General features: G+C 71.7%; 48 protein-coding genes and 2 riboswitches (1 of these 50 running past the window's edge). Of the genes, 28 read left to right on the top strand and 20 right to left on the bottom strand.

The genetic code is table 11. The annotated features are described in order from the left end of the window. From KS03_RS25985 to KS03_RS25920, 14 genes are all read left to right on the top strand, one after another. A protein-coding gene (locus tag KS03_RS25985) for a sulfate ABC transporter substrate-binding protein (RefSeq protein ID WP_015875889.1) crosses the window boundary here: on the top strand, positions 1 to 745 show its 3' portion. It extends 290 nt beyond the left edge of the window; only the last 745 of its 1,035 coding nucleotides appear in the window; its start codon lies beyond the left edge, outside the window; its stop codon occupies positions 743 to 745. A gap of 161 nt (positions 746 to 906) precedes the next feature. Further along, the gene (cysT, locus tag KS03_RS25980) at positions 907 to 1,806 is read left to right on the top strand and encodes a sulfate ABC transporter permease subunit CysT (protein WP_015875888.1); all 900 of its coding nucleotides are present in this window, start codon (positions 907 to 909) and stop codon (positions 1,804 to 1,806) included. Then, complete coding sequence (gene cysW / locus KS03_RS25975) at positions 1,803 to 2,723, top strand: sulfate ABC transporter permease subunit CysW (RefSeq protein ID WP_015875887.1); 921 nt, start codon at positions 1,803 to 1,805, stop codon at positions 2,721 to 2,723. Before cysT ends, cysW begins: the two co-directional genes overlap by 4 nt. A gap of 17 nt (positions 2,724 to 2,740) precedes the next feature. Continuing rightward, positions 2,741 to 3,802, top strand: a complete 1,062-nt coding sequence (locus tag KS03_RS25970; RefSeq protein WP_015875886.1) for a sulfate/molybdate ABC transporter ATP-binding protein — start codon at positions 2,741 to 2,743, stop codon at positions 3,800 to 3,802. 58 nt (positions 3,803 to 3,860) lie between these two features. Further along, the gene (locus tag KS03_RS25965) at positions 3,861 to 4,790 is read left to right on the top strand and encodes a CysB family HTH-type transcriptional regulator (protein ID WP_015875885.1); all 930 of its coding nucleotides are present in this window, start codon (positions 3,861 to 3,863) and stop codon (positions 4,788 to 4,790) included. Positions 4,791 to 5,170: 380 nt separating this feature from the next. Then, on the top strand, positions 5,171 to 6,127 hold the full coding sequence (locus KS03_RS25960) for a sugar ABC transporter substrate-binding protein (protein ID WP_015875884.1): 957 nt from the start codon (positions 5,171 to 5,173) through the stop codon (positions 6,125 to 6,127). A gap of 7 nt (positions 6,128 to 6,134) precedes the next feature. After that, on the top strand, positions 6,135 to 7,718 hold the full coding sequence (locus tag KS03_RS25955; RefSeq protein WP_015875883.1) for a sugar ABC transporter ATP-binding protein: 1,584 nt from the start codon (positions 6,135 to 6,137) through the stop codon (positions 7,716 to 7,718). Further along, positions 7,715 to 8,737 carry an ABC transporter permease gene (locus KS03_RS25950; RefSeq protein WP_015875882.1) on the top strand — a complete coding sequence of 341 codons (1,023 nt, stop codon included), beginning with the start codon at positions 7,715 to 7,717 and terminating at the stop codon, positions 8,735 to 8,737. The genes KS03_RS25955 and KS03_RS25950 overlap by 4 nt, the downstream gene beginning before the upstream one ends. Positions 8,738 to 8,761: 24 nt before the next feature. Next, entirely contained in the window at positions 8,762 to 9,808 is a 1,047-nt protein-coding gene (locus KS03_RS25945) for a LacI family DNA-binding transcriptional regulator (protein ID WP_015875881.1), read from the top strand. After that, a complete protein-coding gene (gene rbsK / locus KS03_RS25940) occupies positions 9,805 to 10,746 on the top strand; it encodes a ribokinase (RefSeq protein ID WP_035980078.1) in 942 nt (313 codons plus the stop codon). Before KS03_RS25945 ends, rbsK begins: the two co-directional genes overlap by 4 nt. Positions 10,747 to 11,795: 1,049 nt before the next feature. Beyond that, positions 11,796 to 13,718, top strand: coding sequence for a PrkA family serine protein kinase (locus KS03_RS25935; RefSeq protein WP_015875879.1), 1,923 nt, complete (start codon positions 11,796 to 11,798; stop codon positions 13,716 to 13,718). A 114-nt stretch (positions 13,719 to 13,832) separates the two neighbouring features. Then, positions 13,833 to 15,098 (top strand): YeaH/YhbH family protein, encoded by a 1,266-nt coding sequence (locus tag KS03_RS25930; protein ID WP_015875878.1) that lies wholly within the window; start codon positions 13,833 to 13,835, stop codon positions 15,096 to 15,098. A 4-nt stretch (positions 15,099 to 15,102) separates the two neighbouring features. Further along, positions 15,103 to 16,779 (top strand): SpoVR family protein, encoded by a 1,677-nt coding sequence (locus KS03_RS25925; protein WP_015875877.1) that lies wholly within the window; start codon positions 15,103 to 15,105, stop codon positions 16,777 to 16,779. 306 nt (positions 16,780 to 17,085) lie between these two features. Then, complete coding sequence (locus KS03_RS25920; protein ID WP_015875876.1) at positions 17,086 to 18,390, top strand: MFS family transporter; 1,305 nt, start codon at positions 17,086 to 17,088, stop codon at positions 18,388 to 18,390. A 189-nt stretch (positions 18,391 to 18,579) separates the two neighbouring features. Here the strand turns inward: KS03_RS25920 and KS03_RS25915 are convergent, their stop codons facing one another. Together KS03_RS25915 and KS03_RS25910 are read right to left on the bottom strand one after the other, a co-directional pair. Continuing rightward, complete coding sequence (locus tag KS03_RS25915; RefSeq protein ID WP_015875875.1) at positions 18,580 to 19,371, bottom strand: YoaK family protein; 792 nt, start codon at positions 19,369 to 19,371, stop codon at positions 18,580 to 18,582. Between the two features lie 152 nt (positions 19,372 to 19,523). After that, positions 19,524 to 20,861, bottom strand: a complete 1,338-nt coding sequence (locus KS03_RS25910; RefSeq protein ID WP_035980378.1) for a M23 family metallopeptidase — start codon at positions 20,859 to 20,861, stop codon at positions 19,524 to 19,526. A 512-nt stretch (positions 20,862 to 21,373) separates the two neighbouring features. On the opposite strand from KS03_RS25910, the gene KS03_RS25905 reads away from it, so the two are divergent. After that, entirely contained in the window at positions 21,374 to 21,742 is a 369-nt protein-coding gene (locus tag KS03_RS25905; RefSeq protein ID WP_015875873.1) for a helix-turn-helix domain-containing protein, read from the top strand. 52 nt (positions 21,743 to 21,794) lie between these two features. Here KS03_RS25905 and KS03_RS25900 read toward each other — a convergent pair whose 3' ends face one another. Genes KS03_RS25900 through KS03_RS25890 form a run of 3 tightly spaced genes read right to left on the bottom strand, consistent with a single transcriptional unit; the run spans position 21,795 to position 24,230 of the window. Next, positions 21,795 to 23,111, bottom strand: coding sequence for a cobyrinic acid a,c-diamide synthase CobB (locus KS03_RS25900; protein ID WP_015875872.1), 1,317 nt, complete (start codon positions 23,109 to 23,111; stop codon positions 21,795 to 21,797). Positions 23,112 to 23,125: 14 nt separating this feature from the next. Beyond that, a complete protein-coding gene (gene cobO, locus KS03_RS25895; RefSeq protein WP_015875871.1) occupies positions 23,126 to 23,728 on the bottom strand; it encodes a cob(I)yrinic acid a,c-diamide adenosyltransferase in 603 nt (200 codons plus the stop codon). A 43-nt stretch (positions 23,729 to 23,771) separates the two neighbouring features. Next, entirely contained in the window at positions 23,772 to 24,230 is a 459-nt protein-coding gene (locus KS03_RS25890; RefSeq protein ID WP_015875870.1) for a cobalamin biosynthesis protein, read from the bottom strand. Positions 24,231 to 24,449: 219 nt separating this feature from the next. Next, positions 24,450 to 24,699: riboswitch (cobalamin riboswitch) on the bottom strand. 91 nt (positions 24,700 to 24,790) lie between these two features. Then, positions 24,791 to 25,055, top strand: a riboswitch (cobalamin riboswitch). A gap of 169 nt (positions 25,056 to 25,224) precedes the next feature. Between KS03_RS25890 and cobW the strand changes: the two genes are divergently transcribed. The 4 genes from cobW (at position 25,225) to KS03_RS25870 (ending at position 31,934) form a co-directional block, all read left to right on the top strand. Next, complete coding sequence (gene cobW, locus KS03_RS25885) at positions 25,225 to 26,292, top strand: cobalamin biosynthesis protein CobW (RefSeq protein WP_015875869.1); 1,068 nt, start codon at positions 25,225 to 25,227, stop codon at positions 26,290 to 26,292. 16 nt (positions 26,293 to 26,308) lie between these two features. Beyond that, positions 26,309 to 30,178 (top strand): cobaltochelatase subunit CobN, encoded by a 3,870-nt coding sequence (gene cobN, locus KS03_RS25880; protein ID WP_015875868.1) that lies wholly within the window; start codon positions 26,309 to 26,311, stop codon positions 30,176 to 30,178. After that, positions 30,175 to 31,272, top strand: a complete 1,098-nt coding sequence (locus tag KS03_RS25875) for a magnesium chelatase ATPase subunit I (RefSeq protein WP_015875867.1) — start codon at positions 30,175 to 30,177, stop codon at positions 31,270 to 31,272. Before cobN ends, KS03_RS25875 begins: the two co-directional genes overlap by 4 nt. Positions 31,273 to 31,364: 92 nt before the next feature. After that, positions 31,365 to 31,934 (top strand): VWA domain-containing protein, encoded by a 570-nt coding sequence (locus KS03_RS25870; RefSeq protein WP_045678975.1) that lies wholly within the window; start codon positions 31,365 to 31,367, stop codon positions 31,932 to 31,934. A 194-nt stretch (positions 31,935 to 32,128) separates the two neighbouring features. Here the strand turns inward: KS03_RS25870 and KS03_RS25865 are convergent, their stop codons facing one another. Further along, entirely contained in the window at positions 32,129 to 32,896 is a 768-nt protein-coding gene (locus KS03_RS25865; protein ID WP_015875865.1) for an IclR family transcriptional regulator, read from the bottom strand. Between the two features lie 197 nt (positions 32,897 to 33,093). On the opposite strand from KS03_RS25865, the gene KS03_RS25860 reads away from it, so the two are divergent. After that, a complete protein-coding gene (locus tag KS03_RS25860; RefSeq protein ID WP_015875864.1) occupies positions 33,094 to 34,281 on the top strand; it encodes a fumarylacetoacetate hydrolase family protein in 1,188 nt (395 codons plus the stop codon). Between the two features lie 31 nt (positions 34,282 to 34,312). Here the strand turns inward: KS03_RS25860 and KS03_RS25855 are convergent, their stop codons facing one another. From KS03_RS25855 to cobG, 5 genes are all read right to left on the bottom strand, one after another. Continuing rightward, positions 34,313 to 35,416 (bottom strand): aminotransferase class V-fold PLP-dependent enzyme, encoded by a 1,104-nt coding sequence (locus KS03_RS25855; protein WP_015875863.1) that lies wholly within the window; start codon positions 35,414 to 35,416, stop codon positions 34,313 to 34,315. Positions 35,417 to 35,637: 221 nt separating this feature from the next. Continuing rightward, positions 35,638 to 37,473: a precorrin-3B C(17)-methyltransferase gene (gene cobJ, locus KS03_RS25850; RefSeq protein ID WP_162486903.1), complete on the bottom strand. Its 1,836-nt coding sequence runs from the start codon at positions 37,471 to 37,473 to the stop codon at positions 35,638 to 35,640. Then, a complete protein-coding gene (locus KS03_RS25845) occupies positions 37,470 to 38,240 on the bottom strand; it encodes a precorrin-2 C(20)-methyltransferase (protein WP_015875861.1) in 771 nt (256 codons plus the stop codon). The genes cobJ and KS03_RS25845 overlap by 4 nt, the downstream gene beginning before the upstream one ends. Continuing rightward, the gene (locus KS03_RS25840) at positions 38,237 to 38,863 is read right to left on the bottom strand and encodes a precorrin-8X methylmutase (RefSeq protein WP_015875860.1); all 627 of its coding nucleotides are present in this window, start codon (positions 38,861 to 38,863) and stop codon (positions 38,237 to 38,239) included. The genes KS03_RS25845 and KS03_RS25840 overlap by 4 nt, the downstream gene beginning before the upstream one ends. Before the next feature lie 5 nt (positions 38,864 to 38,868). After that, positions 38,869 to 40,182: a precorrin-3B synthase gene (gene cobG, locus KS03_RS25835; protein WP_015875859.1), complete on the bottom strand. Its 1,314-nt coding sequence runs from the start codon at positions 40,180 to 40,182 to the stop codon at positions 38,869 to 38,871. 527 nt (positions 40,183 to 40,709) lie between these two features. Between cobG and KS03_RS25830 the strand changes: the two genes are divergently transcribed. The 3 genes from KS03_RS25830 (at position 40,710) to cobM (ending at position 43,529) form a co-directional block, all read left to right on the top strand. After that, the gene (locus KS03_RS25830; RefSeq protein WP_015875858.1) at positions 40,710 to 41,930 is read left to right on the top strand and encodes a bifunctional cobalt-precorrin-7 (C(5))-methyltransferase/cobalt-precorrin-6B (C(15))-methyltransferase; all 1,221 of its coding nucleotides are present in this window, start codon (positions 40,710 to 40,712) and stop codon (positions 41,928 to 41,930) included. Then, a complete protein-coding gene (locus tag KS03_RS25825; RefSeq protein WP_015875857.1) occupies positions 41,927 to 42,688 on the top strand; it encodes a cobalt-precorrin-6A reductase in 762 nt (253 codons plus the stop codon). The genes KS03_RS25830 and KS03_RS25825 overlap by 4 nt, the downstream gene beginning before the upstream one ends. A 115-nt stretch (positions 42,689 to 42,803) precedes the next feature. Then, positions 42,804 to 43,529 (top strand): precorrin-4 C(11)-methyltransferase, encoded by a 726-nt coding sequence (cobM, locus tag KS03_RS25820; RefSeq protein ID WP_015875856.1) that lies wholly within the window; start codon positions 42,804 to 42,806, stop codon positions 43,527 to 43,529. A gap of 97 nt (positions 43,530 to 43,626) precedes the next feature. Here cobM and KS03_RS25815 read toward each other — a convergent pair whose 3' ends face one another. From KS03_RS25815 to osmF, 7 genes are all read right to left on the bottom strand, one after another. After that, a complete protein-coding gene (locus KS03_RS25815) occupies positions 43,627 to 44,331 on the bottom strand; it encodes a glutathione S-transferase N-terminal domain-containing protein (RefSeq protein WP_015875855.1) in 705 nt (234 codons plus the stop codon). Between the two features lie 208 nt (positions 44,332 to 44,539). Next, a complete protein-coding gene (locus KS03_RS25810) occupies positions 44,540 to 46,180 on the bottom strand; it encodes a methyl-accepting chemotaxis protein (RefSeq protein WP_015875854.1) in 1,641 nt (546 codons plus the stop codon). A 212-nt stretch (positions 46,181 to 46,392) separates the two neighbouring features. After that, positions 46,393 to 46,668: a hypothetical protein gene (locus tag KS03_RS31750; RefSeq protein WP_124837369.1), complete on the bottom strand. Its 276-nt coding sequence runs from the start codon at positions 46,666 to 46,668 to the stop codon at positions 46,393 to 46,395. A gap of 36 nt (positions 46,669 to 46,704) precedes the next feature. Next, entirely contained in the window at positions 46,705 to 47,547 is an 843-nt protein-coding gene (locus tag KS03_RS25805; RefSeq protein ID WP_015875853.1) for an ABC transporter permease, read from the bottom strand. After that, entirely contained in the window at positions 47,544 to 48,524 is a 981-nt protein-coding gene (locus KS03_RS25800) for an ABC transporter ATP-binding protein (RefSeq protein ID WP_015875852.1), read from the bottom strand. Before KS03_RS25800 ends, KS03_RS25805 begins: the two co-directional genes overlap by 4 nt. Then, positions 48,521 to 49,717 carry an ABC transporter permease gene (locus tag KS03_RS25795; RefSeq protein WP_015875851.1) on the bottom strand — a complete coding sequence of 399 codons (1,197 nt, stop codon included), beginning with the start codon at positions 49,715 to 49,717 and terminating at the stop codon, positions 48,521 to 48,523. Before KS03_RS25795 ends, KS03_RS25800 begins: the two co-directional genes overlap by 4 nt. Then, the gene (osmF, locus tag KS03_RS25790; protein ID WP_015875850.1) at positions 49,714 to 50,649 is read right to left on the bottom strand and encodes a glycine betaine ABC transporter substrate-binding protein OsmF; all 936 of its coding nucleotides are present in this window, start codon (positions 50,647 to 50,649) and stop codon (positions 49,714 to 49,716) included. The genes KS03_RS25795 and osmF overlap by 4 nt, the downstream gene beginning before the upstream one ends. A 431-nt stretch (positions 50,650 to 51,080) precedes the next feature. On the opposite strand from osmF, the gene KS03_RS25785 reads away from it, so the two are divergent. Beyond that, the gene (locus KS03_RS25785; RefSeq protein WP_015875849.1) at positions 51,081 to 51,272 is read left to right on the top strand and encodes a DUF3562 domain-containing protein; all 192 of its coding nucleotides are present in this window, start codon (positions 51,081 to 51,083) and stop codon (positions 51,270 to 51,272) included. Positions 51,273 to 51,508: 236 nt separating this feature from the next. Here the strand turns inward: KS03_RS25785 and KS03_RS25780 are convergent, their stop codons facing one another. Then, positions 51,509 to 52,483 carry a GGDEF domain-containing protein gene (locus KS03_RS25780; RefSeq protein ID WP_015875848.1) on the bottom strand — a complete coding sequence of 325 codons (975 nt, stop codon included), beginning with the start codon at positions 52,481 to 52,483 and terminating at the stop codon, positions 51,509 to 51,511. Between the two features lie 406 nt (positions 52,484 to 52,889). Here KS03_RS25780 and KS03_RS25775 point away from each other — a divergent pair, with 406 nt between their 5' ends. The 3 genes from KS03_RS25775 to KS03_RS25765 all read left to right on the top strand — a co-directional run bounded on the left by KS03_RS25775 (position 52,890) and on the right by KS03_RS25765 (position 55,669). Then, positions 52,890 to 53,084 (top strand): hypothetical protein, encoded by a 195-nt coding sequence (locus KS03_RS25775; RefSeq protein ID WP_015875847.1) that lies wholly within the window; start codon positions 52,890 to 52,892, stop codon positions 53,082 to 53,084. A 30-nt stretch (positions 53,085 to 53,114) separates the two neighbouring features. Then, positions 53,115 to 55,250 carry a phosphocholine-specific phospholipase C gene (locus KS03_RS25770; protein WP_015875846.1) on the top strand — a complete coding sequence of 712 codons (2,136 nt, stop codon included), beginning with the start codon at positions 53,115 to 53,117 and terminating at the stop codon, positions 55,248 to 55,250. A gap of 197 nt (positions 55,251 to 55,447) precedes the next feature. Further along, complete coding sequence (locus KS03_RS25765; RefSeq protein WP_015875845.1) at positions 55,448 to 55,669, top strand: hypothetical protein; 222 nt, start codon at positions 55,448 to 55,450, stop codon at positions 55,667 to 55,669. Between the two features lie 28 nt (positions 55,670 to 55,697). Here KS03_RS25765 and KS03_RS25760 read toward each other — a convergent pair whose 3' ends face one another. Then, on the bottom strand, positions 55,698 to 56,126 hold the full coding sequence (locus KS03_RS25760) for a CBS domain-containing protein (protein WP_015875844.1): 429 nt from the start codon (positions 56,124 to 56,126) through the stop codon (positions 55,698 to 55,700). Positions 56,127 to 56,244: 118 nt separating this feature from the next. Here KS03_RS25760 and KS03_RS25755 point away from each other — a divergent pair, with 118 nt between their 5' ends. Continuing rightward, entirely contained in the window at positions 56,245 to 56,796 is a 552-nt protein-coding gene (locus KS03_RS25755) for a membrane protein (RefSeq protein WP_015875843.1), read from the top strand. Positions 56,797 to 56,816: the final 20 nt, after the last annotated feature.

Here is a 56,816-nt window from a genome sequence, read left to right as displayed (position 1 = left end):
GCTCGCCTACGACATCGACGCGCTGGCCAACAAGGGCCTCGTCGCCAAGGACTGGCAGAAGCGCCTGCCCGACAACGCCTCGCCTTACACCTCCACCATCGTGTTCCTGGTGCGCAAGGGCAACCCGAAGGGCATCAAGGATTGGGACGACCTGATCAAGCCGGGCGTGTCGATCGTCACGCCGAACCCGAAAACCTCGGGCGGCGCGCGCTGGAACTACCTCGCGGCCTGGGCCTACGCGCTGCACCGGCCGGGCGGCAACGCGCAGAGCGCGAAGGACTTCGTGGCCAAGCTCTACAAGAACGCGGGCGTGCTCGATTCGGGCGCGCGCGGCGCGACCACCAGCTTCGTGCAGCGCGGCATCGGCGACGTGCTGATCGCCTGGGAAAACGAGGCGTTCCTGTCGCTGAAGGAGTTCGGCCCTGACAAGTTCCAGATCGTCGTGCCCTCCGTCAGCATCCTGGCCGAGCCGCCCGTCGCGGTGGTCGACAAGGTGGTGGACAGGAAGGGCGACCGCAAGCTGGCCGAAGCCTATCTGAACTTCCTCTACAGCAAGCAGGGCCAGGAAATCGCGGCGCGCAATTTCTATCGCCCGCGCTCGAAGGACGTGCCGGCCGAACTGACGAAGCAGTTCCCGAAGCTCAAGCTCTACACCGTCGACGACACCTTCGGCGGCTGGGCCAACGCGCAGAAGACGCACTTCGCCGACGGCGGCGTGTTCGACTCGATCTACCAGCCGCAATAAGCGCGGCACGCAGTACCCGCGGCAGGGCAGCAAACCGAGGCCGCGCGGCGCGAGCGAGCGCACGCGCGGCCCGATACAACGATGGACTCGAATTGACGCGCGGCCGGCCGGCACCTTCGGCGCGGCCGCGCCTCCCATGTCAACCTAGGAAGCGCATTCGCATGACGACGTACACCTTCCGCAAGCCGAGCGCGCTGCCCGGCTTCGGCGTGACGCTCGGCATCACGGTGGCCTATCTGAGCCTCGTGGTGCTGATACCGCTCGCCTCCACCTTTCTGAAGACCGCGACGCTGACCTGGGACCAGTTCGTCGCCGCGACGACTTCCGCGCGCGTGCTCGCCTCGTACCGGCTCACCTTCCTTGCGGCGTTCGGCGGCGCGCTGATCAACGCCGTGTTCGGCTTCCTGGTGGCCTGGGTGCTGGTGCGCTACCGGTTCCCGTTCCAGCGCGTCGTCGACGCGATCGTCGACCTGCCGTTCGCGCTGCCGACCTCGGTCGCGGGCATTTCGCTGGCGGCCGTCTACGCCTCCAACGGCTGGCTCGGCCGCTATCTCGCGCCGCTGGGCATCAAGATCGCATTCACGCCGCTCGGCGTGCTGGTGGCGCTGACCTTCATCGGGCTGCCGTTCGTGGTGCGCACGGTGCAGCCCGTGCTCGAGGAATTCGAGCGCGAGCAGGAGGAGGCCGCCGCCTGCCTCGGCGCCTCGCGCTGGCTGACGTTCCGCCGGGTGGTGCTGCCGGCCGTGTTCCCGGCCCTGTTGACGGGCTTCGCGCTTGCGTTCGCGCGTGCGCTCGGCGAGTACGGCTCGGTGATCTTCATCGCCGGAAACGTGCCGATGAAGTCCGAGATCACCTCGCTCTTGATCATCACCAAGCTCGAGCAGTACGACTACGCGGGCGCCACCGCGATCGCGGTGGTGATGCTGGTGGTCTCGTTCCTGATGCTGCTGCTCATCAATACGCTGCAATGGTGGCTGCAGCGCCGCACCGGCCGCAGCGCGAGCGCTCCGGTGCCGGCCGTGGCCGGCACTGCGGCGGCCGCCGCCGGAGGTGCGCAATGAGCCGCGAATCCACCTCAGCCGTGCTGCCCGCCGGCGCCGCGCCGCGTGCGAAGGCCGCGCGCCGGCGCGATCCCGTCACCGAATCGCGGCTGGTGCGCTGGGCGCTGACCGGCCTCGCGCTGCTGTTCCTGGCCGGCTTCCTGGTGGTGCCGCTCGCGGCCGTGTTCGCGCAGGCGCTGGCCAAGGGCATCGGCTTCTACTTCGAGGCGCTCGGCGACCCCGACGCCTGGGCCGCCATCGAGCTGACCGTGACGGTGGCCGCGATCGCGGTGCCGCTGAACCTGGTGTTCGGGGTCTGCGCGTCGTGGGCGATCGCCAAGTTCGAGTTTCGCGGCAAGGCGCTGCTGACCACGCTGATCGACCTGCCGTTCTCGGTGTCGCCGGTCATCTCGGGCCTCGTCTACGTGCTGCTGTTCGGCGCGCAGGGCTGGCTCGGGCCGTGGCTCGAGGCACATGACGTCCAGATCATCTTCGCCGTGCCCGGCATCGTGCTGGCGACGATCTTCGTCACCTTCCCGTTCGTCGCGCGCGAGCTGATCCCGCTGATGCAGGCCCAAGGCAACGACGAGGAGGAAGCCGCGCGCGTGCTGGGCGCCTCCGGCTGGCAGATCTTCCGCCGCGTGACGCTGCCCAACGTGCGCTGGGGCCTGCTGTACGGCGTGATTCTCTGCAACGCGCGCGCGATGGGCGAGTTCGGCGCGGTATCGGTGGTGTCGGGCCATATCCGCGGCCAGACCGACACCATGCCGCTGCATGTCGAGATCCTCTACAACGAATACAACTTCTCGGCCGCGTTCGCGGTGGCCTCGGTGCTGGCCCTGCTCGCGCTCGTCACGCTGGCGCTGAAGCTGCTGGCCGAACGCCGCATGTCGGCCGAAATCGCCGCGGCGCGCGCTGGCGCCACGGCGCACTCCTGATCGAAGAGGCACACCAGATGGGTATCACCGTTCGTAACCTGCACAAGCAATTCGGCGACTTCACGGCGCTCGACGACGTCTCGCTCGATTTCCCGCCCGGCGAGCTGGTGGCGCTGCTCGGCCCGTCCGGCTGCGGCAAGACCACGCTGCTGCGCGTGATCGCGGGCCTCGAGCACGCGGACGCGGGCCAGGTCGTGCTGCAAGGCCAGGACGTGGCCGACGTCGGCGCGCGCGAGCGCCAGGTCGGCTTCGTGTTCCAGCACTACGCGCTGTTCCGCCATATGACGGTGTTCGAGAACGTCGCGTTCGGGCTGCGCGTGAAGCCGCGCGCCGAGCGTGCGTCCGAGGCCGTGATTCGCGAGAAGGTGCACGAGCTGCTCAGGCTGGTGCAGCTCGATTGGCTGGCGCCGCGCTATCCGTCCGAGCTCTCGGGCGGCCAGCGCCAGCGCATCGCGCTGGCCCGCGCGCTCGCGGTGGAGCCGAAGGTGCTGCTGCTCGACGAGCCGTTCGGCGCGCTCGACGCGAAGGTCCGCAAGGAGCTGCGCGGCTGGCTGCGGCGCCTGCACGACGACCTGCACATCTCGACGCTGTTCGTCACGCACGACCAGGAGGAGGCGCTGGAAGTGGCCGACCGCATCGTCGTGCTCAATCACGGCCGCGTGGAGCAGGTGGGCAGCCCGCAGGAGGTGTACGACCATCCGCAGAGCGCGTTCGTCTACGAGTTCCTGGGCGCGGCCAACCGGCTCGACGGCGTGGTGCAAGGCGACGGCTTCGTGGCCGACGGCGCGGCCGGCCCGATCGCGGTGGCGGCCGGCTTCGCCGGCCGCGCGCATGCCTACGTGCGCCCGCACGACCTGCAGATCGTCGCCGCCGGCCAGGCGCGCGGCGACGGCATCGCGGTGGACGTGCGGCGCGTGGTGCCGCTGGGCGGCACGGTGCGCGTCGAACTCGCGCCGCGCGCCGGCGGCGCGCCGCTGGAGGCCGAACTCGATCGCGACACCTGGCGCGCGCTCGCGCTCGGCGTGGGCGACGGCGCCACCGCGGTGCCGCGCCATGCGCGCGTGTTTCCGGCGCGCTGAGGCCCGCCTTTCGTCGCCATCGACCCCTATCACGACAACGCCCCTGAGAGGCTGACCCATGAACTTCCAACAACTGCGCTTCGTTCGGGAAGCGGTACGCCAGAACATGAACCTGACCGAGGTCGCGAACGTGCTCTACACGTCGCAGTCGGGCGTTTCGAAGCAGATCAAGGATCTGGAGGACGAACTCGGCGTGGACATCTTCGTGCGCCGCGGCAAGCGGCTGACCGGCCTGACCGAACCGGGCAAGGCCGTGCATCAGCTGATCGAGCGGATGCTGCTCGACGCCGAGAACCTGCGCCGCGTGGCGCGCCAGTATGCCGACCAGGACAGCGGCCACCTGGTGGTGGCGACCACCCACACGCAGGCGCGCTACGCGCTGCCGAAGGTGATCCGCCAGTTCACCGAGGTGTTTCCGAAGGTTCATCTGGCGCTGCGCCAGGGCAGCCCGCAGCAGATCGCGCAGATGATCCTGAGCGGCGAGGCCGACGTCGGCATCTCGACCGAGGCGCTCGACCGCTACCCGGACATCGTCACGTTCCCGTGCTATTCGTGGCATCACACCGTGGTGGTGCCGAAGGATCACCCGCTGGTGGGCCGCGAGAACCTGACGCTCGAGGAAATCGCCGAGCATCCGATCATCACCTACGACCAGGACTTCACGGGCCGCTCGCACATCGACCAGGCGTTCGCGAAGGCGGGCGCGGTGCCCGACGTGGTGCTGACGGCGATCGACGCGGACGTGATCAAGACCTATGTCGAGCTCGGCATGGGCATCGGCGTGGTGGCCGCGATGGCCTACGACGCGCAGCGCGACGCGGGGCTCGTGGCGCTCGACACCCAGCACCTGTTCGAGGCCAGCACGACGCGGGTGGGCCTGCGCAAGGGCGCGTTCCTGCGCTCCTATGCCTACCGGCTGCTCGAAATGTTCGCACCGCACCTGACCGAGGCCGAGATCGCCGCGCAACTGAAGGAAACCGTACTCTGAGCACGCGGCGCCGCGCCCGCCGAGCGGCGGCGCCGGCGCCATGTCGTTCCGGGCCGCACCGGCACCCGCGTCGTCATCGAGGCTGCGCACAAGCGTCGCACCCGACTCACTCTCCATCCACGTTCAATCAGGGCAAAACCCCGTTGCGCATCCCGCGCAATCGGTCCAGCATTGGCGCCTGCCGAAGTGCGCGGCCGGCCGGTCCGATCCGCTGGAATGCCACCGGGCATGCCGACGTGAGCCGTCGCAAGCCGGGTTCGCCGCCTTTCGGGGTGCGCGCGTGGCTGTTTTCGCGCCGTGCCGGACACTATCGAGCAAACGTTTGCTCAACATGAAAACGACACCCGGGCAACCGGGACAGACCAATGAGGAGAAGTTGTATGGATTTCCGTATTCGCCGCCGTGTTCTCGCCGCCGCGCTCGCCGGCGCCGCCATCGCGATCGTGCCGCCCGCCGCGCAGGCCCAGGCCGCGCACAAGCCGAAGGTCGCGCTGGTGATGAAGTCGCTCGCCAACGAGTTCTTCCTGACCATGGAGAACGGCGCGAAGGAGTATCAGCAGCACAACCCGGCGCTGTTCGAGCTGGTCACGAACGGCATCAAGGACGAAACCGACACGGCCAACCAGATCCGCATCGTCGAGCAGATGATCGTGGCCAAGGCCGACGCGATCGTGCTGGCACCGGCCGATTCGAAGGCGCTGGTGCCGGTGGTGAAGAAGGCGGTGGATGCCGGCATCATCGTCGTCAACATCGACAACCGGCTCGATCCGGACGTGCTGAAGTCCAAGAACCTCAACGTGCCGTTCGTCGGCCCCGACAACCGCAAGGGCGCGCGCAAGGTCGGCGACTATCTCGCCAAGCGCCTGAAGGCGGGCGACGAGGTGGGCATCGTCGAGGGCGTGTCGACCACCACCAATGCGCAGCAGCGCACGGCCGGCTACCAGGACGCGATGAAGGCGGCGGGCGTGAAGGTGGTGTCGGTCCAGTCGGGCGAGTGGGAGATCGACAAGGGCAACGCGGTCGCCTCGGCGATGCTCAACGAATATCCGAACCTGAAGGCGCTGCTGTGCGGCAACGACAGCATGGCGATCGGCGCGGTGTCGGCGGTGCGCGCGGCCGGCAAGGCGGGCAAGGTCTACGTGGTCGGCTACGACGACATCAACGCGATCAAGCCGATGCTGCAGGACGGCCGCATTCTCGCCACCGCCGACCAGTACGCGGCCAAGCAGGCCGTGTTCGGCATCGACACGGCGCTGAAGGCGATCGCCGAGCACAAGAAGCAGTCGCAGCTGTCGGGCGTGGTCGAGACGCCGGTCGACCTGATCGTCAAGCAGTAAGGCGCGCATGGCAACGATCGCAACCACCGGTGCGCCGCTGCTCGAGGTCACGGGCATCGGCAAGACCTATGCGGAACCGGTGCTGGCCGACGTCTCGCTCGTGCTGCAGGCGGGCGAGGCGCTCGCGTTGACGGGCGAGAACGGCGCGGGCAAGAGCACGCTGTCGAAGATCGTGGGCGGCCTCGTCACGCCCACGGCGGGTGCGATGCGGCTGGCCGGCGGCGCCTATGCGCCGGCCAGCCGCCGCGAGGCCGAGGCGCTAGGCGTGCGCATGGTGATGCAGGAGCTGAACCTGCTGCCCACCCTGACGGTGGCCGAGAACCTGTTCCTGAACCGCCTGCCGCGCCGCTTCGGCGTGATCGACCGGCGCCGGCTGCGTGCCGACGCGCGCGAGGCGATGGCGCGCGTCGGACTCGACGCGATCGACCCGGACATGCCGGTCGGCGCGCTCGGCATCGGCCACCAGCAGATGGTCGAAATCGCGCGCAACCTGATCGGCGACTGCCGCGTGCTGATCCTCGACGAGCCCACCGCGATGCTGACCGCGCGCGAGGTCGAGCTGCTGTTCACGCAGATCGACCGGCTCAAGGCGGCCGGCGTCGCGCTCGTCTACATCTCGCACCGGCTCGAGGAGCTCGCGCGCGTGGCCGAGCGCGTGGCGGTGCTGCGCGACGGCCGGCTGGTGCACGCCGGGCCGATGGGCGAGGTGTCGGGCGAGCGGCTGGTGGCGCTGATGGCCGGCCGCGAGGTGGGCGAGCACATCGAGTTCGGCGAGCGCCGGATCGGCGCGCCGCGGCTCGCGGTGGCGGGCCTCAGGCGCGGCAGCGCGGTGCGCGACGTGTCGTTCGAGGTGCGCGCGGGCGAGATCTTCGGCATCTCGGGGCTGATCGGCGCCGGGCGCACCGAACTGCTGCGGCTCATCTACGGCGCCGACCGCGCCGAGGCCGGCACGGTGTCGGTCGGCACGCCGCCGCGCCCGGTGCGCATCGCCTCGCCGGCCGACGCCGTCCGGCACGGCATCGCGCTGATCACCGAGGACCGCAAGGGCGAGGGGCTGCTGCTGTCGCAGCCGATCGCGGCCAACGTGTCGCTCGGCCAGCTGGGCCGGATCTCGCGCGGCGGGGTGGTCGACACGCGGCGCGAGCACGCGCTCGCCCAGCGCCAGATCGAGGCGATGCGGATTCGCACGCGCGGGCCGGCGCAGCCGGTCGCCGAGCTGTCGGGCGGCAACCAGCAGAAGGTCGTGATCGGCCGCTGGCTGGCCCACGAGATGGGCGTGCTGCTGTTCGACGAGCCCACGCGCGGGATCGACGTCGGCGCCAAATTCGACATCTATGCGCTGATGGGCGGCCTCGCGCGCGAGGGCCGCGCGCTCGTGGTGGTGTCGAGCGACCTGCGCGAGCTGATGCTGATCTGCGACCGGATCGGCGTGATGTCGGCCGGCCGCATGACGGCCGTGTTCGAGCGCGGGCACTGGACCCAGGACGCGCTGCTGGCCGCCGCGTTCGCCGGCTTCGCGCGCCGCGCCGCCACGCCCGCACCGACGCCGGCTGCGCCGGCAGATGATTCGACTCCAGGAATTCCTTCATGAACGAACCGATTCTCCCCGGCCACGACACGGCCGGCAGCGCCGCGCCCGACGCGGCCGCGCCTTCCGCCAAGCGCCTCTCGGGCACGCGGCTCGGGCTTTCCAACTATCTGGGCCTGGCCGGCGCGCTGCTTGCGATGATCGCGCTGTTCTCGGCGCTCAGCTCGCATTTCCTCACGTATGACACGTTCAGTACGATCGCGAACCAGATTCCCGACCTGGTGGTGATGTCGGTCGGCATGACCTTCGTGCTGATCATCGCCGGCATCGATCTGTCGGTCGGCTCGGTGCTGGCGCTGGCCGCCTCGGTGGTCAGCGTGGCGGCGCTGCAGTGGCACTGGGCGCCGCTGCCGGCCGCGCTGCTCGGCATGGCCGCGGCGGCGCTCGCCGGAACCGTGACCGGGGCCGTGACGGTGGGCTGGCGGATTCCGTCGTTCATCGTCTCGCTGGGCGTGCTGGAGGGCGCGCGCGGGCTGGCCTACCAGCTGACCAATTCGCGCACCGCGTATATCGGCGATGCCTTCGATTTCCTGTCGAATCCGTTCGCACTGGGCATCTCGCCGGCCTTCGCGATCGCGGTCGTGGTGATGCTGGTGGCGCAGTTCGTGCTTACCCGGACGGTGTTCGGCAGATACCTGGTTGGTATCGGTACCAATGAAGAGGCCGTCAGGCTTGCGGGGGTGAACCCTCGTCCGTATAAAATCGTCGTGTTTGCGTTGATGGGCGCGCTGGCGGGGCTTGCGGCGCTGTTCCAGATCTCGCGGCTCGAGGCTGCCGACCCGAATGCGGGCGTCGGGCTCGAACTGCAGGTGATCGCAGCCGTCGTGATCGGCGGTACGAGCCTGATGGGCGGGCGCGGCTCCGTGATCAGCACGTTTTTCGGCGTCTTGATCATCTCGGTGCTGGCGGCGGGGCTGGCCCAGATCGGCGCGAACGAACCGACCAAGCGCATCATCACCGGTGCCGTGATTGTCGTCGCCGTCGTACTGGACACGTATCGCAGCCGCCGGTCGCGCACTTAAAGAGATAGAGCAGAGGGATTCAAAATGGCGACGATCAAGGATGTGGCTGCCATGGCGGGCGTGTCGTTCACCACGGTGTCACACGTGGTGAACAATTCGCGGCCGGTGTCGGCCGACGTGCGAGCGAAGGTGGAGCGGGCGATCATCCAGCTCAACTACGTCCCGTCGGCCGTCGCGCGATCCCTGAAAGCCCGCGCGACGGCCACCATCGGCCTGGTCGTGCCGAACAGCACGAATCCGTATTTCGCCGAACTCGCGCGCGGCATCGAGGACCAGTGCGCGGCACGCGGGTATTGCGTGTTCTTCTGCAATTCCGACGACGATCCCGTCAAGCAGCGCAATTATCTGCGCGTGCTGCAGGAAAAGCGCATCGACGGGCTGATCATCGCCTCGGCGGGCGAGGATGCGGTGCTGGCCCACACGCTCGCCGATTCGCGCGAGCCGCTGGTGGTGGTGGATCGCAACATCGAGGGGCTGTCCGCCGATCTGGTGCAGATCGACCACGAGCGCGGCGCCTACCTGGCCACGCGCCACCTGATCGAGCTCGGGCATTCGCGAATCGGCTGCATCACCGGCCCCATCGATACGGCGGTCAGCGCGATGCGCGTGCACGGCTTCATCCGCGCGATGGCCGAGCGCGGCCTCGACATCGCGCCCGGCGCGATCGCCGAGAGCGACTTCTCGTGCCTGGGCGGCCATCGCGGCGCGGCTGAGCTGCTCGACAAGCTGCAGCCCACGGCGATCTTCGCGGGCAACGACCTGATGGGCATCGGCGCGCTGCGCGCGGTGGCCGAGCGCGGCCTGGGCGTGCCGCACGACTGCTCGATCATCGGTTTCGACGACATCGAGATGTCGAGCTACACCTACCCGGCGCTGTCGACGGTTGGCCAGTCGGCGCGCGCCCTCGGCGAGATCGCGGCGCAAACGCTGATCGAGCGGATCGCGGCCGGCTCGGCGGGCTCGGCAGCCATGACCAAGCGCCGCCGCGTGGTGTCGCCGCGGCTGGTGCTGCGCGAATCGACCGCGGCCTACAAAGGCGAAGCCGGCCTCACGCCGGCCGTGCGCGCATGAGCGCCGGCGCGCGGGGCGGCCGGCGGCCGGGCGGGCGGGTTGCCGTGGTCGGCAGCCTGAACATGGATCTGGTGGTGCGGGCGCCGCGCCTGCCGAAGCCGGGCGAGACGCTGAGCGGCCATGGCTACGCCCAGGCCGCGGGCGGCAAGGGCGGCAACCAGGCGGTGGCCGCCGCGCGGCTCGGCGCGCGGGTGGCGATGCTCGGACGCCTCGGCGACGACGCCAACGGCGCCGCGCTGCGCGCCGCGCTCGAAGCCGAGCAAATCGACTGCGCGGCGCTCGCGACCAGCGCCGGCGTGCCGACCGGCGTGGCGCTGATCGTGGTGGACGACGCGAGCCAGAACGCGATCGTGATCGTCGCCGGCGGCAACGGGCTGGTGACGCCGGAGGACGTGGCCGCCCACGACGCGATGATCGCGGCGGCCGACGTGCTGGTCTGTCAGCTCGAGACCCCGCTGCCGGCCGTGCGCGCCGCGCTGGAGGCGGGGCGCCGCCACGCATGCAGCGTCGTGCTGAATCCGGCGCCGGCGCTCGCGCCGCTGCCGGACGGCTGGCTGCCGCTGGTCGACTGGCTGATCCCGAACGAGATCGAGGCGGCCGCGCTGACGGGCGTCGCGATCGCGACGCCGGCCGATGCGGAACTGGCCGCACGGCAGCTCGCGCAAGCCGGCGCGCGCAACGTGATCGTCACGCTCGGCGGGCAGGGCGTGGTGGCCCGGCAAGCCGACGGCAGCACGCGCCATTATCCGGCCCCGAAGGTGGAGGCGGTCGATACGACCGCGGCCGGCGACACCTTCATCGGCGGCTTCGCGGCGCGGCTCGCGGCCGGCGAGACGCCCGACGAGGCGATCCGCTTCGCGCTACGCGCGGCCGCATTGTCCGTGACGCGGGCCGGTGCGCAACCTTCTATTCCGACCCTACAAGAGCTCTCCAAGTAGGCGCCGTGCGCGCCTGCGGGCAGCGGCGGTTCTTCGAATCCGGCTTCGCGCCGGATTCTTTCGTTTGGGGATGGCGTTCATCGGGCCGGACGCGTCGGGGGATCGCCGCAGCGGGCCGTCACGTCGCCGCGCTCGGCCCGGCGCGTGCCGCCGGTGCGGGCAGCCTGCAGGGTGCGCATCGTGTACCCGGCCCGGATCGCGGCGGGCGGCTCGCCCCGCTGCGCTGCGTTCCTGCTGCACTCTCGACCGGGCCGTCGCGCGACCCGGCGTGCGCGGCGAGGTTCCGCGATCCCGTGGCAAACCGGCGGGCATCGTCAGGCCGATGAGCGGGCGGGCCGCGCGCGCGCGCGTCTGTCATGAGCGGGCGAGCCGCGTGCGCCTTTCATCACCGTCGCTGTCGTCGGCGCAGCCATCGTCGTGCGCGCACCGTGTTCTGCGCAGCACCGGATCGGCGCGTGCCGTGCGCGCGACTCGACGCGATCGCAGTGCTTGGTCCGCTTCGTTTCGGTTCATCGCCGCGAACCACTGTTTCGTTCCATTGCCGTCCGGATGCACGACAGGCGAAACACGCCACGCGTTTTCCCCAATACGTCGCGCGTGCCGCCTCGCGTGTCATCGACGCATCGGCCGCGCGCCTCGCAAGGCGTGAGGCGATGCGCGCCTCGTCGTGCGCGCATCGTGCGCCATCGCACGCCTTCGCGCGAAGCAGGATCGATCGCAAAAAATTGTAACGAATGCGAGCGCGCTGTCGTCCGAATTGCCGGCTCGATCGTATAGGGAAGCAGGGAGGAACGCGTCCGATGCGAGAGACGATTCCGTGCAACCTAAGAGGATGCGTGCGTTACGTTGGGAAGCTCGGGGAGAACATTGTATGGCAGTCAAAAAGACCAGTCCAAGCGGGGTTTTTCTGAGTGCCTGGCAGCAACGTTCCGACTGAAGTTTGTTCGTGAAAAAATAAGTAAATGGGTTTAGGATGAAATCGAACGGTCCTGCTTCTGAGTGATCCAACGAAGGCAAGATCGTCTTCCGTCACAAGGCGAGGAGGTAGCATGGATATTTACAGCAGCTTCGCGAACCGCTTCGAGAAAACTCGGGAGGAGGAGTTCTCGCTCGAAGAATATCTCGCGCTCTGCAAGAACGATCCATCGGCGTACGCCACTGCAGGCGAACGCATGTTGGCAGCCATCGGGGAACCGGAGCAGGTCGATACGCGAAACGATCCGCGTTTGTCGCGAATCTTCGCGAACAAGGTCATCAAGGTCTATCCCGCGTTTCGCGAGTTCTACGGGATGGAGGAAGTGATCGAGCAGGTGGTCGCGTACTTCCGCCATTCGGCGCAGGGGCTAGAGGAGAAGAAGCAAATCCTCTATCTGCTCGGGCCGGTGGGCGGCGGCAAGTCGTCGATCGCCGAGCGTCTCAAGCAACTGGCCGAACGCGTGCCGTTCTATGCGCTGAAGGGGTCGCCCGTCAACGAATCGCCGCTCGGGCTGTTCGACTACGATGAGGACGGCCCGATCCTCGAGGAGCAATACGGCATTCCGCGTCGCTACCTCAAGAGCATCCTGAGCCCGTGGGCCGTCAAGCGGCTGCACGAGTACAACGGCGACATCCGCCAGTTCCGCGTGGTGCGCCGCTATCCGTCGATCCTGCGCCAGATCGGCATCGCCAAGACGGAGCCGGGCGACGAGAACAACCAGGACATCTCCTCGCTGGTCGGCAAGGTCGACATCCGCAAGCTCGAGCAGTACGCGCAGGACGATGCCGACGCCTACAGCTACTCGGGCGGCCTCTGCCTGGCGAACCAGGGCCTGCTCGAATTCGTCGAAATGTTCAAGGCACCGATCAAGGTGCTGCATCCGCTGCTGACCGCCACCCAGGAAGGCAACTTCAAGGGCACCGAAGGGTTCGGCGCGATTCCCTTCGACGGCGTGATCCTCGCCCACTCCAACGAGTCCGAATGGAAGGCGTTCCGCAACAACAAGAACAACGAGGCGCTGCTCGACCGGATCTTCGTCGTGAAGGTGCCGTACTGCCTGCGCGTGTCGGAAGAGATCCGCATCTACGAGAAGCTGATCCGCAGCTCCTCGCTGGCCGACGCCGTCTGCGCGCCGGGCACGCTGAAGATGATGGCGCAGTTCTCCACGCTCACGCGGCTGCACGAGCCCGAGAACTCGAGCCTGTTCTCGAAGATGCAGGTGTATGACGGCGAGAACCTCAAGGACACCGATCCGAAGGCGAAGTCGTATCAGGAGTATCGTGACTACGCCGGCGTCGACGAGGGCATGACGGGCGTGTCGACGCGCTTCGCGTTCAAGATCCTGTCGCGCGTGTTCAACTTCGACAGCTCGGAGGTGGCCGCGAACCCGGTCCACCTGATGTACGTGCTCGAGCAGCAGATCGAACGCGAGCAGTTCCCGCCGGAAACCGAGCAGAAGTATCTGTCGTTCGTGAAGGATCTGCTCGCCTCGCGCTATGCGGAATTCATCGGCAAGGAGATCCAGACGGCGTACCTCGAATCGTATTCGGAGTACGGGCAGAACATCTTCGACCGCTACGTGACCTATGCGGACTTCTGGATCCAGGATCAGGAGTTCCGCGATCACGACACGGGCGAGAGCTTCGACCGCGCCTCGCTGAACGCCGAGCTCGAGAAGATCGAGAAGCCGGCGGGCATCAGCAATCCGAAGGATTTCCGCAACGAGATCGTGAACTTCGTGCTGCGTGCGCGGGCCGCGAACGGCGGGAAGAACCCGGCCTGGGTCAGCTACGAGAAGCTGCGCGTGGTGATCGAGAAGAAGATGTTCTCGAACACCGAGGAACTGCTGCCGGTGATCTCGTTCAACGCCAAGGGATCGGCGGAGGAGCAGCGCAAGCACGAGGACTTCGTGAACCGCATGGTCGCCAAGGGCTACACGCCGAAGCAGGTGCGCCTGCTCTGCGACTGGTATCTGCGCGTGCGCAAGTCGTCATGATGCATCTGTTGCACCGTCCGCGCGGCCTGGCCGCGCGGGCACCCTGAGCGACGCGCCGCACGGTGGATCGTGCGGCACGTCCCGGCGTATCGACTTTCGAGCGGGAGACCGGGAGTGCTTCATCAAATCATCGACCGCAGGCTGGCCGGCAAGAACAAGAGCATTGCAAACCGCGAGCGCTTTCTGCGTCGCGTCAAGAACTACATTCGCCGGGCGGTGTCCGATGCCGTCCGCGACCGTAGCATCAAGGACATCCAAAGCACCCAGAGCATCACCATTCCACGCAAGGACATCGCGGAGCCCACGTTCCGCCATGCCTCCGGCGGGCGGCGCGAGCACGTGCATCCCGGCAATTCCGACTACATTCGCGGCGACAAGATCCCGCGCCCGCCGGGCGGCTCCGGCGGGGGCGGCAGCCAGGCCAGCAACGAGGGCGAGGGGCAGGACGACTTCGTGTTCGAGCTGAGCCGCGAGGAATTCATGCAGTATTTCTTCGACGACCTGGAACTGCCGCGGCTCGTGCAGACGCATCTGCTGGCGGTGCCGAGCTGGAAGAACGTGCGCGCGGGCTGGGCGGCGGAAGGCACGCCGAACAACATCGACGTGGTGCGCTCGCTGCGCAGCGCGCTGGGCCGGCGCATCGCGCTCGGCTCGCCGCTCGTGGCCGAGCTGCGCGGGCTGGAGGCACGGCTCGAGGCGCTGCAAGACGACCCCGGCGACCACCGCGTCGAGATCGCCGAGCTCGAGGCGCAGATCCATCACCTGAAAGGGCGCATCTGGCGGATTCCGTTCATCGATCCGTTCGACCTGCGCTACGTGAACCGCGTGAAGCAGCCGCAACCGTCGAGCCAGGCCGTGATGTTCTGCCTGATGGACGTGTCGGGCTCGATGGACGAGCAGCGCAAGGATCTCGCCAAGCGTTTCTTCATCCTGCTCTACCTGTTCCTGAAGCGAAACTACGAGCGCATCGAGGTGGTGTTCATCCGCCATCACACGCGCGCCGAGGAAGTCGACGAGGACACCTTCTTCCATTCCACCGAGAGCGGCGGCACGGTCGTGTCGAGCGCGCTCGAACTGATGCGCAAGGTGATGAACGAGCGCTACTCGCCGACCGAATGGAACATCTACGGCGCGCAGGCCTCGGACGGCGACAACTGGACCGACGACTCGCCGAAGTGCCGCAAGATCCTGCAGGAGGACATCCTCACCAAGACGCGTTACTTCGCCTATATCCAGGTGGCGCCGGAAGAGCAGAATCTGTGGCTCGAATACGCGCAGCTCGCGCTGTCGCAGCCGCACATGGCGATGAAGAAGGCCGAGTCGGCCGCGGACATCTACCCGGTGTTCCGCGAGCTGTTCGAAAAACACGTGGAAACCTGATGGCATGACGACACGCCACCCGGACAACGCGGCGCGCGGCTGGCAGGCGCGCCACACGGGCGACGACGCGCCCGGCCCCGGCACCGATCGAGCCGGCGCCGACGCGTCGCCGCCGCACCCAGCAATGCCCGAGAGCGGGCTGAAGGAAGGGCGCATGAACGTCGCCGAACGCAAACCGCTGCCGTGCCCGTCGGACTGGACCTTCGAGCTGATCGAGGAGTACGACACGCACATCGCGCAGGTCGCCGAGCAATACGAGCTCGACATCTACCCGATCCAGCTCGAGTTGATCAGCGCCGAGCAGATGATGGACGCCTACGCGTCGGTCGGGATGCCCGTCAACTACCGCCACTGGTCGTTCGGCAAGCATTTCCTGTCGACCGAGAAGAGCTACCGGCGCGGCCAGATGGGCCTCGCCTACGAGATCGTGATCAACTCGAACCCCTGCATCGCGTATCTGATGGAAGAGAATACGCTGACCATGCAGGCGCTCGTGATCGCGCACGCCGCCTACGGCCACAACTCGTTCTTCAAGGGCAACTACCTGTTCCGGCTCTGGACCGACGCGCATGCCATCGTCGATTACCTCGTCTACGCCAAGAACTACGTCGCCGAGTGCGAGGAGCGCTACGGGCTCGACCGCGTCGAGGAACTGCTCGACTCGTGCCACGCGCTGATGAACTACGGCGTGGACCGCTACAAGCGCCCGCAGAAGCCGTCGCTGGCCAAGGAGGCCGCGCTGCGGCGCGAGCGCGAAACCTATCTGCAGTCGCAGGTCAACGAGCTCTGGCGCACGCTGCCCGGCCGCAAGCCGGAAGCGGCCGACGAGGAAGTGGAGGGGCGCTACCCGCCCGAGCCGCAGGAGAACCTGCTGTACTTCGCCGAGAAGAACGCGCCGCTGCTCGAGCCCTGGGAGCGCGAGGTGATCCGCATCGTGCGCAAGGTCGGGCAGTACTTCTACCCGCAGCGGCAGACGCAGGTGATGAACGAGGGCTGGGCCACCTTCTGGCATTACACGCTGCTCAACACGCTCTACCAGCAGGGCAAGCTGGCCGACGGCTTCATGATGGAGTTCCTCCATTCGCACAGCAACGTGATCTACCAGCCGCCCGTCACCAAGCCCTACTACAGCGGGATCAACCCGTATGCGCTGGGCTTCTCGATGATGAGCGACATCCGGCGCATCTGCGAGAATCCGACCGAGGAAGACCGCCGCTGGTTTCCGGAGCTGGCCGGCAGCCCGTGGCTGCCGGCGCTGCACTACGCGATGCGCAACTTCAAGGACGAGAGCTTCATCGCGCAATACCTGTCGCCGCACCTGATCCGCGAGATGCGGCTGTTCTCGGTGCTCGACGACGACATGCGCGATTCGCTCGAAGTCTCGGCGATTCACGACGACAGCGGCTATCAGTACGTGCGGCAGGCGCTCTCGCGCCAGTACGACATCCACCACCGCGAGCCGAACATCCAGGTGTGGGCCGTCAATACGCGCGGCGACCGCAGCCTCACGCTGCGCCACTTCATGACCGACAACCGCCACCTGGCCAACGACAGCGACGAGGTGCTCAAGCACATGGCGCGGCTCTGGCAGTTCGACGTGTTCCTCGAGAGCGTCGACGAGGCCGGCACGGTGCGCAAGCGCTACGAGTGCCGCTACCGGCCGCCCGAGGTGCGGGTCTGAGCGGCGGGCGGACGCGCCGTCCGCCCGCGCTGCGTCGAGCGAAGCCAGCCCTCGGGCTGGCTTCTTTCGTGATGGGGCATGGCGGTTGCGCGAGGGCGCGGGCCGTGCCCGATCCTGGGGACTGCCCTGACGGCGCGCAAGCTTTCAATTGGATAGAATGGCGCCGCACCGAGCGCGGGCGGTGCCGGGCGAGGCGGTCCCGCGCCCGTGCACCGGCCGCCCGGCGCGGCCGGGTGCGCCATGCGCAGCGCGCGTCGCGCCCATGCCCCCGCACGCATCCCACGACCCATCGAGGACCGCAACTGCATGACCGATCTCACCGATCCGGCCCACCTGGCCGCCAACGACACCCGCCGACGCGTCTTCGCGATCGTCGGCGCCTCGTCGGGCAATCTCGTCGAATGGTTCGACTTCTACATCTATTCGTTCTGCTCGCTCTACTTCGCGCACGCGTTCTTTCCGAGCGGCAATCCCACCACGCAGCTGCTCAACACCGCCGGCGTGTTCGCGGCCGGCTTCCTGATGCGGCCGATCGGCGGCTGGCTGTTCGGCCGCATCGCCGACCGGCGCGGCCGGCGCACCGCGATGATGATCTCGGTGCTGATGATGTGCGGCGGCTCGCTGGTGATCGCGGCGCTGCCCACCTACGACCAGATCGGCGCGCTCGCGCCGGTGATGCTGCTGGTGGCGCGGCTGTTGCAGGGGCTGTCGGTGGGCGGCGAGTACGGCACCAGCGCGACCTACATGAGCGAGGTCGCGCTGAAGGGCCGGCGCGGCTTCTTCGCCTCGTTCCAGTACGTGACGCTGATCGGCGGCCAGCTCTGCGCGCTGCTGGTGCTGGTGATCCTGCAGCAGTTCCTCACCACCGAGGAACTGCGCGCCTGGGGCTGGCGGATTCCGTTCCTGGTCGGCGCGCTGGCCGCGCTGGTGTCGCTCTACCTGCGCAAGTCGCTCGGCGAGACCTCCACCCGCGAATCGCGCCATGCGCGCGACGCCGGCACGATCCGCGGCGTGATGCAGCACAAGGGCGCGTTCTTCACGGTGGTCGGCTTCACGGCAGGCGGCTCGCTGATCTTCTACACGTTCACCACCTACATGCAGAAGTACCTCGTCAACACGGCGGGCATGCCTGCGAAGACGGCCAGCAACGTGATGACGATGGCGCTGCTCGTCTACATGCTGCTGCAGCCGGTGTTCGGCGCGCTGTCGGACCGCATCGGCCGGCGCAGCTCGATGCTGCTGTTCGGCGGCCTCGCGGTGCTCGGCACGGTGCCGCTGATGCATGCGATCGCCGGCACCAGGAGCCCGATGACGGCATTCGTGCTGATCACGGTCGCGCTCGCCGTCGTCAGCTTCTATACCTCGATCAGCGGCCTGATCAAGGCCGAGATGTTTCCGCCCGAAGTCCGCGCGATGGGCGTGGGCCTTTCTTACGCGGTGGCCAATGCGCTGTTCGGCGGCACGGCCGAGTACGTGGCGCTGTGGTTCAAGCAGGCCGGCACCGAGGCGACGTTCTACTGGTACGTGACGGCGCTGTGCGCGATCTCGTTCCTGGTGTCGTGGCGCATGCGCGACCCGGCCAGGGAAGGCTATCTGCGGCACGAGCCGTGAGCGGCGGCGCCGCCGGCGTAACGGCGCGATCGCGATAACGATATCGGAAATGCTTGGTTGTGGTCACGCGGCGGGCCCCTTAATCTGAACCCGTAGTTCGTGTGACACCTCCTTGACTGGGATTCGATGCCCGCCTGACGGCGGGCTTTTTTTCGTCCGTGCCGCGCCGGCGGCGATGGCGCGCCAGGCTCAGGAGCGGTCGAGCCGCGCGCGCAGGTCGTCGGCGAACGGCACGATCGCGAGCGCCATGAGCAGCGCCGCGAGCGGCAGCGTGGCGGCGTACCCGGCATGCTGGAAGCCGAGCGCGCCGGCCAGCCCGCCGCCGATGAACATCGCCAGCATGGCGCCCAGCACGCGCAGCTTCGGCAGGTTCGCGCGCACCGGCGGCAGGGCCGCGAGCGGCGCGGGCGCGCCGCCATCCGGCGCCGGGCCGGCCGGCGCGCGGTTCGGATAGCACAGCTTGCCGAGTTCGATGCCGATGTCGGTCACCATCCCCGTGACGTGCGTGGTGCGGATCTCGGCATTCGAGATCTTGGTGATCATCGCGTTCTGCAGCCCCATGATGAAGCAGAGCAGGATCACCGTGAGCGGCGCGTAGAAGGGGCGGTGATCGGCGAGCTGGCTGCCGAGCACGCCGAAGCCCACCAGCAGCAGCGCCTCGAGCGCGAGCGGCGAGGCGTACTGGCTATGCAGGCCGCGCCGGCGCCCCCAGTTGACGAGCAGCGCGGTGCTGGCCGCACCGCAGACGAACGCGAGCAGCGAGGCCACGCCGGCCAGCGCCAGCGAGAGATCGCCGAGCGCGGTGTCGTCGGCGATCGACGACACGATGCCGCTCATGTGCGAGGTGTACTGATGGACGGCCACAAAGCCGCCGGCATTGGCCGCGCCCGCCACGAACGCGAGCGACAGGCCGAGGCGGCGATTGCCGTCGGCGCTGCGCTCGCGTCCGGCGAGGCTGCGGAAATACTGAGCTGGCGCCATCGAAGCGCTCCCGTCGAGAAATGCTGTGCCGCGCCGCGCGCGGTCCGCGAGGCGCGCCGCTGCCGGCGCGCCTGCCCACGATGATAACGAGACAGCGGCGCGGCGTCATGACGCCTGCCATGGCGCGTGGCGGGCGCGCGTCGCCGCCGCGGTCAGGACGCGGCGGCCCGGGCGGAGGCGGCGGCCTGGCCCGGGGCCGGCAGCAGTGCGCGCAAGGTCGGGTCGAGCGTGCTCAGGCCGGCATCGGCGGGGGCCGTGTCGAGCATCGCGATGCCGGTGGCCGGGGCGGCCGCGGCGGCGAGCTGGGTGCGCATGGCGGTGGCCTCGCGGCGGAACGCGTCGAGCTGCATGGGCGCGAGCGTGTTGCTCGCGTCGGCGAGCGCGACCACCGGATCGACCGGCGTATCGGCCCGGCGCACCTCGAAATGCAGATGCGGGCCGGTGGCGGCGCCCGTCATGCCGACCGCGCCGAGCCGCTGGCCCTGCGCGACGCGCATGCCTTCCTCGAGCCCGGGCGCGAACGCCGACAGATGCGCGTACAGCGTCGAGACCCCACCGGGATGCTCGACCACCACGTAGCGCCCGTAGCCATGCGGATCGATGCCGACGAACGACACCACGCCGTCGGCCGCCGCGTTCACGCGCGTGCCGCGCGGCGCCGCGAAGTCGGTGCCGGTATGCATCAGGCGCAGATGCGAGATCGGGTGGAGGCGCTCGCCGAACGGCGAGCTGATGCGCGTGGCGGCCACCGGCATGATCAGCGCCGCCGCCTCGAGCGGCGTGCCGTCGTATCTGTAGAACGCACCATGGGTTGCGCCCGGCGGGCGGAACCAGAGCGCGCCGAAGTGGCGTCCGGCGCTGCGCAGATCGAGGGCCGTCAGGCGCGGGCCGTCGGGCGTGATCGCGTAGGCGAGCCGGTAGCGGTCGCCGGGCTGCGCGGCGGCATGCGGGTGCGTGTGCGTGGCGACCAGGTCGCCGAGCTGGATCCGCACCTCGGGCGGCACGTCGAGCCGCTGCAGGGTGTCGGCGAACGAGCGCTCGATCGTGCCGGCGCGCACGCCGCCCGCCTGGAGCGGCGCGTCGGCGTGGGGCGGCGGCGCGGCGAGCGAGAACAGGTCGCTCGCGTCGCCGAGCAGGCCCGGCCGCGGGAAGGGGCGCACGAGCGGGCGCGTGGCCAGCCGCCCCAGCGCCGCCTCGTAGGGGCCGAGCTCGGCTTCGAGCTGCTCGGTGACGAAACGCTGCGCGCTCGGGAACGGCGTGGCCGCGAACACACGCAGCGGCGTCTTCGCGGCGCCGCTCAGTGTCGGCGTGGCCGGCGTCGAGGCGGCCGGCGGCGCGGCGGTGAGGGCGAGGGCGGCCAGCGCGGCCAGCGCGCCGATGACGCCGGTGGCCGGAACGAGGCGCGCCAGCGGGTGCGGGGCGGGCCGGCGGGCGTGTCGGCCGCCGGCGCGAACGGGAAGGTCGATGCGGGGGATCAACGGACTGTACATCCTCAAAACGGGTTTGGGGCGACGGCAGCCGGGCCGCGCGACACGACGCGGCCCGGCTGCACCAGCGCTTCGGCGCCACGCGCCGCGGAAGCGGCTGGCTGCGTGGCGTGCTGCGCGTCGGCGCGCGGTCAAGCACGCCGGACGAGGGTCCATCGACGAACGGCGGGACCCTGCGTGGAAAATCGATGCCAGGGAACATGACAGCGCGATGTCGCGTGCGTTCCGACAGATTCGGATTTTTATATGGGGTTCGATGTAAGTTCGCGGCGGCGCGGCGGGGCCGCCATCGTGTCGCCGCCAGCGCGGTTCGAGCGCGGCGCGCAGCGCCCGAGGCCGTGCCTTCCCGCGCGGCGGCCGCGGCCGCCGTGGTCGCGGGCGGGCCGGCGGGCCGATACCCGATGCCGCATTGAGAACCGTCCCGCGCCGGGACTACCATGGCCCGTCCCGCATCCGGGCCGGCATGCGCGGCCATCGCGCCGCGCCGGCCGGCGACGCCACCGTGGAGCGACCCGATGGACCTGACGATACGCCCGATCCGCACCGAGCTCGATTACGAGGCCGCGCTCGCCGAGATGTCGGCGCTGGCCGCGGCCGGCGCCGAGCCGGGCACGCCCGGCGGCGACAAGCTCGAGATCCTGACCTGTCTGGTCGAGCGCTACGAGCACGCCTGCCTGCGCCGGCACGCGCGCGACCCGATCGCCGCGATCCGCTACCGCATGGAGCAGGACGGCCTGTCGGTCGCCGACCTCAAGCCCTACATCGGCAACACCAACCGCGTCTACGAAGTGCTGAACGGCAAGCGCTCGCTGAGCCTGGCGATGATCCGGCGCCTGCACCAGGGGCTCGGGATTCCGGCCGACCTGCTGATCGGCTCGGCCTGAGCCGGCGCATGCCGCATCGGGTCGGCCGCGGCTATCGCTGCCTGGCGAGGGCTCAGCGACGCGGCGAGGCCGCGGGCCATTCGCCGAGCATGAGGCTCGCAAGGCCGCGCGGGTTCGACGGCCAGTACCCATGCAGGTAGCTGGCCACGATCGGCCCGTGCCGGTAAACCGCCTCGCCGGGCGCGCCGTCGTCGGGGCGCGTGGCCACCGCGGCCGGCGCGAGCGGCATCTCCAGCTTCGAATAATGGAAGGTATGGCCGTTGAGCGGCCCGTGCGGCGTGTCGAGCCGTTGCATGCCGAGCGCCGTGAAGCGCCGCTGCATGGTGGCGGCGCCCGGCAGCAGCCCGAGCATCGGCGTGGTCGTGCCGTTGGCGTCGGTCAGCGTCTCGCACAGGTAGAGCAGCCCGCCGCATTCGGCCAGCACGCGCCGGCCGGCCGCCACGTGCGCGGCGATGCCGGCCGCGCTGCGGGCGTTGCCGGCCAGGCGTGCCGCATGCAGTTCGGGATAGCCGCCCGGCAGATAGAGCGCGTCGCAGTCGGGCAGCGGCTCGTCGGCGAGCGGCGAGAAGCGCGTCACGCGCGCGCCGAGCGCTGCCAGCAGCGCGAGGTTGGCCGGATAGATGAACGCGAACGCGGCGTCATGCGCCACCGCCACGCGCAGGCCGTCGAGCCAGCGCGGCAGCGGCGGCGCCGGCTCGGGCGGCGCGAAGCCGACCACCGGCGGCAGCTCGGCGAGGGCGGTGGCCGCGAGCGCGTCGGCCGCGCGCTCCAGCCGCGTGTCGAGATCGGCGATGTCGCCGGCCTGGTGCAGCCCGAGGTGTCGCTCGGGCAGCGCGATGCCGGCATCGGTCGGCAGATGACCGAGCCAGCGGATGTCGTCGGGCAGCGCGGCCCGCAGCAGCGTGGCATGGCGCGCCGAGCCGACCCGGTTGGCGAGCACTCCGTGAAACCTCACCTCGGGGCGAAACCGCGCGAGCCCGAAGGCGAGCGCGGCGAAGGTCTGCGCCATCGAGGTCGCCGACATCACCGCGGCCACCGGCACGCCGAACCGGCAGGCCAGGTCGGCGCTGCTCGGCGTGCCGTCGTAGAGCCCCATCACGCCCTCGATCAGGATCAGGTCGGCTTCGGCCGCCGCGTGCGCGAGCAGCGCGCGGCAGCCGGCCTCGCCGACCATGCCGAGATCGAGCGACTCGACCTCGGCGCCGCTCGCGCGCGCGAGGATCATCGGGTCGAGGAAGTCCGGGCCGGTCTTGAACACGCGCACGCGCCGGCCGAGCCGCCGGTGCAGCCGCGCGAGCCCGGCGGTCACGGAGGTCTTGCCCTGGCCGGACCCGCTCGCGCCGATCAGCAGCGCGGGACAGGCTGGCATGCCGGCCGCCGTCATCAGAACTCCACGCCGCGCTGCGCCTTCACGTGCTGCTCGCGGTACGGGTGCTTGACGAGCCGCATCTCGGTGACGAGATCGGCGGCCTCCACGAGCGCGTCCGGCGCGTGGCGGCCCGTGATCACCACGTGCAGCATCGGCGCGCGCGCGGCCAGCACGGCCAGCACCTCGTCGAGCGGCAGGTACTCGTACTTGAGCACGGTGTTCAGCTCGTCGAGGATCACCATCTGATATTCGCCGCTCTCGATCATGCGGCGCGCCGCGTCCCAGCCCTTGCGCGCGGTGGCGATGTCGGCGTCGCGGTTCTGCGTGTTCCAGGTGTAGCCGTCGCCCATCGTGACGAAATCGCATTGCGCGAAGGTGTCCAGGAGGTCGCGCTCGGCGGTGTGCAGGGCGCCCTTGATGAACTGCACCACGCCGAGCCGCATGCCATGGCCGAGCACGCGCACCGCCATGCCGAAGGCGGCCGTGGTCTTGCCCTTGCCGTTGCCGGTGTTGACGATCAGCAGCCCCTTCTCGACGGTGGCCGCAGCCTGCTTCTTCTCGTGGCCGGCGCGGCGGCGTTCGGTCATGCGCTGATGCGATTCGGGATCGGTTTTCATCGGGTCTCCTGAGTGCGGAAATTGGGGGGAGGGCGCGCGAGGCTCAGAGCGGTCCGGCGATCGCGGCGGTCACGCCGTCGACGACCGTCTTCGTCACCAGCAGCGTGCCGTTGGGCGCGGCCGCGCGCGCGCAGGGCTCGCAGACGCCGTCGATGCCGAAGCGCGCCTGCACCGCCGAAACGGGCGCCCGCTGGTCCGCTGCGCGGCCCATGTCGCCGCCCGCCGCGCGCCTGCCTGCCAGCGCCGCGATCGCCTCGCGCGTGATCGCCACGAGCGGCCAGCCATGGCGCGCGCAGCAGGCGACGAGGCCGGGCTCGGCCGCCTTCGCGTCGAGCGTCGCGACGAGCGCGACGGCCTCGCGCCCGAGGCCCGGGTGGCGTGCCAGCGCGGCCTCGATGGCGGCCTCGATCGCCTCGGCCGAGCGGCCGGCGCGGCAGCCGATGCCGACCGCGACGCGCCATGGCGCGGCGCGCGAGGCCGTGGCATCGGCGGCATCGGGCACCCCGGCGCACGGCGCGCAGGGGCGCGCCGGCAGGGGCGGCGTGGGCAGCAGGGCGTCGCACACGCGCGCCGTGGCCGCCGGCGTCGCGGCGGATGGCAGCGCGTGGCTCGGCGCCAAACGCGAGGCTGAGCGGGTCATGCGAAAGCGGGATCGAGCCGGTTGATCGGAACAGCGCGCTGGCGCGGCGCGCGTACCTCGCGAGCGCCGTGTCGGGCGGGTGAACCCGCCATTGCGTCGGCCGGTATCCGGGCTGACCGCCGATCGAAACGAACGGATCGAGGCCTTCCCGCCGCGTGCGGCAGTGGCGTTCGTCGATCCGCGCGGCCCGCTGGGAGCGGACCGCCGGCGGCGTACCGTTGCGAGGACAGCACAGGCCAGGCGAGGTGCCGCTTGCGCACGCCGCTTCCTGTTTCCCGTTCAACCGCCGCCGCGAACGCGGCAGCGGGCACCAGACGCGCGCATACGATAGCACAGCGGCGCCGGGCGGGCCGCCAGCCGGCGGGGCGGGGCCGCCCGCGCCGGCCCGGCCCGCGCGCCTTGACGCGTTCCGGCGCGGCGCCTACACTCGCAGCCGTTTTGGTGCTCGCGTGCGGATTCCTGCGCACGCAGTTGAACGGGAAACAGGGCATCGGGCCGCGCCGCGGCCGCGATCAACCTGTGCTGCCCCCGCAACGGTAAGCGACTGCATCGCAAAGAGGCGATGCGAGGCCCGCTTCACCGCGCGTGCGCGTCACGCGCGGCCAGGCCACTGGATGCCGCCGGCGTCCGGGAAGGCGAAGCGGCGCGGTCGCCAGCCCGGATACCGGCCAGAACGGCGGAACCGCCGCGCTCGCGGCGCGCCTGGCCCGGCGCGCGCTGGCGCGGGAGGCTCCGCAAGGGACGCGCCGCGGGAGGCGGCGCGCTGTCCCGGGCCGCCGGCGTGGCGGCCCGTTTGCGATCGCTCCTGCCACGCGCCGATGGCATCATCCACCGACTCACCGACGGAATCCTTCCCATGCAAATGCGCAAAATTCCCGTGACCGTCGTCACGGGCTTCCTCGGCAGCGGCAAGACCACGCTGCTGCGTCACATTCTCGAGAACGCGTCGGGCCGCCGGATCGCGGTGATCGTCAACGAATTCGGCGAACTCGGCATCGACGGCGAGATCCTGAAGGGATGCGGCATCGGCTGCGAAGAGGGCGCGGAAGCGGCCGGCCAGCTCTACGAGCTCGCCAACGGCTGCCTGTGCTGCACGGTGCAGGAGGAGTTCTATCCGGTGATGGAGGCGCTGGTCGAGCGCCGCGCCGAGATCGATCACGTGCTGATCGAGACCTCGGGCCTCGCGCTGCCCAAGCCGCTCGTGCAGGCGTTCAACTGGCCGTCGATCAAGAACAGTTTTACCTGCGACGCGGTGCTGACCGTGGTGGACGGCCCGGCCACCGCGGCCGGCCAGTTCGCCGACAACCCCGACGCCGTGGACGAGCAGCGCCGCGCCGATCCGAACCTCGATCACGAATCGCCGCTGCACGAGCTGTTCGCCGACCAGCTCTCGTCGGCCGACCTGGTGATCGTCAACAAGACCGACCTGCTCGACGAGGCGCAATTCGCCTCGGTCGAGGCCACGATCCGCGAGGAAATCCCGGCCCACGTGAAGATCGTGCGGGCGCAGCGCGGCGAGCTCGACCTGGCCACGCTGATCGGCCTGAACGCGGCCTCGGAGGACAGCATCCACCTGCGCCACGATCATCACGGCTCGGCCGACGACGCCGATCACCACCACGACGAGTTCGACTCGGTGGTGGTGCAGGCGCGCGTGAGCTCGCGCGAGGCGACCGTCGCCGCGCTGCGCGCGCTGGTGGACGGCCACACGATCTACCGCGTGAAGGGCTTCGCGGTGCTGCCCGGCACGCCGATGCGGCTGGTGATCCAGGGCGTGGGCGGACGCTTCGACAGCTACTTCGACCGCCGGCTGCGGGACGGCGAGGACGAGGTCAGCCGCTTCGTGCTGATCGGCGAGGATCTCGACGCGGCCGCGCTGCAGCGCGCCTTCACGGCCGCGCTCGGCGCCGCCCAGCCGGCCTGACGCGCCGCGCGCCGCCATGCATCTGCTGCGCACCACCCCGGGCGGCTTCGTCGACGACACGCAGGGCGTGATCCGGATCGACCAGCGCCCCGCCGAGATCGTGATCCTCAGTTCGGCGGACACCACGCTGGCGCTGCTCGCGAGCGTCGTGCCGCGGCTCGGCGAGGGCTTCCCGAGCGTGCGGCTCGCCAACCTGACGTTCCTGCGGCAGCCCGCGTCGGTCGATTTCTACGTCGAGGACGTGCTGCAGCATGCACGCGTGGTGGTGATCGACCATCTGGGCGGCGAGGCCTACTGGCCCTACGGGATCGAGCAGGCCGTGGCGCTCGCCGAACGGCGCGGCCAGCGGCTGGCGATGTTCTCGGGCGACCTGCAGGAAGATCCGAACCTGATCGCGCGGAGCACCGTCGAGCCGGCGCGGTGCCGGCAATGGTGGCGCTATCTGCGCGAGGGCGGCGCCCATAACGCGCAGGCGCTGTTGCGCAGCATCGCCTTCCATGCACTCGGCGTGGGCGAGGAGCCGGCGCCGCCGCGGCCGCTGCCGGCCGCCGCGCTCTATCACCCGGCCCACGAGCCGGCCACGCTCGACCACTGGCGCGCGCGCTGGACGCCGGGCGCGCCGGTGGTGGCCATCCTGTTCTACAAGGCGCACTGGCAGGCCGCCAACACGGCCGTGTTCGACGCGCTGATCGACGCGCTCGAGCGCGAGGGGCTCAACCCGCTGCCGATCGCCGTGACCTCGCTGAAGGACGCCGCGAGCCGCGAGGTGATCGACCGGCTGGTGGCCTCCGAGCGCGTGGCGCTGGTGCTCAACACCACCGCGTTCGCGGCCGGCGCGATCGACGCGCCCGCCGCCGAGGAACTGGCGGGCGACGCGCCGGTGCTGCAGGTGATCCTGTCGGGCGGCAACCGCGAGACCTGGCTGGCCGACCCGCAGGGGCTGCAGGCACGCGACATCGCGATGCACGTGGCGCTGCCCGAGGTGGACGGGCGCATCGTCACGCGTGCGATCAGCTTCAAGGGGCTCGCCTATCGTTGCCCGCATACCGAGGTGGACGTGGTGCGCTACCAGCCCGACGCCGAGCGCGTGGCCTTCGTGGCCGAGCTGAGCCGGCGCTGGTGCCGGCTGCGCACCGCGCCGAACGCCGACAAGCGGCTCGCGCTGGTGCTGGCCAACTACCCGACCAGCGAAGGGCGGATCGGCAACGGCGTCGGGCTCGATACGCCGGCCTCGGCGCTCGGCATCCTGGCCGCGCTCGGCGAGGCCGGCTACACGCTGGCCGGGCCGCTGCCGGCCTCGGGCGACGCGCTGCTCGCGCGGCTCACCGGCGGCGTGACCAACGACGCGGCGCAAAGCGCGCTCCGGCCCGCGTTCCAGAGCCTCGCGATGGACGCCTACCGCCGGCACTACGCACGCCTGCCCGCGGCCGCGCGCGAGGCGATCGAGGCGCGCTGGGGCATGCCCGAGCAGGAGCCGGCGCTGCGCCACGGACGCTTTCCGATCGCGGGCTGGCGCGCCGGGCACGTGTTCGTCGGAATCCAGCCGGCGCGCACGCGCGACGCGAACGACTACGCAAGCTACCACGACGCCGAGATCGTGCCGCCGCACGCCTACCTGGCCTTCTATTTCTGGCTGCGCGACGTGTTCGCGATCGACGCGATCGTCCACGTCGGCAAGCACGGCAACCTCGAATGGCTGCCCGGCAAGAGCGTCGCGCTGTCCGACGCGTGCTGGCCCGACCTCGTGCTCGGGCCGCTGCCGCACCTCTATCCGTTCATCGTCAACGATCCCGGCGAGGGCAGCCAGGCCAAGCGCCGCGCGCAGGCGGTGATCGTCGACCACCTGATGCCGCCCCTCACGCGCGCCGAGAACTACGGGCCGCTGCAGGATCTCGAGCGGCAGGTGGACGAGTACTACGAGGCGCTGATGGTGGACGCGCGGCGCGCGAAGCTGCTGCGCCGGACCATCCTCGACACCATCGTCGAGCACCGCCTGCACGAGGAGTTGAGCGTGGCCGCGCCCGCCGGGCAGGGCGACGAGGACGCGCTGCTCACGCGCGTCGATGCCTGGCTCTGCGAGCTGAAGGAGGCGCAGATCCGCGACGGACTGCATACCTTCGGCCGCTCGCCCGCAGGGCGCCAGCGCCGCGACACCTTGCTCGCGCTGGCGCGCTTTCCGGTCGGCGACGGGCTCGGCGCCAACGCGGGGCTGATCGCGGCGCTCGCGCGCGACCTCGCGCTCGGCGCCGAGTTCGATCCGCTCGCGGCCGACTGGGCCGCGCCGTGGCGTGGGCCGCGGCCCGCCGAACTGGTGGCCGTCGATCCGACGCCGTGGCGCCATGCCGGCGACACGCGCGAGCGGCTGGAGCTGCTCGCGCAGCGGCTGGTGGCGTCGCTGAGCGGCGAGGGCGGCGAGGGCGGCGCACCCCACGGCGCCGAGGCCGCGGCCATCGAATCGGCCGATGCGCTTGCCGCCGCGCCCGCACCGCACGCGCATCCCGAGCGCTGGCCGGCCACGCGGGCCGTGCTCGAGCGCGTGGCGCGCGATCTCGCGCCGCGCCTGGACGCATGCGGCGCCGACGAGCTACGCCATCTGCTGCGCGGGCTCGACGGCCGCTTCGTGCCGCCGGGGCCGAGCGGCTCGCCCTCGCGCGGGCGCCCCGACGTGCTGCCCACCGGCCGCAACTTCTATTCGGTCGACACGCGCGCGGTGCCGACCCAGGCGGCCTGGTCGCTCGGCATGAAGTCCGCGCATCAGCTGGTGGAGCGCCACTTGCAGGAGCATGGCGACTATCCGCGCGCCGTGGGCCTGTCGGTATGGGGCACCGCCACCATGCGCACCGGCGGCGACGACATCGCGCAGGCCTTCGCGCTGATCGGCGTGCGGCCGAAATGGGCGCACGGCAGCCACCGCGTGACCGACTTCGAGATCGTGCCGATCGAGATCTTCGACCGGCCGCGCATCGACGTGACGCTGCGCGTGTCGGGCTTCTTCCGCGACGCGTTCGCGAACCTGATGCACCTGTTCGACGCGGCCGTGCAGGCGGTGGCCGAACTCGACGAGCCGGCTCATCTGAACCCGATCCGCGCGCGCGTGCAGCGCGACGCGGCGGCGCTCGTCGAACGCGGCGTGGCGGCCGACGAGGCGCGGCGGCGCGCCGGCTGGCGCGTGTTCGGGGCGCGGCCGGGCAGCTACGGCGCGGGCCTGCAGGAACGGATCGACGGCGGCGGCTGGCAGACCGACGCCGATCTCGCCGATGCCTATCAGGCCTGGGGCGGCTACGCCTACGCGCAGAACAGCGCCGGCGAGGCGGCCCACGACGCGTTCGGCGCGCGGCTCGCGACGATCGACGCGGTGGTGCAGAACCAGGACAACCGCGAGCACGACCTGCTCGACTCGAACGACTACTACCAGTTCCAGGGCGGCATGGCGGCCGCGGTCCGGCATCGCTCGGGGCGCCAGCCGGCGCTCTACCACGGCGACCACAGCCGGCCCGACACGCCGCGCATCAACACGCTGACCGAGGAGATCGCGCGCGTGATCCGCTCGCGCGTGGTCAACCCGAAATGGATCGACGGCGTCAAGCGGCACGGCTACAAGGGGGCGGCCGAGATGGCCGCCACCGTCGACTACCTGTACGGCTATGACGCCACCGCGCGCGTGGTGGCCGATCACCAGTACGCGCTCGTCACCGACGCCTACGTCAACGACGCCGCCACGCGGGTCTTCCTCGAACGGCACAACCCGCACGCGCTGCACGGCATCTGCGAGCGGCTGCTGGAGGCGATCCAGCGCGGGCTCTGGCAGGAGCCGGGCGCCTATCGCGACCAGCTCGAACAACAGCTGCTCGCCGTCGAGCAGCATCTCGAAGGAAGCCGGCGATGAACCCACACGATGCCTCGGGCGCGCTGCCGCCCTTTCCGTTTTCCGCGCTGGTCGGGCAGGCCGCGCTGCAGCGCGCGCTGCTGCTGCTGGCCGTCGATCCGGCCATCGGCGGGGTGCTGGTGAGCGGGCCGCGCGGCACCGCCAAATCGACGGCCGCGCGCGCGCTGGCCGAACTGCTGCCCGAGGGCCGCTTCGTCACGCTGCCGCTCGGCGCGGCCGACGAGCACGTCACCGGATCGCTCGATCTGGCCGGCGCGCTAGGCGAGGGGGCGGTGCGCTTCTCGCCGGGGCTGCTGGCGCGCGCGCATCTGGGCGTGCTCTACGTGGACGAGGTGAACCTGCTGCCCGACGGCCTCGTCGACGTGCTGCTCGACGCCGCCGCGAGCGGCGTCAACACCGTCGAGCGCGATGCGATCTCGCATTCGCACGCGGCGCGCTTCGCGCTGGTCGGCACGATGAATCCGGAGGAGGGCGAGCTGCGCCCGCAGCTGCTCGACCGCTTCGGGCTGATGGTCGAACTCGCGAACCCGCGCGATGCCGACGAGCGGCAGCGGATCGTCAAGGCGCGGCTCGCGTTCGATCTCGATCCGCACGCGTTCCGCGCCGCGCACGACCAGGCGCAGGCCGCGCTGGTCGAACGGATTCGCCGCGCGCGCGCGGCGCTCGCCGCGGTGCGCATCGACGACGCCGTCCACGCATGCGTGGCGGCGTGCTGCATGGCGGCCGGCGTGGACGGGCTGCGCGCCGACCTGGTGATGCTGCGCGCCGCACGGGCGCTCGCGGCGCTCGACGGCGAGGCGGCGGTGCGCGACGCGCACGTCGAGCGGATCGCCGACGACGTGCTGCGGCACCGCCGCACCGTGCCGCCGGCGGCGCCCGCGCCGTCGCGGCCGCCGGACGCGCCGCGCCAGGAGCGCCGCGCGGACGGCACGGCCGGCGCGGCGTCTGCCGGTGCGTCGTCCGATGCGCCGGCGGGTCCGCCGCCCGCGGCCGACCCGGCGCGCGACGAGGCCGACTGGGGCTACCTGCCGCCCGAGCCGGCCGGCCTGGTTGCCGTCAAGGGCGTGATCCCGCTGCCGTCAAAAAAACGCTGAGCCATCGAACGGATGCCCTCGCCGCCGCCGGCAGCGGGGTTCGATGGCAGCCCGGCAAGCTTCCCGACCGGCGCGGCCGCCCCGGCACCCGCATCGCCTGGGCCGCGACGCTGGCCGCCGCGCGCGGCGCCGCGCTCGCGCCGGCGCATCTGCGCTTCCGGCCGCGCGCCGGCGCGCCGCGCGCGTTCCATTGCTTCGTGCTCGACTGCTCGGCGTCGATGCTCGACGGCGGCCGGCTCGCGCGCGCGAAGGGGCTGCTGGTGGGCCTGTTCGACGCGGCCGCGCGCGAGCGCGCCGAGGTGGCGCTGATCTGCTTCGGCGCGGGCCGTGCCGAGCGGCGCTTCGGGCCGGCCGTGCCGCGCTGGTGGAACGAGCGCTGGCTCGAGCCGGTGATGGGGGGCGGCGGCACGCCGCTCACGCTCGGCATCGACGCGGCGCGCGCGCTGCTCGCGCAACGGGCCCGGCGCCGGCCCGGCGCGCCGCGCTCGCTCTGGCTGCTGACCGACGGGCGCAGCGACGAGATGCCGGCGCGGCCCGCGCAGGCCGACGAGATCCACGTGATCGATTTCGACGATGCCGCCGTGCGGCTCGGCCGCGCCGAACGGCTGGCGCGTGCCTGGGCGGCGCGCTGGTGCCTGCCGACGGCGCTGATCCGCGCTTGAGGCGGGCGCGTCGGCCCGGTAGGCCGAGGCATTGACCGCAACTAACGGTTAGGCCATCGCACGCCTTGGCCACACTTCCACGCGATCGCTTCCGGCCTGCTCATGATTCCGGCTTGCAGGCGGTGGGCGGCGCTGCTGCCCGGCGGCGGCAAGCCCGTGCTCCCGCCTGGGCTTCCTGCCTCGCGGCGCGGCGCTCACAGCCCGCGCGCCACGCGCTGCGCGAGCGTGGTCAGATCGACGAGCAGCCGCGTCTCGCGCTTCGCGTCGAGCCGGTCCACCGGCACGCTGGTGCTCACGGCGATCCGCTTGCCCACCGAGGACACGCCCACCATCACCGCCAGGCACGCGAGCCCGGTGCAGGCTTCCTCGCGCTCGATCGCGTAGCCGCTCGCGCGCACGCCGGCCAGCGCCTCGATCAGCTCGGCGCGGCGCGTCACCGAGCGCTCGGTCAGCGCAGGCAGCCGCGCCGGCAGCAGCATCTGCACGGTTTCGTCGGCCAGGCTCGCGAGCAGCGCCTTGCCGAGCGCCGAGCAATGCGCGGGCAGCCGCGAGCCGATGTCGGAGACGAGCCGCACCGCGCGCGACGGGTCCTCGCGTGCGAGGTAGACCACCTCGGCGCGGTCGAGCACCGCCATCTGCACGGCCTCGTTGTGCTTCGCCACGAACCAGGCCGCCTCGCGGCGGAACGCGTCGAGCGTGAAGTCGGCGAGCAGATAGGTGCTGCCGATCTCGAACAGCGCGACGCCGATCGCATAGCCGTCGCCGATCTTCTCGATCCACTGCCGGCGTTCCAGCGCGTCGAGCGTCAGGTAGAGCGTGCTGCGCGGCATGCCGGTGAGCGCCAGCAGGTCGCGCGCCGAGGTCGGGCGGCGGGTGGACTTCAAGGCCTCGAGGATGTCGTGGACGCGGCCGATCGCGGGCACGTCATGGACTTTGTCGGGCTGGGCGGCTTGATCGGGCATCGGGACGGCTCGTGGAAGGAACGGGGCAGGCCGACGGCGGCGGGACAACGAGTCAGCACGAACTGTCGGCACGAACCGGCAGGACGGCGGCACGACGCGCCGGCCTGTCCAGCTGGCTGGATTATACGTTCGCAGGTTGGACAGGCCGGGCGCTTGGCCCTAGCATCGGCCGCACCCCGATCAAGGAGACAGGATTCATGACATCCCAGGCAGACAAGTTCACGATCGACGATTGCCTTCCCGCCGACCTCGGCCGCGCGCTGCTGGTCGGCCGCGTCTGGCGCAAGACGGCGAGCTTCGAGGGACCGTGCGTGGTGGCCGTGCGCGACGGCGAGGTGTTCGACATCACGGCCAGCGCGCCAACCACGGCCGACCTGTTCGACCTGCCCGATGCGGTCGAGGTGGCGCGCCGCGCCGAGGGCGAGCCGCTCGGCAGCGCGCGCGAGATACTCGCCGCGCAGCTCGGCGGCGGCCAACCCGCGATCCGGCTGCTCGCGCCGTGCGACGTGCAGGCCATCAAGGCCTGCGGCGTGACCTTCGCGGTGAGCCTGATCGAGCGCGTGATCGAGGAGCAGGCGGGCGGCGACGCGAGCCGTGCCGACGAGGTGCGCGCCACCATCGCGCGCGCGATCGGCACCGATCTTTCGCGCGTCGTGCCCGGCTCCGAGGCGGCGCTGCGGCTCAAGCGGGAGTTGCAGGATCGCGGAGTGTGGTCGCAGTACCTGGAGGTCGGGATCGGTCCCGATGCCGAGGTGTTCACGAAATCGCAGCCGATGTCGGCGGTGGGCTTCGGCAGCGAGGTCGGCCTGCTGCCGATCTCGACCTGGAACAACCCCGAGCCGGAAGTGGTGCTGGCGGTGAACGCGCGCGGCGAGGCGGTGGGCGCCACGCTCGGCAACGACGTGAACCTGCGCGACGTGGAGGGGCGCTCGGCGCTGCTGCTCGGCAAGTGCAAGGACAACAACGCGTCCTGCGCGATCGGACCGTTCGTGCGGCTGTTCGACGGCACGTTTACGATCGACACGGTGCGCGCTGCCTCGGTGGGGCTGCGCATCGACGGCAGCGACGGCTTCGAACTCGACGGCGTCAGCCACATGTCGGAGATCAGCCGCGATCCGCTCGACCTGGTCGCCCAGACCTGCGGCACCCATCACCAGTATCCGGACGGCTTCATGCTGTTCCTCGGCACGATGTTCTCGCCGATCAAGGACCGCGATCAGGCCGGGGCCGGCTTCACGCATCACCTCGGCGATCGCGTGACGATCTCCACGGCCTCGCTGGGCGCGCTCGTCAACCGCGTGTCGCTGTGTACCGAGGTGGCGCCCTGGCAGTTCGGCACGCGCGCGCTGTTCCGCAACCTGGCGGCGCGCGGGCTGGTGCGCTGAGCGGCGGCCGCCGCGAGCCTGGCCGGCTGCGTCAGTCGCCCGCGTAGGCGTCGGCGATCGCCTGGCCGGCCGCGTCGAGATCGACCGGATAGCGCAGCTGTTCGAGCGCGCCGCCATAGGCGACCAGGTTCGCATGCACCGCGTCGGCGCTGGCGCGCAGGCCGGTATGGTCGAGCCGCACGATCCGGCCGGCGATCTCGCCGGCCCCGGGCGCCAGCTCCACGCCGTGCCGGCGCGCGTGCGAGATCAGCGCCAGCGGGTCCACGCCGGGCGGCACCGGCGCGGCGGTGACGAGCGCCGAGGCGGCGTCGTCGTGCGCGATCCACGGCGGCACGCCGAGCGCGCGCAGCGCGGCGCGGCTCGCGCGCGCGGCCTGCGCGTGGCGCGCCACCATCCGCGCGATACCCTCGGCCTCGATGCGGTCGAGCGCGGCCTCCAGCGCCCAGAACTCGAGCGCGGACGGCGAACCCGGCAGCAGGCCGCGATCGCGCTGCAGCCAGCCGCGGCGCAGTGCGGCCAGCGACAGCGCGGACGGCGCGAAATCCGGCGCCGCCTCGATCTGCGCCCAGGCGCGCGCGCCGACCGCCACGGCCGACACGCCGGCCGGCCCCGCCAAGGCCTTCTGCGGCCCGATCACGGCCACGTCGATGCCGAGCGCGTCGAGTTCGAGCGCGTGGCCGCCGACCGAGGCCACCGCGTTGACGGCGAACAGCGCGTCGCGCGCGCGGGCCAGCGCGGCAAGGCCGGCGATCGGGTTGAGCGCGCCGCTCGACGATTCGGCATGCACCGCGGCCACGATGTCGACGCGCGCCAGCTCGTCGGCGCGGGCCTCGACGGCGCCGAGCGCAATCGCCTGGCCGGGCGCGGCCGTCACGTCATGGACGCTCACCCCGCCGCGCCGCAGCCAGGCGCCGAACCAGCGCCCGTAGCGGCTCGTGACGACGTTCACGGCGGTCAGGCCCGGGCGCGCCAGGCTGGTGGCGACGGCCTCCAGCGCGAACACGGCCTCGGCCTGCACGAACAGGATGTCGGCCGAGGTCGCGAGCAAATGGCGGAGGCGATCGGCGAGCCGCGCATAGCCATGCTCCGGATACCTGGGCAGGTCGAGCAGGCGGCGCGGATCGAAGCGGTTCATGGGCGACGGGTGGCAGAGGGGCGGGCGGCCTGAGCGCTCGCCCGGCGCGCCGCGAGGCCGGGCGCTTCGAGCCGGCGCGCGGCGGCCCGCCTCGGCGGCAGGCTGCGGCGGTGGGCCGAAACGGGCCGCACCTGCCCGAACCGGCCCAGTCTGTCACGGCCGGCCGCCGCCGCCCCGGTCCGGGCCGCAGCGGGCGCCGCATTTGCGAAGCGGCGCGCGCGTCAGTCGTAGAACCGCGGCGTATAGACCCATTCGCGCTCGCCGCGCACGAAGCGGCGCGTCTTCGACGAGCCGACGATCACCATCGTGCGCATGTCGACCTCGGCCGCGCTCAGCGCGCCGAGCGTCGTGCTGCGCAGCGCGGCGCCGGGCCGGCCGATGTCGCGGCCCAGCACCACGACGGTGTCGGCGGCGCGCACCGCGCGCACGATGTCGAGCGCGCGATCGAGCTGCCACGGACGGGCGCGCGACACCGGGTTGTAGAACGCCATCACCAGGTCGGCGCGCGCGGCGAGCGCGAGCCGCTCCTCGATCACGCTCCACGGCTTCAGGTTGTCCGACAGCGAGATCACGCAGAAATCATGGCCGAGCGGCGCGCCGGCCTGCGCGGCGGTGGCCAGCGCGGCCGACACGCCGGGCACCACATCGAGCGCGACGTCGGCCCAGGCCGCGTCGTCGCTGCCGTCGAGCGCCTCCAGCACCGCGGCAGCCATTGCGAACACGCCCGGATCGCCCGACGACACCACCGCCACGCGGCGCCCCCGCGCGGCCAGTTCGAACGCGTGCCGCGCGCGCTGCAATTCCTCGCGATTGTCGGTTTCGTGGACGCGTTGATCGGCGCGGAACGGGCCTGCCATGCGCACGTAGGTTGCGTAGCCGAGGATGTCGGTGGCCGCGGCGAGCGCGGCGCGCGCGGCCGGTGCCAGCAGTTCGGCGCTGCCGGGGCCGAGGCCGAGCACGGTCAGGCTGCCGCGCGCCTGGCCGAGCGCGTCGGCGTCGACGGGCGCGTTGGCCACCGCGATCGCGATTGGCATCGCGCGCGCCGCGTCGTGATCGGCCGAATCGGCTTGATCGCCGGAAGCGGCGGAAGCGGCGGGCAGGCGGGTCGCGGCGATCGCGGCCGCCGCGAGCGCCGCGTCGAGCAGCGCGCCGGCATCGGCACCGCGTTCGAGATGGTCTTCGGCAGTGGCAGCCGCCACGAAACGCAGCGGCACGCCGAGCGCGCGGGCGGCGCGTGCGAGCGTGGCGTCGCGCATCGCCCGGCGCGGCGCGACGAGCGCCGCGAGCGCGAGCGGGGCGAGCCCGGCCGCGGCCAGCGCGTCGAGCACGCGGGCCGCGAGCGGATCGGCGCGCGTCTCGAGGGCGGCATCCGCGCTCGGCGCGGGCAGCGGCCGCGCCGAGCCGGGGTGCGCCTCGGGCAACAGCGCCACCACCACGCTGCGCGGGTGGATCACGAGTTCGCCGGCGCCGCCGCCGGCCGTGCGCGGCGTGATGCGGATCGCATGCGAGGCGCCCGGGTCGAGCGGCAGCGCGACGCCGTCGAGCCACGGCGCCTCGCCGTCCACGCGCGTGCCGGCGCCCGCCAGCAGGTCCGACACGAAGCGCTTGCCGGCGCCGAGGTCGGCCAGCGCATAGCCGTCGGGCGGGTTCAGCACGCAGGCGCCGAACCGCAGCTCGCCGCTGGTGGTGATGGCGGGCGCCACCGCGAGCAGCGCGGCGATCTCGCGCGCGAACAGGTTCGCGCCGGTCAGCCCGCCCAGCAGCGGCACGACCGCGCTGCCGTCCTCGGCCACCGCCAGCACCGGCGGCTCGATGCCCTTGTCGGCGAGGCACGGCGCGACGCAGCGGATCACGATGCCGGCCGCGCACAGCGCGACGATCGGCGTGCCGCGTGCGTACAGTTCGCGCAGATGCGCGCCGAGTTCGGTGAACGCCAGGTCGCCTTGCGCGCGGCCCGCGAGCGCGTGGAGGGTGGCGCCCGCGTAGCGCGCGCGAATCCGCTCGGCCACCGGCAGCGCGCCGGCGCCGAGCACGACGATCGCCGGCGCGACGTTCAGCCTTGCCATTTTTCCCCCGGCACGACGAGCAGCGAAAAATACGGCGAGGCCATCGGGTCGACCTCGGCGAGCGGCACGATGCGCTGGTTCGTCATGGTCGCGCGTTCGACGTACAGCGCGCGCTTGGCGAGCCCGAGTTCCTCCAGCACGCGGCGCACCTTGTCGAAATTGCGGCCGAGCTTCATCACCACGGCCGCGTCGGCCTGCTCGAGCCGCGCGCGCAGCTGGTCGGCGGGCAGCACGCCCGAGAGCACCGACAGCGTCTGGTTGCGGTAGACGAGCGGCACGCCGAGCACGGCCGCGCCGCCGAGCATCGAGCACACGCCGGGCACCACCTCCGTCTCGTAGCGCTGCGCGAGCCGGTCGTGCAGATACATGTAGGAGCCGTAGAAGAGCGGATCGCCCTCGCAGATCACGGCTACGTCGCGGCCCGCGTCGAGGTGCCCGGCCACCACCTCGGCGGCGGTGTCGTAGAAGTCGGCGATGATGCGCTCGTAGCTGAGCGGCGGCGCGAGCGCCTCGGTGGTGACCGGATAGACCAGCGGCAGCTGATGCTGCGTCTCGCCCAGGTGCGCCTCGACGATGCCGTAGGCATTGCCTTTCTTGCCCTTGGCGACGAAGTAGGCCACCACCGGCGCGGCGCGCAGCAGGCGCACGGCCTTCAGGGTCAGTAGCTCGGGGTCGCCGGGGCCGACGCCGATGCCGAACAGCCGGCCGCGGGCGATGCCGGCGCGTGCGCGCGGGAGCGAATCCGACGGCAGCTTCATTCGACCTCCGCAGCCAGCGCGTTGACGGCGGCGGCGGCCATCGCGCTGCCGCCGCGCCGGCCCGCCACGGCCACGAACGGCACGCCGCGGCTGTCGGCCGCCAGCATCGCCTTCGATTCGGCCGCGCCGATGAAGCCGACCGGGAAGCCGAGGATCAGCGCCGGCTTGGGCGCCCCGGCATCGAGCATGTCGAGCAGGTGGAACAGCGCGGTGGGCGCGTTGCCGATCACCACCACGCTGCCGGCCAGACGCGGGCGCCACAGTTCCAGCGCGGCGGCCGAGCGCGTATTGCCGAGCCGGGCGGCGAGCGCGGCCACCTCGGGCTCGCCGAGCGTGCAGCAGACCGGGTTGGCGGCCGGCAGCCGCGCGCGCGTGATGCCTTCGGCCACCATCCGCGCGTCGCAGAGGATCGGCGCGCCGGCGGCGAGCGCCGCGCGTCCGGCCGTGCCGGCGCCGTCCGAGAAGCGCAGATCGGCGGCGATATCGACCATCCCGCACGCGTGTATCACGCGCACGGCGAGTTTTTCTAGGTCGGCCGGGATGGCCGTCAGATCCGCTTCGGCGCGGATCGTCGCGAACGATTGCCGGTAGATTTCGCGGCCATCGCGAAGGTAGTCGAGCATGCGAGTCAGTCCTGGGAGCGCCGCGGTGCGTCGAGCATCGCGGCGGCTTGGTCGATCGTCAGATGGCGTGCGGCGAGGCGGCCGAAGCCGGCCTCGCCGTCGCGCCGGTAAAGGTCGTAGCGGCCGGCCTCGACCGCCACCAGCGTGGCGGCGGCCGGCCATGGCTGCGCGCAGGCGCGCGCGCAGCCGCTCAGGTGCGCCTCGGCCGGCGCAGCCAGGCGCGCGGCCAGCGCCAGCGCGTCGGCCTTGGTGTCGGCCAGCGCGCGGCCGCAGCCGCGGCTGCCCGCGCAGGCGACCAGATGCGCGAGCGGCGCGGCGGCCGTGTCGATCAGGCCGAGCGCCGCCAGCGCGGCGAGCGTGGCCTCGGCTGCGGCGGCGCGCACGCCCGGCAGCAGCACGCTCTGCCACGGCGTGAAGCGCAGCGAGCCGTCGCCGTGGCGTTCGGCCAGCGCCGCGAGCGCGTCGAGCGTGGCCGCGTCGAGCCGGCCGAGCGGCACCTGGGCGCCGACCTGGCGCGTGGCCGGGTCCGCCTCCGGCTGCACCCCGAAGCGCCGCAGCGGTTCGGCGGCGGTCCGGCGCCAGCCGGCCAGCGCCGCGTCGCGGCGCGGCGCGAACCGCAGCCGCGCGGCCGCGTGCGCGAGCAGCGCGTCGGCCGGCAGCACGGCGAGCGCGTCGCGCAGCCGTTTCGCGTCGGCCGGCGCGTGCTCGACGAAGGCGAGCAGCAGCGCATGGGCGACGGCCACGACCTGCCCCGGCGCCACCGTGGCGAGCGCGGGCGCCGCGCCGGCCGCCACGGGCGGGCTGCCGGCCAGCCCGAACGCGTAGCGCAGCTCGCCGGCGGCGTCGCGCAGCGCGGCGAACCAGAGATCGTGCGGATGGTCGAGCGCGGCGAGCCGCTCGCCGCCGTCCAGCAGCAGCGAGCATTTCGGCGACAGCGCGGCGAAGCGCGGCTCGGTCTGCAGCATCGCCAGCAGCGCCGCGCCGAGCGAGCGCGTGTCGGCGAGCGCGCCGGGGTCGCGCCCGGCGGCCGGGCTCAGCATCACGTTGCGCAGGTCGTCGCGCAGCGCCGCCGTGGTCAGGTCGGCGCCGCCGTCGGGCAGCGGGCCGAGGCCGGCGTCGATCAGCGCGGCCGCGAGCGCGGCCTCGCGGCCGGCCCGCACGCCGCGGATCTGCAGGTTCGCGCGGTTGGTCGCGTCCAGCGCGCCCGAGGCGTGCGTGCGGGCCGCCGCCGCCAGCGCGCGGGCGGCGCGGGCGTCGAGCCGGCCGCCCGGCAGCCGCACGCGGCAGAGCCCGCCGTCCTTCGTCGCCACCACGCGCATCAGTCCTGGGCAGGCGCTCGGCCGGATCGCCGGCACCGCGGCCGCCGCAGCGGGCGCGGCGGCGCGGCGGCCGTCGGCGGGCCGATCGGTCGGCTGGGGGCTGCGGGTCGGACGAGGAGAGGATAAGGAACGAGTCAACGGCGTACCGGGTCGGGTCGCGGGCCGGCGGGAGACGGGCGCCCGCGGCTCGCGCGCGCCGTGTCGGCATCGGTTTACCCCGCCTGATGCCGGCCGGCACGCTCATCGGGCCGGCAGGTCTGCTGGCGCGCAGCTCGCCGCCGCGCGTCTTCCGGCATGCATCCCGCGGCATCGACGGGCGGCGCACTCGCTGCACGCGGTGGCGGGGGCAGCCGCAGCGGCGCGGCGAGCCACGCCCTGCGTTCCCTGTTAGGCCCGTTGGGCACCGGCGAACGAGGCTGTATTATGCCTGCTTTCGTTCGGCCGAGATACGCCGCGCGCGCCGCTCGGGCGCGCCCGAGCGGCGGCCGGCAACGCGGCGAGGGTGGGGCACGGATGGGGAACGGGGCATGACGGCGTGGCTGACGGTGGTCGGAATCGGTGACGACGGATTCGCGGGGCTCGGCAAGCCCGCACGGCGCGCGCTGATCGACGCGGCCGTGGTGATCGGCGGCGAGCGTCACCTGGCGATGCTGCCGGCCCGCCTGCGCGCGCGGCGCGAGCCGTGGCCGAAGCCGTTCGATCTCGCCGCGCTGCTGGCGCGGCGCGGCGAGGCCGTATGCGTGCTCGCGAGCGGCGACCCGATGTTCTACGGTGTCGGCGCGACGCTCGCGCGGCAACTGCCGGCAGAGGAGCTGCGCGTGCTGCCGGCGCCGTCGTCGGCCTCGCTGGCCGCGGCGCGGCTCGGCTGGGCGCTGCACGACTTGGAGGTCGTGTCGTGCGTCGGCCGTCCGCTCGCGGCGCTCGCGCGCCATCTGCATCATGGCCGGCGCCTGCTGGTGCTGAGCGCCGACGGCGCGACGCCGGCCGCGCTGGCGGCGCTGCTGGCCGAGGCCGGCTACGGCGCGACGCGCATGAGCGTGTTCGAGCATCTGGGCGGGCCCGACGAGCGCCGCATCGACGCGCTCGCGCGGGCCTGGCCCATGGCGCGCGTCGCCGCGCTGAACCTGATCGCGCTCGACTGCGCACGCGCGGCCGACACGCCCCCCGTGCCGCTCACGCCGGGCCTGCCCGACGATGCCTACCAGCACGACGGCCAGCTGACCAAGCGCGACATGCGCGCGATCACGCTGGGGCGGCTCGCGCCGACCCCGGGCGAGTTGCTGTGGGACGTGGGCGCGGGCTCCGGCTCGATCGGCATCGAATGGATGCGCGCGCATCCGTCCTGCATGGCGCTCGCCATCGAGGCCGACGCGGCGCGCCGCCAGACCATCGCGCTGAACCGCGACCGGCTCGGCGTGCCGGGGCTCGCGATCGTGGCGGGCCGCGCGCCCGAGGCGCTCGCCGGGCTCGCCGCGCCCGACGCGGTGTTCGTCGGCGGCGGGGGCAGCGAGCCCGGCGTGCTGGCCGCCTGCTGGGCCGCGCTGAAGCCGGGCGGGCGGCTGGTGGCCAACGCGGTGACGCTGCAGGCCGAGGCGGCGCTGCTCGACTGGCGCGACCGCCACGGCGGCACGCTCACGCGCGTCGCGCTCGCCGGCGCGGCGCCGCTGGGCGGCTTCGATACCTGGCGCCCGGCCTTGCCCGTCACGCTCTACGAGGTCCGCAAGCCGCTTGCGGAAGGCGGCGCATGAGCGGCACCGCGCCCGCCACCGCCCGCGCCGCCGCGCGCGTGCTGCTGCTCGGCGGCACCGGCGACGCGCTGGCGATCGCGCGCACGCTGCCGGCCGGCGACGTCTACAGCCTCGCCGGGCTCGGCAAGGTGCCCGACGATCTGGCCTGCGAGGTGCGCGTGGGCGGCTTCGGCGGCGCCGATGGGCTGGCCGCCTGGCTGCGCGGGGCAGGCATCGGCCTGGTGGCCGACGCCACCCATCCGTATGCCGCGCGCATCAGCGCGAACGCGGCGGCCGCCTGCGCGGCCACCGGCACGCCGTACTGGGCGCTGCGCCGCCCGGCCTGGGTCGCGCGCGACGGCGACGACTGGCGGCCGGTGCGCGACTGGGCTGGCGTGGCCGCCGCGATCGCGCCGTTCGCGCGGCCCTTCTTCACGCTCGGGCGCGAGCCGCTCGCCCATCTCGACGAGATTCCCCCGCACCAGCACTGGATCATCCGCTGCCTCGACGCGCATCCCGGCAACGCGCGCGCGCGCGTGATCGCCGCGCGCGGGCCCTTCGAGCCGGCCGGCGAGCGCGCGCTGTTCGCGCTCGCCGGGGTGGACGTGCTGGTCAGCAAGATGAGCGGCGGCGCGGCGACCGAGGCCAAGCTCGAGATCGCGCGCGAGCGGCGCATGCCGGTCGTGATGATCGAGCGGCCGGCGCTGCCCAAGGCCGGCCGAAGCTTTGACGAGCCGGCCGCGCTGGCCGACGCGCTGGCGGCGTGGCGCGCGGCATGATGCGGCGCGCGAGCGCCGCCCGCTCCGCGCATGCGCTGCCGGGCGCGCCGGCCGGCCCGGGCGCGCGGCGCCGCAGCCGGCCGGCGCCCTGCCATTCCAACGGAGAACACGACAGATGACGGTGTATTTCATCGGCGCGGGGCCGGGCGACCCCGAGCTGATCACGGTGAAGGGCCAGCGCCTCGTGCGCGCCTGCCCGGTGATCCTCTATGCCGGCTCGCTGGTGCCGGCCGCGGTGCTCGACGGCCATCGCGCCCACACGGTGGTCAACACGGCCGAGCTGGATCTGGACGCGATCGTCGCGCTGCTCGCCGATGCGCATGCGAAGGGGCAGGACGTGGCGCGCGTGCATTCCGGCGACCCCTCGCTGTACGGCGCGATCGGCGAACAGATCCGCCGCCTGCGCGCGCTCGGGATCGATTACCAGATCGTGCCCGGCGTGACCGCCACGGCGGCCTGCGCGGCCACCCTCGGCGTCGAGCTGACGCTGCCCGGCGTCGCGCAGACGGTGATCCTCACGCGCTACGCGGGCAAGACCACGATGCCGCAAGGCGAGGCGCTGAGCGGGCTCGCCGCGCACCGCGCGACGCTGGCGATCCACCTGGGCGTGCGGCATCTGGCGAAGATCGTCGAGGAGGTGCGCCCGCACTACGGCGACGACTGCCCGATCGCCGTGATCTATCGCGCGAGCTGGCCCGACGAGACGCGCGTGACGGGGACGCTGGCCGACATCGTCGGCAGGATCGCCGCCACCGCGATCGAGCGCACGGCGCTGATCCTGATCGGCCGCGTGCTCGACACCGACCGGTTCGACGAATCGACGCTCTACGCCAAGGGCTGAGCCGCGCCGCGCAGGTGAGGCGGGCAGCCGTGGGCAGGCGCCGGAAGCGGGGCGGCCGGACGAGCGGCGGCGCCCGCCCGAGCGTTCAGTCGTGCGCTCAGTCGCGCGCCGGGATCGCCAGGCCGCGCTGCACGGCCGGGCGCGCGAGGAACGCCTCGAGCGCGCGCCCGAGGTTCGGGAAGCGCTCGAACTCGACCAGCTCGCCCGCCTCGTAGAAGCCCACCAGGTTGCGCACCCACGGGAAGGTGGCGATGTCGGCGATCGTGTAGTCGGCGCCGGCGATCCAGGCGTTCGAGGCGAGCCGCGCCTCCAGCACGCCGAGCAGGCGCTTCGCCTCGCCGACGTAGCGATCGCGCGGGCGCTTGTCCTCGTAGTCGCGCCCCGCGAACTTGTGGAAGAAGCCGAGCTGCCCGAACATCGGGCCGATGCCGCCCATCTGGAACATCAGCCACTGGATGGTCTGGTAGCGGCCGGCCGCGTCGGCCGGGATCAGCTTGCCGGTCTTCTCGGCCAGATAGAGCAGGATCGCGCCCGATTCGAACAGGCCGATCGGTTGGCCGCCGGGGCCGTCCGGGTCGATCAGCGCGGGAATCTTGTTGTTCGGGTTCAGCGAGAGGAATTCGGGGGAGAGCTGGTCGTTCGTGTCGAAGCGCACCAGGTGCGGCTCGTAGGGCAGGCCGATTTCCTCCAGCATGATCGACACCTTCACGCCGTTCGGCGTGGGCAGCGAGTAGAGCTGGAGGCGGTCCGGGTGCTGCGCCGGCCATTTTTTCGTGATCGGGAACGCGGACAGGTCGCTCATGGGGCGCTCGGTGAGAGTGGAGGGTTAGGCGATGGTATACGCAAGCGCCGAAGCCCGCCGCCGGGGCGCCACGCCGAGCGCATCGAGCGCGGGCGGCCGCGGACCGCGCCGGCGCTGCCGGGCCGCCATCCGCCGCCGCGCTGCCGTGCCGCCGCCCGCCACGGCGCGGCGCGCCAGCCCGGCGGCCGCGGCAGGCGCGGCACCTCGTTCAGGCCGTCGCCAGGCGCCAGTCGGCGTGGCCCGCGTGGCGCTCGGGCACGCTGCTCGCGGCCGGCGCATCCGGCCGGGTGGCGCCGAGGCGAAAGCGCGCCACCGTCTCGTCGAGCTGCCGCCCCTGCATTTCCAGCGATTTCGACGCGGCCGCGGCCTGCTCGACGAGCGCCGCGTTCTGCTGGGTGGTGTTGTCCATTTGGGTGATCGCCAGATTCACCTGCTCGATGCCGCGGCTCTGCTCGGTCGAGGCCGACGCGATCTGCTCCATGATGTCGGTCACGCGCGCCACCGCCTGCGTGACCTCGGTCATGGTGCGGCCGGCCTCGTCGGCCACCGCGGCGCCGTCGTGCACCGTCTGCACCGAGGTGGTGATCAGATCCTTGATTTCCTTGGCCGCCACCGACGAGCGTTGGGCGAGCGAGCGCACTTCGCTGGCCACCACCGCGAAGCCGCGCCCCTCTTCGCCGGCGCGCGCCGCTTCCACCGCCGCGTTCAGCGCGAGGATGTTGGTCTGGAACGCGATGCCCTCGATGATGCCGGTGATGTCGGCGATCTTCGACGAGCGTTCGCCGATGTCGTTCATGGTGCGGACCACGCGGCCCACCGCGTGGCTGCCGCGCTGCGCGACCTCCGAGGCGCTGCTGGCGAGTTCGCTGGCCTGGCGCGCGTTCTCCGCGTTGAGCCGGACCGTGGAGGTGAACTGTTCCATGGTGGCGGCCGTTTCCTCCAGCGAGGCGGCCTGTTCCTCGGTGCGCTGGCTCAGGTCGATGTTGCCCGCCGCGATCTCGCCGACCGCCGAGGCGATGCTCGAGCTGCCCTCGCGCACGCGGCTGACGATGCCGGCGAGCCGCGTGTTCATGGTGTCGAGCGCGTCGAGCAGGTCGCGCGTCTCGTCGTGGCCGCGCACCTGGATGTGGCTCGTCAGGTCGCCGTCGGCGACGGTACGCGCCACGCGCACGGCATCGGACAGCGGCCGCGTGATCGCGCGCGTGAGCCAGAGCCCGGCGACGATCGCCAGCAGCACCGCCGCCGCGCTGATCACGGCCATCAGGTTGCGTATGCTCGCGTAGCGCTCGGCGCCGGCCTGCGCGAGCTCGGCCTCGCGCTCGCGCGTATAGGCCGCGTAGGCGTCGGTGGCGCGCACCAGTTCGACCAGCAGCGGGCGGCACTCGTCGTCGATGGCGAGCGTCGCCGCGTCGCGCTTGCCCTGCAGCGCCAGATCGACGATCCGCTGCGCGACTGGGCCGTAGCGGCGCTCCACCTCGGCGATGGCGGCGGCCAGCTCGCGGGCGTGGTCGGTGGCGTCGGGGGCGGCGGCCAGCATCGACTGCAACTGCGCGAGCCGCTGCCGCACGTCCGCGTGCGCGCGCTCGACCTCGGCCTTTTCCACCGCGACATCCTCGGGCCGGGTCACTAGCACCAGATTGCGCGCCGCGACTGCGCGGCGGTCCACCGCCGTGCGCACTTCCTCGGCCACGTTGGCGCGGGCATTGATGCCCTGGGTATAGCTGGCGAACGCATGGTTGGTGTCCGACAGCGCATTCAGCGCGAACGCGGAAATGCCGATGACGACCGCCGCCAGCAAGCCGAAAGCACCAAGTAGCTTGGCCTTGATGCTCAGCCGCAGAATTTTCATGATTGGCCTCTCTCTCTTCTTGAAATTAGGGTTTGAGACGAAAATCGGTGCGACGTCCCTCGTTGTAGCTGCGTTAACGGGCCATTCTTTTTTTTCTTTACCTTTTTGAACCCGAATATGGTTGTCCCGAATAAGGAAAATCAGGCGGCGGCCATGAGGCGATGAATCGGGCGGCGCGAAGCCCTTGTCCAGAAAAGGGTCGAGCGAGTCTTTCAGTGCGGTTTCATCAATGCGATGGCCTGGCGCTCGCTATTTGTTTCAATGTGAATCGTTTGCGATCGCAGTGCCGCATATCCGCTGCGATTCGGCGGATATTGATTATTGGCCGTTGAACGATCGATGCGCGCATGCCGCGTCAAAACAATAGGACGCGATGGAATTGATTCAGAAAAGCGGCAGTGCAGCGGCTTGGCGCAGTGCAATCGCTTGACGCGCAACCGGGCAGGGGAGGCGCCGCCGCCGTGCCGCGGCAGTAACGGCGCGGCCACGGGGCGGTATCGGCGGGGCGGCCGGACGGGGGCGCCTCAGTGGCGCCCGGCACGGCGCACGGCCGGACCGGCCGGCGCGAGCAGGCGGCCGGCCAGGCCGAGCGCATCGTAGAGCAGCACCGCGAGCAGCGCGACGATCACGCCGCCTTGCAGCACGAACGCGGTGTTGGAGGTCTGCAGCCCGGCGATGATCACGTCGCCGAGGCCCCTGGCGGCCACCGTCGAGCCGATCGTGGCGGTGCCGAGATTGATGACCGCCGCGAGCCGCACGCCGTTGACGATCACCGGCATGGCGAGCGGCAGTTCGATCGAGACGAGCCGCTGGCGCGCGCTCATGCCCATGCCGCGCGCGGCGTCGAGCGTGGCGGCCGGGATCGCGCCCAGGCCCGCCAGCGTGCTCTCGAACACCGGCAGCAGGCCGTACAGCGTCAGCGCGAGCAGCACCGGCGCCGCGCCGAAGCCCACCGCCGGCACCGCGAGCGCGAGCACGGCCACCGGCGGGAAGGTCTGGCCGAGGTTGGCGATGCTGCGCGCCACCGGCAGGAAATCGGCGCCCGCCGGGCGCGTGACGGCGATGCCGGCGGCGATCGCGGCCAGCGAGCCGATCAGGCTCGAGGCCGCCACCAGCGCGAGGTGCGAAAGCGTCAGGTCGATCAGGCTGGCGCGGTCGTAGATGGCCGGCGCGCCGTGCTCGGCGAGCGGGGCGAACAGTGGCTGCAGCCAGCCGGGCCGCGCGATCAGCACGAGCAGCGCGGCCAGCGCCACCAGCCGCGCCACGGCGGCCACGGCGCGCAGGCCGGCGCCGTCTGCCCCGCCGTGGTCGCGGGCCTTGCCTCTGGCGCCTGCCTGGACGCCGCGCGGGCCGTTCGGCAAGCTCATGCGCCCTGCCTTGCATGCGCGACGAGCGCGGCGAGCGTGATGCGGGCGGGGGCGGGCAGCGGGGCGGGCCGGGAATCCGGCGCCGAAGCCGCCGGCCGGCCGGCGGGCGGCACCACCGGCAGCGCGTCGGCGCCGCGCCAGAGCAATTCGGACAGCGCATCGCGCAGCGAGCGATCGGCCTCGATCGGCGCGCCGCTCGCCTGGCCGGGCTCGGCCAGTTGCGAGACGGGCGTCAGCGCCAGCAAGCGCAGCGGCCGCTCGGCGCCGGCCACCAGCTTTTCGACGAAGCCGGGCTCGGGCCGCGCGAGCAGCCGCTCGGGCGGGGCGGCCTGCAGCACGCGGCCGCCGTCCATCACCGCGATCTGGTCGCCGAGCCGCAGCGCTTCGTCCATGTCGTGGGTGACCAGCACGATGGTGATGCCGGTGCGCCGCTGCAGTGCCGCGAGGTCGTCCTGCGCCTTGCCGCGGATGATCGGATCGAGCGCGCCGAACGGCTCGTCCATCAGCAGGATCGCAGGCTCGGCGGCCAGCGCGCGCGCCACCCCCACGCGCTGCTGCTGGCCGCCCGAGAGCTGGTGCGGCAGCTTGTGCGCGTAGAGCGACGGATCGAGTTCGAACAGTTCCAGCAGTTCGTGGACGCGCGCCTCGATGCGCGCCTTCGGCCAGCCGGCCAGGGTCGGCACGGTGGCGATGTTGCGTGCCACCGTCCAGTGCGGGAACAGGCCGTGGCCCTGGATCACATAGCCGATGCCGAGCCGCAGCGTCTCGCCGCGCAGCGTGGCGGTGTCCACGCCGTCGATGCGGATGGTGCCGCTGCTCGGCTCGATCAGCCGGTTGATCATGCGCATCAGCGTGGACTTGCCGCTGCCCGAGGCGCCCACCAGCGCCGTGACGGTGCCGGGCGCGACGGCGAGCGAGACGTCGTCGACCGCCACGAGCGGCCCGAAGCGACGCGTCACGCGGTCGATCTCGATCATCGGGAAGCACTCCGTTGGCTGAACTGGATGGCCGCGTCGAACACCACCGACAGCACCGACGCGAGCGCGATGGTCGGCAGCGCGCCGAGCAGCACGAGGTCGGTGGCGGCCTGCCCGAGCCCCTGGAAGATGAAGGTGCCGAAGCCGCCGCCGCCGATCAGCGCGGCCACCGCGGTCAGGCCGACGTTCTGCACCAGCACGATGCGCAGCCCGGCGAGGATCACCGGGAGCGCCAGCGCGAGTTCCACGCCGAGCACGCGCTGGCGCGGCGTCATGCCCATCGCGGCGGCGGCCTCGATCACGCGCGCGTCGACGCCGTCGATTCCCACCACCACGCTCGACACGATCGGCAGCAGCGCGTACAGGAACAGCGCGACGAAGGCGGGCGCCGGGCCGATCCCGCCGATGCCGAGCGCCGCGGCGAGCGGCAGGTGCGCCGCCAGCAGGCCGAGCGGCACCATCAGGATGCCGAACAGCGCGATGCTCGGGATGGTCTGCACCACGTTCAGCGCCGGCAGCAGCGTCGCGCGCCAGGCCGGGCGGTGCGCGCAGCCGATGCCCAGCGGCAGCGCCACGGCGAACGCGGCGCCCGTCGAGCCGGCCACCAGCGCCAGATGGCGGGCCGCCTCGCTCCAGAACGCGTCGGCGCGCACGGCGTATTCCTGCATCACCGACAGGCCGTCCCATGTCCCGCTCGCGAGCGCGGCGGCGAGCGCCGCGAGCGCCACCGCCAGCACGCCGAGGCGCTTGAGCGGGCCGAGCGCCAGCCGCGCCAGCGCGTCGGCGATCAGCACCGCGAACGCGAACAGCAGCAGCCAGGCGCCGGCCGCGGGCGAGACGCGCGCGATCGGCATGGCACCGCCGACCAGCCGCGCGGGCGCCGCGCCGAGCCAGTAGCCGAGCCAGACCAGCGCCGCCGTGCCCGCCACGGCGCGCCAGCCGGGGGGCGTGCGCGCGAGCGCGAACCCGGCGGCCGCGAGCCAGCCGGCCAGCGCGAGCGCGGCCAGCGGGGCGGGGAACACGTGGGGCAGCGTCAGGCCATGGCCCGGCAGGATCCGGTTCGCGCGGAACGTGACGAAGGGCAGCGCGAGCGCGCCGCACGCGACCAGCGCGACCAGCACGCCGACGCGGTCCACATGGCCGCGCGGCCGGCGCTGGCCGGAAGGCGCCGGCCGCGCGGCGGGGCCCGTCATTTGACGAAGCCCTTCGCCTTCAGGTAGTCGGCCGCGACATGGGCGGCCGGTTCGCCGTTGATCTGGATGCGGCTGTTGAGGGTCTGCAGCGTCTTGAGGTCGAGGCTCGCGAACACCGGCCCGAGCCAGTCGGCGATCTGCGGATGCGCCTTCAGCACCGCTTCGCGGATCACCGGCGCGGGGGCGTAGACGGGCTGCACCTGCTTGTCGTCCTCGAGCAGCACGAGCCCGGAGGCGGCGATCGCGCCGTCGGTGCCATACACCATCGCCGCGTTGACGCCGTCGGTCTGCGCGGCCGCCGCGCGGATCGTGGCGGCCGTGTCGCCGCCCGAGAGCACCAGCAGCTGGTCCGGCTTCAGCTTGAAGCCGTAGGCCTTCTCGAACGACGGCAGGGCCGAGGCGCTGTTGACGAACTCGGCCGACGCCGCGAGCTTGACCTTGCCGCCCGAGGCGACCCAGCGGCCGAAGTCGCTGAACGTCTTCAGGTGCTGCTGGGCGGCGAGCGGCCCGTACACGGCCACGCCCCAGGTGTTGTTGGCGGGCGCGGGCGTGAGCCAGACCAGATGGTTGGCCGAATAGTCGAGCCGTTTGGCTTCGGCATAGCCGCGCGCGGCGTTCTTCCAGGCCGGGTCGCCGGCCTTGTTGAAGAAGAACGCGGCATTGCCGGTGTACTCGGGGTAGACGTCGATCTCGCCCGCCACCAGCGCGCGGCGCACGATCGGCGTGGCGCCGAGGCTGATCTTGTCGGTCACGCCCAGGCCGTGCGACTTGAGCACCTGCGCGATCAGGTTGCCGAGCAGGCTGCCTTCGGTGTCGATCTTCGAGGCGACGGTGATCGTGTCGGCGTGGGCCGCCCCGGCGGCGAGCGTGCCGCCGAACGCGGCGGCCAGCGTAAGCGCCGCGCAGATGCGGCGGCGAACGGCGGTATCCATGGTGAAGCGGCCTCCTGGAGGGGCGGTCGGGGGACATGGCGCGCAATCCGCCAAACGGCGTTCAACGTTACGCGAGTGGCGCGCGTTTGGCAAACCCAAGGGGCAGGATCAGCGCCGTCGCTGCGAGCGCAGCGGGCCGGCCCGCACGCGCCGTGCCCGCCGCCCGGCAGGCACGCGCCGCACCCGCCCGAAACCCGCGGCAGGCGTGCCGCTGCGTGCCGCCGCGCCGTGCCGGGCCGCGCGCGGCGGCGCCAACGGAGGCGAACGTGCCGGCTACGTCGCCGATCGCGGGCCAACGGCTCGTGATGATCTCGCGCGTTTCATAGTTCGATTCTATTTGCGAAACAATGGCGATCGTCGTTCAATGACGTTCCGCGCCGGCCGTGCCGTTCAGGTTCGACCGTTGGTCCCGCTTCCAGGAGTGCAACGAGATGGCCCCCCAGAGCAACATCGACGAAATCGTCCAGTCGATCGCCGCCGATACCCACACGCCGAAGGAAACCGTGTCCGCCCTCTACGAGAAGACGCTCGCCGAATACCGCGACGGCGCGCGCATCCTCGACTACGTCGCGCTGCTGGCGGCGAAGCGGGTGCGCGACGACCTGCGCCGCCAGCGGCACTGAGCATCCCGGCCGCGCGCGCGGCTCACGCGCTCCCCGTTCCCGATCGGCCGCCGTCCCGGCACCCGCGCTGCACACGCGCGCAAGAGCCGGTCGCCAGCGCCGCATACCGGCTCGCCTTGCTCACGAACCGGGCGGGCGGCGGCACCGGGTATGCCGCCACCGGCGCTCCCGGCGCGGCCGGGCGGCGAAATGCCGAAGCCGCAGCAAGGTCCGGCGGGCGACTCCCGATCGCAGGCTCAGTGCGGCGCGGCCCGCGATTTCATGCGGCTCTTGTCGGCGTACATGCGCAGGTCCGATTCGGCGAGCAGCCGGGCGACCGAGGGCTCGTCGCGCGGGTCGTAATCGACGTGGCCGACACTGAAGCGGATCTCGTATTCGAGCCCGGCCTGCCTGCCGCGCGCGCCGAGATCCTTGCGCAGCCGCTCCACCAGCGCCTGCACGTCGAGCTGTTCGGACATCACCAGCGCGACGAACTCGTCGCCGCCGAGCCGCCCGATCACGTCCATCTCGCGCAGCACGGTGGTGAGCGAACGCGCGAACAGCACCAGCGCGCGGTCGCCCTCGGCGTGGCCGAAACGGTCGTTGATCTGCTTGAAGCCGTCCAGATCGAAGAACAGCAGCGAGGCCGGCAGGCCGCGCCGCCGGCACGCGTTCAGCGCCTGCTGCGAGAGCATCTCGAAGCCGCGCCGGTTCGACAGCGCGGTCAGCGAATCGAGCGTGGCCAGCTGCACGGCCGCCACCTCGCGCTCGGCCAGGTTCGCCAGATCCCGCAGGTGGCTCAGGTCGGTCGCGTCGATCTCGCGCGGGCGCGTATCGATCAGGCACAGCGTGCCCAGATTGGTGCCGTCGGGCAGCGCGAGCGGATGCCCGGCGTAGAAGCGGATGCCCGGCGCCCCGGTGACGAGCGGGTTGCCGGCGAAGCGCGGGTCGAGCGTGGCGTCGGGGATCACGAGCGTGTCGTCGGAGAGGATCGCGTGGGCGCAGAACGAGACGTCGCGCGAGGTCTCGCGCGCCTCCAGGCCAAAGCAGCTCTTGAACCACTGGCGGTTCGCGTCGATCAGCGAGACGAGCGCGATCGGCACGTCGAAGATACGCCGGGCGAGCCGGGCGATGCGGTCGAAGCGTTCCTCGTCGGGCGTGTCGAGCAGATCCAGACCATGCAGCCGGGCAAGCCGTGAAGCTTCGTTGACGGGTAAGGGAGCGATTTGCATGCGATCGGATCTCACGAAGTCGGATGGCCTGGCCGCCTGCGCCCAGGGCTGTCCTGGCCGGGGCGCGCGGGCGGCAGATCGATGGTGTCATCGTAGAGCATTCGCGGCAATCCCGTAATGGCCCGGAGCCGGGCGCGGCCATCCACGACGGCACGCTCGCTGGCCCCGCTTCCGGCCCTCCCGGCCGCGCCGCGGCGGGCGCCGCCGGGCCGCCGAAGCTTTCTTTCCGCTTTCGCCGAAACCGCTCGGAGCCGCGCCGGACAAGGCGCTCAGGCAGCCGCCGGCAAGCCCAACACCGCGATGTAACAATCGCGAATTATCGTCGGGGCGGCAGGCGCGAGAAGCGCGCTGCCCACCCCGGACGCGGGACCGCGTCCGCCGGATATCATTCGACGGAGAAATCCCCATGCAGACGCCGGCACTACGGCACTTGATACTGATCGGTATGCTCGCCGCCGCGGCTTCGCTGGCGGCCTGCAACGGCGACGATTCGCAGCCGGTCGCGCAGCCGGCCACGCCGCCGAAGGCGGCCTGCGGCAACGTCGCGGCCGCCACCGTGACCCTGCATTGCCCGCCCGGCTTCACGGCGCCGAAATCCTGACGCCCGACGATCCCTCCACCAGGACCCGACATGGTCACCCAATCCCGACGCGATTTTCTGAAGTTCTCCGCCGGCCTCGCCGGTGCCACCGCGGCCACCACGCTGGTGCCCGAATCGATCCGCCGCGCGCTCGCGATCGAGCCGGCCACCGTGACCGGCACGATCCAGGACGTGCAGCACATCGTGGTGTTCATGCAGGAGAACCGCTCGTTCGATCACTACCTCGGCCACCTGAGCGGCGTGCGCGGCTATAACGACCGCTTCCCCGTCACGCTGCCGAACGGCAAGCCGGTGTGGTTCCAGCCGCGCCAGGAAGACCCGAGCAAGGTGATCGCGCCGTTCCGCTACGACACCACCAACCCGAACTGGAACGCGCAGTGCATCGGCGGCCTGCCGCACACCTGGGTCACCACGCACAGCGCGATCGACCACGGCCGCGCCGGCCAGTGGGCCGCCCAGAAGACCAACATGACGATGGGCTACCATCAGCGCGAAGACGTGCCGTTCCACTACGCGCTCGCCGATGCGTTCACCGTCTGCGACCAGTATTTCTGCTCGATCCCCGGCAACACCCACCCGAACCGCATGTACCTGATGACGGGCATGGTCGATCCGCTGGCCACCGGCGGCGGCCCGCTGCTCGACAACGTCGACTACATCGACAACCAGTTCGAGCCGAACCAACTGCGCAATCCGCTGACCTGGACCACCTATCCGGAACGCCTGGAGGCGGCCGGCATTTCGTGGCAGGTGTACCAGCAGGGCACCAACTTCGACAACTTCACGGGCAACTACGGCACCAACATGCTCGCGGCGTTCCAGAACTTCGTGAACGCGCCGGCCGGCTCCTCGCTGCAGCAGCGCGGCATGAGCACGCGCAACATCGCGCAGCTGAAGGCCGACGTGCAGGCCGGCGCGCTGCCGCAGGTGTCGTGGCTGCTGCCGCCGGCCGCCTATTCGGAGCATCCGAAGTACACGCCGCTCTACGGCGCCTACTACATCTCGACGATTCTCGACGCGCTGACCTCGAACCCCGACGTCTGGAGCAAGACCGTCCTCTTCATCATGTACGACGAGAACGACGGCTTGTTCGACCACGTCGTGCCGCCGCAGGCGCCCACCTACGTCTCCACGCCGCCGGTGAACGTCGGCGCGAGCACGGTGGACATCTCGCTGGAGCGCCACACGGTGGTGCCGCCTCAGGAGGTGGGCACCTTTACCGCCGACACGCTGCCCTATGGGCTCGGGCCGCGCGTGCCGATGTTCGTGGTGTCGCCGTGGTCGAAGGGCGGCTTCGTCAGCTCGCAGGTGTTCGATCACACCTCGGTGCTGCAATTCATCGAGCGGCGCTTCGGCGTAACGGAGCCGAACATCTCGCCGTGGCGCCGCGCCGTGTGCGGCGATCTCACCTCCACGCTCGACTTCACGAAGTCGGACGCGACCTTCCCGAGCCTGCCGAGCACCTCGAACTACGTCGCGCAGGCCGACCTGCAGTGCTCGCGCGCCACCGCGCAGACCGCGCCGGCCGCCAGCACCGCCACGCCGAGCATCGCCGCGCAGGAGCCGGGCACGCGCCTGTCGCGGCCGACGCCCTACGAACTGCACGTCAACGGGCAACTGACGAGCGCCGGCTACACCATCACGTTCGCGAGCAGCGGCACGCAGGGCGCGCACTTCTGGGTCTACACCAACGATTCGACCGCCTTGCCGCGTTCGTACACGGTGGAAGCCGGCAAGCAGCTGTCCGACACCTGGGCGCTCGACGCGGGCAGCGGCTACGCGATCCACGTCTACGGCCCGAACGGCTATTTCCGCCGCTTCCTCGGCGCGGCCTCGGGCGAGGCCGCCGCGCATCCGGACCTGACGACCTGCTACGACGTGGCCAACGGCAACGTCTACGTGACGCTGGCCAACGGCGGCACCCAGCCGATCACGGTGACGGCCACCGATCTGGCCTACGGCCAGGCGCCGCGCAGCCTGACGGTGCCGGCCGGGCAGAGCCTGGAGGCGCACTGGGATCTGTCCTGCAGCAGCCAGTGGTACGACCTGCAGTTCACCATCCCCGACAACCCGTCCTGGCTGCGCCGCATCGCGGGACGCGTCGAGAACGGCAGGGTCACCACCACCGACCCGGCCGCCACCGCGCCGGTCACCAAGGCGATCTGACCCGCAACGTCGCCGGATGTCGCATGGCCGGGCGGGCAGTCCACCGTCCCGGCCGGCGATTCGCCCTCCGTCCGATATCGCCGGCGCCGCAGCCCGCGGGGTGACGCGCGCCGGGTCCCGTTCCTCGTGTCAGGGCGAGCACCTAGGTAAAAACCCTAGGGTGCGATAGAATGTCGCCCTCAAAGGAGGACTGAGGGATGATGCCTCACCGTTTCGTCGTACTGGAAAAGATCGCCTTCTCGCTGGTGGTGATGTCCGCCGTCGCCTGCACCGCCTTCATCACCTACCAGCGCTGCCCCGAGGACGTGCGCAACATGCTCGACGCGGGCAAGGACCTGCTGGCCACCAGCGCGGCCGGCTATTCGATCGCCTGCGCCTCGGTCGACCCGAACGCCTGCATCGGCCTGCCGACCTACTGATGCCGCGCCACGCCGGCCGGGCCGCCCGTCATTGCCCCGGCTGCGAGACGCGTTCGAGCGTGTTCGCCAGTTCGTCCTGAGACGCGCCCTGGGCGCGCGTGGCGATGTCGCCGAGCGACAGCATGCCCACCAGTTGCCCGCTCGCCGTGACCACCGGCGTGCGCCGGATGCGAGCCTCGGCCATGCGCTGCTGGACCGCGTCCAGATCGTCGTGCTCGCGGCAGCAGACCGGCCGCCGGGTCGCGACCTCGCCGATCGCCGTGTCGGGGCCGACGTCGTCGGCCAGCACGCGCACCGCCAGATCGCGGTCGGTCACGATGCCGACGAGGCGGCCGCGATCGCACACCGGCAAGGCGCCCACGTCGTAGTGCGCCATGCACTGCGCCGCGTGCCGTACCGAGTCGTTCGGCGCGATCGATACCACGTCGCGCGACATCACATCCGCTACCCGAATCATTGCTTGTCCTCCGTCGTTGCCTGCCCGGGCAGCGCGCAATTCGCGTGCCGGCACGCGGCATGGCGCTTGCGCGGTTCCTGGGCGACGCAAGCGTGCGCCCGATCCAGAGGAGGACAGCATGACGATGATCGTGACAGGCAACTTCCAGACTTTCGCCGACGCGGAGGCGTCCCGGCGCCGATTGATGGACCAGCGGTTCCGGCGCGACGACGTGTCGATCTTTTTCCTGAATCCGCACGGCCAGCACGGCCGCTTTCCGATCGGCGGCGACGTGTATGCCGATACCGCCGCCAAGCCGGGCGGGCGCGGCGCCATCGCCGGTACGGTGCGGGGCGTGTCGATCGGCCTGCTGCTCGGCCTGCTCGTCTATGCGATCGGCCACACGCCATGGTGGGTGCCGGTTGCCACCACGCTGCTCGGTGCCTATCTGGGGGCGTTCAGCGGCGCGCTGGCACGGATGCGCGGGCGCGCCGAGGAGGGCACGGGTGCGCTGTCCGGCACCGAGCACGGCGTGGTGCTGGCCGCCCACGTGACCGAGAGCAACGCCACCACGGCCGAGGAAATCCTGCGATCGACGGGGGCCATGTCGGTGGAGCGCGTGGACGGCGAATGGCGCGACGGGCGCTGGCAGGACTTCGACCCGACCCGCCGGCCCGACGACCGCGCGTGACGCGCGGATGCGGCGCGCTG

Origin of the sequence: Burkholderia glumae LMG 2196 = ATCC 33617 (assembly GCF_000960995.1) — a bacterium.
Classification (GTDB): domain Bacteria; phylum Pseudomonadota; class Gammaproteobacteria; order Burkholderiales; family Burkholderiaceae; genus Burkholderia; species Burkholderia glumae.
The sequence above is the reverse complement of the archived record's forward strand: the minus strand, read 5'-3'. Positions and strand labels throughout refer to the sequence as shown.

Excerpts from the sequence above, each read along its gene's own strand:
- cysT (WP_015875888.1), top strand. The coding sequence starts at position 907 with ATGACGACGTACACCTTCCGCAAGCCGAGCGCGCTGCCCGGCTTCGGC.
- cysW (WP_015875887.1), top strand. The coding sequence starts at position 1,803 with ATGAGCCGCGAATCCACCTCAGCCGTGCTGCCCGCCGGCGCCGCGCCG.
- KS03_RS25970 (WP_015875886.1), top strand. The coding sequence starts at position 2,741 with ATGGGTATCACCGTTCGTAACCTGCACAAGCAATTCGGCGACTTCACG.
- KS03_RS25965 (WP_015875885.1), top strand. The coding sequence starts at position 3,861 with ATGAACTTCCAACAACTGCGCTTCGTTCGGGAAGCGGTACGCCAGAAC.
- KS03_RS25960 (WP_015875884.1), top strand. The coding sequence starts at position 5,171 with ATGGATTTCCGTATTCGCCGCCGTGTTCTCGCCGCCGCGCTCGCCGGC.
- KS03_RS25955 (WP_015875883.1), top strand. The coding sequence starts at position 6,135 with ATGGCAACGATCGCAACCACCGGTGCGCCGCTGCTCGAGGTCACGGGC.
- KS03_RS25950 (WP_015875882.1), top strand. The coding sequence starts at position 7,715 with ATGAACGAACCGATTCTCCCCGGCCACGACACGGCCGGCAGCGCCGCG.
- KS03_RS25945 (WP_015875881.1), top strand. The coding sequence starts at position 8,762 with ATGGCGACGATCAAGGATGTGGCTGCCATGGCGGGCGTGTCGTTCACC.
- rbsK (WP_035980078.1), top strand. The coding sequence starts at position 9,805 with ATGAGCGCCGGCGCGCGGGGCGGCCGGCGGCCGGGCGGGCGGGTTGCC.
- KS03_RS25935 (WP_015875879.1), top strand. The coding sequence starts at position 11,796 with ATGGATATTTACAGCAGCTTCGCGAACCGCTTCGAGAAAACTCGGGAG.
- KS03_RS25925 (WP_015875877.1), top strand. The coding sequence starts at position 15,103 with ATGACGACACGCCACCCGGACAACGCGGCGCGCGGCTGGCAGGCGCGC.
- KS03_RS25920 (WP_015875876.1), top strand. The coding sequence starts at position 17,086 with ATGACCGATCTCACCGATCCGGCCCACCTGGCCGCCAACGACACCCGC.
- KS03_RS25915 (WP_015875875.1), bottom strand. The coding sequence starts at position 19,371 with ATGGCGCCAGCTCAGTATTTCCGCAGCCTCGCCGGACGCGAGCGCAGC.
- KS03_RS25910 (WP_035980378.1), bottom strand. The coding sequence starts at position 20,861 with ATGTACAGTCCGTTGATCCCCCGCATCGACCTTCCCGTTCGCGCCGGC.
- KS03_RS25905 (WP_015875873.1), top strand. The coding sequence starts at position 21,374 with ATGGACCTGACGATACGCCCGATCCGCACCGAGCTCGATTACGAGGCC.
- KS03_RS25900 (WP_015875872.1), bottom strand. The coding sequence starts at position 23,111 with ATGCCAGCCTGTCCCGCGCTGCTGATCGGCGCGAGCGGGTCCGGCCAG.
- cobO (WP_015875871.1), bottom strand. The coding sequence starts at position 23,728 with ATGAAAACCGATCCCGAATCGCATCAGCGCATGACCGAACGCCGCCGC.
- cobW (WP_015875869.1), top strand. The coding sequence starts at position 25,225 with ATGCAAATGCGCAAAATTCCCGTGACCGTCGTCACGGGCTTCCTCGGC.
- cobN (WP_015875868.1), top strand. The coding sequence starts at position 26,309 with ATGCATCTGCTGCGCACCACCCCGGGCGGCTTCGTCGACGACACGCAG.
- KS03_RS25875 (WP_015875867.1), top strand. The coding sequence starts at position 30,175 with ATGAACCCACACGATGCCTCGGGCGCGCTGCCGCCCTTTCCGTTTTCC.
- KS03_RS25865 (WP_015875865.1), bottom strand. The coding sequence starts at position 32,896 with ATGCCCGATCAAGCCGCCCAGCCCGACAAAGTCCATGACGTGCCCGCG.
- KS03_RS25860 (WP_015875864.1), top strand. The coding sequence starts at position 33,094 with ATGACATCCCAGGCAGACAAGTTCACGATCGACGATTGCCTTCCCGCC.
- KS03_RS25855 (WP_015875863.1), bottom strand. The coding sequence starts at position 35,416 with ATGAACCGCTTCGATCCGCGCCGCCTGCTCGACCTGCCCAGGTATCCG.
- KS03_RS25845 (WP_015875861.1), bottom strand. The coding sequence starts at position 38,240 with ATGAAGCTGCCGTCGGATTCGCTCCCGCGCGCACGCGCCGGCATCGCC.
- KS03_RS25840 (WP_015875860.1), bottom strand. The coding sequence starts at position 38,863 with ATGCTCGACTACCTTCGCGATGGCCGCGAAATCTACCGGCAATCGTTC.
- cobG (WP_015875859.1), bottom strand. The coding sequence starts at position 40,182 with ATGCGCGTGGTGGCGACGAAGGACGGCGGGCTCTGCCGCGTGCGGCTG.
- KS03_RS25830 (WP_015875858.1), top strand. The coding sequence starts at position 40,710 with ATGACGGCGTGGCTGACGGTGGTCGGAATCGGTGACGACGGATTCGCG.
- KS03_RS25825 (WP_015875857.1), top strand. The coding sequence starts at position 41,927 with ATGAGCGGCACCGCGCCCGCCACCGCCCGCGCCGCCGCGCGCGTGCTG.
- cobM (WP_015875856.1), top strand. The coding sequence starts at position 42,804 with ATGACGGTGTATTTCATCGGCGCGGGGCCGGGCGACCCCGAGCTGATC.
- KS03_RS25815 (WP_015875855.1), bottom strand. The coding sequence starts at position 44,331 with ATGAGCGACCTGTCCGCGTTCCCGATCACGAAAAAATGGCCGGCGCAG.
- KS03_RS25810 (WP_015875854.1), bottom strand. The coding sequence starts at position 46,180 with ATGAAAATTCTGCGGCTGAGCATCAAGGCCAAGCTACTTGGTGCTTTC.
- KS03_RS25805 (WP_015875853.1), bottom strand. The coding sequence starts at position 47,547 with ATGAGCTTGCCGAACGGCCCGCGCGGCGTCCAGGCAGGCGCCAGAGGC.
- KS03_RS25800 (WP_015875852.1), bottom strand. The coding sequence starts at position 48,524 with ATGATCGAGATCGACCGCGTGACGCGTCGCTTCGGGCCGCTCGTGGCG.
- KS03_RS25795 (WP_015875851.1), bottom strand. The coding sequence starts at position 49,717 with ATGACGGGCCCCGCCGCGCGGCCGGCGCCTTCCGGCCAGCGCCGGCCG.
- osmF (WP_015875850.1), bottom strand. The coding sequence starts at position 50,649 with ATGGATACCGCCGTTCGCCGCCGCATCTGCGCGGCGCTTACGCTGGCC.
- KS03_RS25785 (WP_015875849.1), top strand. The coding sequence starts at position 51,081 with ATGGCCCCCCAGAGCAACATCGACGAAATCGTCCAGTCGATCGCCGCC.
- KS03_RS25780 (WP_015875848.1), bottom strand. The coding sequence starts at position 52,483 with ATGCAAATCGCTCCCTTACCCGTCAACGAAGCTTCACGGCTTGCCCGG.
- KS03_RS25775 (WP_015875847.1), top strand. The coding sequence starts at position 52,890 with ATGCAGACGCCGGCACTACGGCACTTGATACTGATCGGTATGCTCGCC.
- KS03_RS25770 (WP_015875846.1), top strand. The coding sequence starts at position 53,115 with ATGGTCACCCAATCCCGACGCGATTTTCTGAAGTTCTCCGCCGGCCTC.
- KS03_RS25765 (WP_015875845.1), top strand. The coding sequence starts at position 55,448 with ATGATGCCTCACCGTTTCGTCGTACTGGAAAAGATCGCCTTCTCGCTG.
- KS03_RS25760 (WP_015875844.1), bottom strand. The coding sequence starts at position 56,126 with ATGATTCGGGTAGCGGATGTGATGTCGCGCGACGTGGTATCGATCGCG.
- KS03_RS25755 (WP_015875843.1), top strand. The coding sequence starts at position 56,245 with ATGACGATGATCGTGACAGGCAACTTCCAGACTTTCGCCGACGCGGAG.